General features: G+C 37.4%; 50 protein-coding genes, 2 tRNA genes and 2 rRNA genes (1 of these 54 running past the window's edge). 26 read left to right on the plus strand and 28 right to left on the minus strand.

Annotated features, from left to right (window positions below; translation table 11 throughout):
• The 3 genes from PKC21_09095 to PKC21_09105 all read left to right on the plus strand — a co-directional run.
• Positions 1-370: ribosomal RNA gene (locus PKC21_09095) — 23S ribosomal RNA — on the plus strand; the annotation flags it as partial.
• A 101-nt stretch (positions 371-471) separates the two neighbouring features.
• Positions 472-588 (plus strand): 5S ribosomal RNA (gene rrf, locus PKC21_09100).
• 244 nt (positions 589-832) lie between these two features.
• Positions 833-1,642, plus strand: coding sequence for a type II secretion system protein (locus PKC21_09105; protein ID HMR25495.1), 810 nt, complete (start codon positions 833-835; stop codon positions 1,640-1,642).
• Between the two features lie 9 nt (positions 1,643-1,651).
• Here PKC21_09105 and PKC21_09110 read toward each other — a convergent pair whose 3' ends face one another.
• Complete coding sequence (locus PKC21_09110; GenBank protein ID HMR25496.1) at positions 1,652-2,020, minus strand: glutathione S-transferase N-terminal domain-containing protein; 369 nt, start codon at positions 2,018-2,020, stop codon at positions 1,652-1,654.
• A gap of 180 nt (positions 2,021-2,200) precedes the next feature.
• Between PKC21_09110 and PKC21_09115 the strand changes: the two genes are divergently transcribed.
• On the plus strand, positions 2,201-2,608 hold the full coding sequence (locus PKC21_09115; GenBank protein ID HMR25497.1) for a hypothetical protein: 408 nt from the start codon (positions 2,201-2,203) through the stop codon (positions 2,606-2,608).
• Positions 2,608-3,306 (plus strand): RES family NAD+ phosphorylase, encoded by a 699-nt coding sequence (locus PKC21_09120; GenBank protein HMR25498.1) that lies wholly within the window; start codon positions 2,608-2,610, stop codon positions 3,304-3,306. Before PKC21_09115 ends, PKC21_09120 begins: the two co-directional genes overlap by 1 nt.
• Before the next feature lie 4 nt (positions 3,307-3,310).
• On the opposite strand, the gene PKC21_09125 is transcribed toward PKC21_09120, so the two are convergent.
• From PKC21_09125 to katG, 11 genes are all read right to left on the minus strand, one after another.
• A complete protein-coding gene (locus tag PKC21_09125) occupies positions 3,311-4,216 on the minus strand; it encodes a type II secretion system F family protein (GenBank protein HMR25499.1) in 906 nt (301 codons plus the stop codon).
• Positions 4,217-4,270: 54 nt separating this feature from the next.
• Positions 4,271-6,406, minus strand: coding sequence for an ATPase, T2SS/T4P/T4SS family (locus tag PKC21_09130; protein HMR25500.1), 2,136 nt, complete (start codon positions 6,404-6,406; stop codon positions 4,271-4,273).
• Positions 6,399-7,934 carry a pilus assembly protein N-terminal domain-containing protein gene (locus PKC21_09135; protein HMR25501.1) on the minus strand — a complete coding sequence of 512 codons (1,536 nt, stop codon included), beginning with the start codon at positions 7,932-7,934 and terminating at the stop codon, positions 6,399-6,401. Before PKC21_09135 ends, PKC21_09130 begins: the two co-directional genes overlap by 8 nt.
• The gene (cpaB, locus tag PKC21_09140; protein ID HMR25502.1) at positions 7,924-8,787 is read right to left on the minus strand and encodes a Flp pilus assembly protein CpaB; all 864 of its coding nucleotides are present in this window, start codon (positions 8,785-8,787) and stop codon (positions 7,924-7,926) included. Before cpaB ends, PKC21_09135 begins: the two co-directional genes overlap by 11 nt.
• Before the next feature lie 580 nt (positions 8,788-9,367).
• Positions 9,368-9,853: a hypothetical protein gene (locus PKC21_09145; GenBank protein ID HMR25503.1), complete on the minus strand. Its 486-nt coding sequence runs from the start codon at positions 9,851-9,853 to the stop codon at positions 9,368-9,370.
• Complete coding sequence (locus PKC21_09150) at positions 9,850-11,271, minus strand: hypothetical protein (GenBank protein ID HMR25504.1); 1,422 nt, start codon at positions 11,269-11,271, stop codon at positions 9,850-9,852. The genes PKC21_09145 and PKC21_09150 overlap by 4 nt, the downstream gene beginning before the upstream one ends.
• Complete coding sequence (locus tag PKC21_09155; GenBank protein ID HMR25505.1) at positions 11,262-12,434, minus strand: hypothetical protein; 1,173 nt, start codon at positions 12,432-12,434, stop codon at positions 11,262-11,264. Before PKC21_09155 ends, PKC21_09150 begins: the two co-directional genes overlap by 10 nt.
• Positions 12,435-12,955: 521 nt before the next feature.
• Positions 12,956-13,576 carry a pilus assembly protein gene (locus PKC21_09160; protein HMR25506.1) on the minus strand — a complete coding sequence of 207 codons (621 nt, stop codon included), beginning with the start codon at positions 13,574-13,576 and terminating at the stop codon, positions 12,956-12,958.
• A 290-nt stretch (positions 13,577-13,866) separates the two neighbouring features.
• On the minus strand, positions 13,867-14,070 hold the full coding sequence (locus tag PKC21_09165) for a Flp family type IVb pilin (GenBank protein ID HMR25507.1): 204 nt from the start codon (positions 14,068-14,070) through the stop codon (positions 13,867-13,869).
• A gap of 21 nt (positions 14,071-14,091) precedes the next feature.
• Positions 14,092-14,325, minus strand: a complete 234-nt coding sequence (locus tag PKC21_09170; GenBank protein HMR25508.1) for a hypothetical protein — start codon at positions 14,323-14,325, stop codon at positions 14,092-14,094.
• Positions 14,326-14,771: 446 nt separating this feature from the next.
• Positions 14,772-16,997: a catalase/peroxidase HPI gene (gene katG / locus PKC21_09175; GenBank protein HMR25509.1), complete on the minus strand. Its 2,226-nt coding sequence runs from the start codon at positions 16,995-16,997 to the stop codon at positions 14,772-14,774.
• A gap of 177 nt (positions 16,998-17,174) precedes the next feature.
• Here katG and PKC21_09180 point away from each other — a divergent pair, with 177 nt between their 5' ends.
• Positions 17,175-17,375 carry a hypothetical protein gene (locus PKC21_09180; protein ID HMR25510.1) on the plus strand — a complete coding sequence of 67 codons (201 nt, stop codon included), beginning with the start codon at positions 17,175-17,177 and terminating at the stop codon, positions 17,373-17,375.
• Between the two features lie 106 nt (positions 17,376-17,481).
• Here PKC21_09180 and PKC21_09185 read toward each other — a convergent pair whose 3' ends face one another.
• Genes PKC21_09185 through PKC21_09205 form a run of 5 tightly spaced genes read right to left on the minus strand, consistent with a single transcriptional unit; the run spans position 17,482 to position 22,986 of the window.
• Positions 17,482-19,545, minus strand: a complete 2,064-nt coding sequence (locus PKC21_09185) for an FHA domain-containing protein (GenBank protein HMR25511.1) — start codon at positions 19,543-19,545, stop codon at positions 17,482-17,484.
• Between the two features lie 58 nt (positions 19,546-19,603).
• Entirely contained in the window at positions 19,604-20,569 is a 966-nt protein-coding gene (locus PKC21_09190; protein ID HMR25512.1) for an FHA domain-containing protein, read from the minus strand.
• A 10-nt stretch (positions 20,570-20,579) separates the two neighbouring features.
• Positions 20,580-21,674 (minus strand): FHA domain-containing protein, encoded by a 1,095-nt coding sequence (locus PKC21_09195; protein HMR25513.1) that lies wholly within the window; start codon positions 21,672-21,674, stop codon positions 20,580-20,582.
• Entirely contained in the window at positions 21,671-22,033 is a 363-nt protein-coding gene (locus tag PKC21_09200) for a DUF192 domain-containing protein (GenBank protein HMR25514.1), read from the minus strand. Before PKC21_09200 ends, PKC21_09195 begins: the two co-directional genes overlap by 4 nt.
• Entirely contained in the window at positions 22,033-22,986 is a 954-nt protein-coding gene (locus PKC21_09205) for a type II secretion system F family protein (GenBank protein ID HMR25515.1), read from the minus strand. The genes PKC21_09200 and PKC21_09205 overlap by 1 nt, the downstream gene beginning before the upstream one ends.
• 211 nt (positions 22,987-23,197) lie before the next feature.
• On the opposite strand from PKC21_09205, the gene PKC21_09210 reads away from it, so the two are divergent.
• Complete coding sequence (locus PKC21_09210) at positions 23,198-24,559, plus strand: PEGA domain-containing protein (GenBank protein ID HMR25516.1); 1,362 nt, start codon at positions 23,198-23,200, stop codon at positions 24,557-24,559.
• 68 nt (positions 24,560-24,627) lie between these two features.
• A complete protein-coding gene (locus tag PKC21_09215; protein HMR25517.1) occupies positions 24,628-26,706 on the plus strand; it encodes a DUF2298 domain-containing protein in 2,079 nt (692 codons plus the stop codon).
• Positions 26,707-26,731: 25 nt separating this feature from the next.
• Here PKC21_09215 and PKC21_09220 read toward each other — a convergent pair whose 3' ends face one another.
• A complete protein-coding gene (locus tag PKC21_09220) occupies positions 26,732-27,232 on the minus strand; it encodes a hypothetical protein (protein HMR25518.1) in 501 nt (166 codons plus the stop codon).
• A 110-nt stretch (positions 27,233-27,342) separates the two neighbouring features.
• Positions 27,343-28,026 carry a glycosyltransferase family 2 protein gene (locus tag PKC21_09225; protein HMR25519.1) on the minus strand — a complete coding sequence of 228 codons (684 nt, stop codon included), beginning with the start codon at positions 28,024-28,026 and terminating at the stop codon, positions 27,343-27,345.
• Between the two features lie 103 nt (positions 28,027-28,129).
• Between PKC21_09225 and PKC21_09230 the strand changes: the two genes are divergently transcribed.
• Both PKC21_09230 and PKC21_09235 read left to right on the plus strand, forming a co-directional pair.
• A complete protein-coding gene (locus tag PKC21_09230; protein HMR25520.1) occupies positions 28,130-29,194 on the plus strand; it encodes a hypothetical protein in 1,065 nt (354 codons plus the stop codon).
• Positions 29,195-29,214: 20 nt separating this feature from the next.
• Positions 29,215-30,516 (plus strand): PEGA domain-containing protein, encoded by a 1,302-nt coding sequence (locus tag PKC21_09235; GenBank protein ID HMR25521.1) that lies wholly within the window; start codon positions 29,215-29,217, stop codon positions 30,514-30,516.
• 98 nt (positions 30,517-30,614) lie between these two features.
• On the opposite strand, the gene PKC21_09240 is transcribed toward PKC21_09235, so the two are convergent.
• Together PKC21_09240 and PKC21_09245 are read right to left on the minus strand one after the other, a co-directional pair.
• Positions 30,615-33,950 (minus strand): hypothetical protein, encoded by a 3,336-nt coding sequence (locus PKC21_09240; protein HMR25522.1) that lies wholly within the window; start codon positions 33,948-33,950, stop codon positions 30,615-30,617.
• A 176-nt stretch (positions 33,951-34,126) separates the two neighbouring features.
• Positions 34,127-34,849, minus strand: a complete 723-nt coding sequence (locus tag PKC21_09245; protein HMR25523.1) for a hypothetical protein — start codon at positions 34,847-34,849, stop codon at positions 34,127-34,129.
• A 156-nt stretch (positions 34,850-35,005) separates the two neighbouring features.
• On the opposite strand from PKC21_09245, the gene hpnC reads away from it, so the two are divergent.
• From hpnC to PKC21_09265, 4 genes are all read left to right on the plus strand, one after another.
• A complete protein-coding gene (hpnC, locus tag PKC21_09250; protein HMR25524.1) occupies positions 35,006-35,860 on the plus strand; it encodes a squalene synthase HpnC in 855 nt (284 codons plus the stop codon).
• 9 nt (positions 35,861-35,869) lie between these two features.
• Positions 35,870-36,757 (plus strand): squalene/phytoene synthase family protein, encoded by an 888-nt coding sequence (locus PKC21_09255; GenBank protein HMR25525.1) that lies wholly within the window; start codon positions 35,870-35,872, stop codon positions 36,755-36,757.
• 111 nt (positions 36,758-36,868) lie between these two features.
• Positions 36,869-38,275, plus strand: coding sequence for a hydroxysqualene dehydroxylase HpnE (gene hpnE / locus PKC21_09260; protein ID HMR25526.1), 1,407 nt, complete (start codon positions 36,869-36,871; stop codon positions 38,273-38,275).
• A complete protein-coding gene (locus PKC21_09265; GenBank protein HMR25527.1) occupies positions 38,272-39,153 on the plus strand; it encodes an arginine deiminase-related protein in 882 nt (293 codons plus the stop codon). The genes hpnE and PKC21_09265 overlap by 4 nt, the downstream gene beginning before the upstream one ends.
• Before the next feature lie 72 nt (positions 39,154-39,225).
• Here the strand turns inward: PKC21_09265 and PKC21_09270 are convergent, their stop codons facing one another.
• Together PKC21_09270 and PKC21_09275 are read right to left on the minus strand one after the other, a co-directional pair.
• Positions 39,226-39,936 carry a PilZ domain-containing protein gene (locus PKC21_09270; GenBank protein HMR25528.1) on the minus strand — a complete coding sequence of 237 codons (711 nt, stop codon included), beginning with the start codon at positions 39,934-39,936 and terminating at the stop codon, positions 39,226-39,228.
• 91 nt (positions 39,937-40,027) lie between these two features.
• On the minus strand, positions 40,028-40,207 hold the full coding sequence (locus PKC21_09275) for a hypothetical protein (GenBank protein ID HMR25529.1): 180 nt from the start codon (positions 40,205-40,207) through the stop codon (positions 40,028-40,030).
• 365 nt (positions 40,208-40,572) lie between these two features.
• Between PKC21_09275 and PKC21_09280 the strand changes: the two genes are divergently transcribed.
• Complete coding sequence (locus PKC21_09280; protein HMR25530.1) at positions 40,573-40,863, plus strand: PilZ domain-containing protein; 291 nt, start codon at positions 40,573-40,575, stop codon at positions 40,861-40,863.
• A 60-nt stretch (positions 40,864-40,923) separates the two neighbouring features.
• Here PKC21_09280 and PKC21_09285 read toward each other — a convergent pair whose 3' ends face one another.
• Positions 40,924-42,888 (minus strand): glycerol-3-phosphate acyltransferase, encoded by a 1,965-nt coding sequence (locus tag PKC21_09285; protein HMR25531.1) that lies wholly within the window; start codon positions 42,886-42,888, stop codon positions 40,924-40,926.
• 123 nt (positions 42,889-43,011) lie between these two features.
• On the opposite strand from PKC21_09285, the gene PKC21_09290 reads away from it, so the two are divergent.
• The 4 genes from PKC21_09290 (at position 43,012) to PKC21_09305 (ending at position 47,023) form a co-directional block, all read left to right on the plus strand.
• Entirely contained in the window at positions 43,012-43,929 is a 918-nt protein-coding gene (locus PKC21_09290; GenBank protein ID HMR25532.1) for an LD-carboxypeptidase, read from the plus strand.
• Between the two features lies 1 nt (position 43,930).
• Positions 43,931-44,965 (plus strand): serine hydrolase, encoded by a 1,035-nt coding sequence (locus PKC21_09295; GenBank protein HMR25533.1) that lies wholly within the window; start codon positions 43,931-43,933, stop codon positions 44,963-44,965.
• A 302-nt stretch (positions 44,966-45,267) separates the two neighbouring features.
• Positions 45,268-46,680: a UDP-N-acetylmuramate--L-alanine ligase gene (murC, locus tag PKC21_09300; GenBank protein ID HMR25534.1), complete on the plus strand. Its 1,413-nt coding sequence runs from the start codon at positions 45,268-45,270 to the stop codon at positions 46,678-46,680.
• 10 nt (positions 46,681-46,690) lie between these two features.
• Complete coding sequence (locus tag PKC21_09305; protein HMR25535.1) at positions 46,691-47,023, plus strand: EthD domain-containing protein; 333 nt, start codon at positions 46,691-46,693, stop codon at positions 47,021-47,023.
• Between the two features lie 55 nt (positions 47,024-47,078).
• Here PKC21_09305 and PKC21_09310 read toward each other — a convergent pair whose 3' ends face one another.
• Entirely contained in the window at positions 47,079-48,125 is a 1,047-nt protein-coding gene (locus PKC21_09310) for a rod shape-determining protein (protein HMR25536.1), read from the minus strand.
• A 172-nt stretch (positions 48,126-48,297) separates the two neighbouring features.
• On the opposite strand from PKC21_09310, the gene PKC21_09315 reads away from it, so the two are divergent.
• Both PKC21_09315 and PKC21_09320 read left to right on the plus strand, forming a co-directional pair.
• The gene (locus PKC21_09315; protein HMR25537.1) at positions 48,298-49,227 is read left to right on the plus strand and encodes a hypothetical protein; all 930 of its coding nucleotides are present in this window, start codon (positions 48,298-48,300) and stop codon (positions 49,225-49,227) included.
• An 87-nt stretch (positions 49,228-49,314) separates the two neighbouring features.
• Positions 49,315-50,346: a hypothetical protein gene (locus PKC21_09320; protein ID HMR25538.1), complete on the plus strand. Its 1,032-nt coding sequence runs from the start codon at positions 49,315-49,317 to the stop codon at positions 50,344-50,346.
• Positions 50,347-50,363: 17 nt separating this feature from the next.
• On the opposite strand, the gene PKC21_09325 is transcribed toward PKC21_09320, so the two are convergent.
• Complete coding sequence (locus PKC21_09325; protein ID HMR25539.1) at positions 50,364-53,108, minus strand: S41 family peptidase; 2,745 nt, start codon at positions 53,106-53,108, stop codon at positions 50,364-50,366.
• Positions 53,109-53,228: 120 nt separating this feature from the next.
• On the opposite strand from PKC21_09325, the gene PKC21_09330 reads away from it, so the two are divergent.
• Positions 53,229-53,303: transfer RNA gene (locus PKC21_09330), tRNA-Gly, on the plus strand.
• Positions 53,304-53,677: 374 nt separating this feature from the next.
• On the opposite strand, the gene PKC21_09335 is transcribed toward PKC21_09330, so the two are convergent.
• Complete coding sequence (locus PKC21_09335; protein HMR25540.1) at positions 53,678-54,289, minus strand: hypothetical protein; 612 nt, start codon at positions 54,287-54,289, stop codon at positions 53,678-53,680.
• Between the two features lie 55 nt (positions 54,290-54,344).
• A complete protein-coding gene (locus PKC21_09340; GenBank protein HMR25541.1) occupies positions 54,345-55,313 on the minus strand; it encodes a calcium/sodium antiporter in 969 nt (322 codons plus the stop codon).
• An 80-nt stretch (positions 55,314-55,393) separates the two neighbouring features.
• Between PKC21_09340 and PKC21_09345 the strand changes: the two genes are divergently transcribed.
• The 4 genes from PKC21_09345 to PKC21_09360 all read left to right on the plus strand — a co-directional run.
• Positions 55,394-55,468, plus strand: a tRNA-Cys gene (locus PKC21_09345).
• 522 nt (positions 55,469-55,990) lie between these two features.
• Complete coding sequence (locus PKC21_09350; GenBank protein HMR25542.1) at positions 55,991-56,854, plus strand: pirin family protein; 864 nt, start codon at positions 55,991-55,993, stop codon at positions 56,852-56,854.
• Positions 56,855-56,909: 55 nt separating this feature from the next.
• The gene (locus tag PKC21_09355; protein HMR25543.1) at positions 56,910-57,266 is read left to right on the plus strand and encodes a hypothetical protein; all 357 of its coding nucleotides are present in this window, start codon (positions 56,910-56,912) and stop codon (positions 57,264-57,266) included.
• A 52-nt stretch (positions 57,267-57,318) separates the two neighbouring features.
• Positions 57,319-57,671: the 5' portion of an FN3 associated domain-containing protein gene (locus PKC21_09360; protein HMR25544.1), read on the plus strand. It continues 4 nt past the right edge of the window; 353 of the gene's 357 nt are visible here — the first part of the coding sequence; its start codon is at positions 57,319-57,321; its stop codon lies off the right edge, out of view.

The following is a 57,671-nucleotide window of genomic DNA, read 5'->3' on the forward strand; positions in this document are numbered from 1 at the left end:
AGGTCCCAAGGGTTTGGCTGTTCGCCAATTAAAGCGGTACGCGAGCTGGGTTTAGAACGTCGTGAGACAGTTCGGTCCCTATCTGCTGTGGGCGCAGGAAATTTGAGAAGCGCTGTCCTTAGTACGAGAGGACCGGGATGGACGCACCGCTGGTGAGCCAGTTGTTCCGCCAGGAGCATAGCTGGGTAGCTACGTGCGGAAATGATAACCGCTGAAAGCATATAAGCGGGAAGCAGCCTTCAAGATAAGATTTCCCTGAGACTTCGGTCTCCTAAAGTGCCGTTCTAGACTAGGACGTTGATAGGTCAAGTGTGGAAGCGCAGTAATGTGTGAAGCTAATTGATACTAATTGCACGTGCGGCTTAGTCATTGAATTGAATGAATATCCGGGTATTGTAAAGATATACACAAACACAAAATTGCAAACATTAAGTCTTTGTTTGATTGTATAATATTAAACAAAGCATGATTTGCGGTGGCAATATCGAAGAGGTCACACCCGTTCCCATCCCGAACACGGAAGTTAAGCTCTTCAGAGCCGATGGTACTGCAGGGGTAGCCCTGTGGGAGAGTAGGACGTCGCCGCTTTATATTTGAAGCCAGTTTAGGTAACACTAAACTGGCTTTTTTTGTTTGGCGATTGGTTTTTTATGTGTAGAGTTTAGTAATATAGATTGCGTTTAAAAAAATTTAGGACAAATTATTTTATGAGCACTCGTCGAATGGGTCAAGAGCACTCAAGATCAAAGAAGTTTTACATTTATATCAGCATAAGAAATGTGGGTTAATGATAAAACTGTGTTATAATCAAATTTGAGAAGGGTTAGGTTGAATGTTCTTTAATAAACATAAAAAAAATAATAGGTCAGGTTTTACACTTGTAGAACTCTTTGTCACTATTCTTATTGTAGGAGCGCTTGCTGCCGTTGCAATTCCAGTACTGCAAAGATATTTAAAAAAATCTAAGAAAGGCGAGGCCAGTCTTAAACTTAAACAGTTTTATGATTCTCAAATGGTTTTTTACAATGAGCAGCCCTTTATGTTCAACCAAGATACACCCTGTTTGCCAAACCCTAGGTTTAGTCCAGTGACATCATTTCATTGTTTAACCAAAGAATGTGATGCGGGGGAGGATATGGCAGATTACACAGTTCCACCGGCAGGTCGTAAAGGGTATATTTATGCTTATTCTTTAGATGGTAGCCAATTGTTTACCAATAGCAATTGTGACATGCATGCAAGTTACGCTAACTACGGTGCCTTAGGGCTAATGAATTTGGGGGCTACAGCCATACCAACAAATACAGGCGTGAGTTTGTCAGGTAATGACACCATTATAAGTTTTAATGGTGATACTGCAGGTTTTTTTAATTTGGTATCGTTTGAAGACTCTTCTTTTCGAGCGTCAGTGGCGGCTAATGCTGGAGAGTCAATGTTGTTGATTGCATATGCTGACACTGATGGAGATTATACTGCCCCAAGTCAAAATAGTTTTGTTGCAGATTTATTGAGAGCTGGTAGCAGAACTCATCCATTTAATATTGATCAGATATGGTCTATGTCACGAGGTATTTATATTGAGGCAGCTTCACGTCAAGTGAAAGGTACTGCAGGTATTTATGAAGTGAATGAAGGTGAATAAAACCAAGCTTCAAGCAGTCAAAAAGTTTTTGTTTAAATATTGAATAATATCATTGGATTCATACATCCAAGTTTCTTTTGAACCATCTTTTATTCTTAAACAAGGTACTTGAATCTTGCCACCATTTTTTAATAACTCTTCACGTGCAGTCGGGTCGTTTTTTGCGTCTTTATAGGTCATATTGAGACCCAATGATTTAACATGTCTGCGTACTTTGACACAAAATGGACAGGCTTCAAATTGGTAAATACTGTAGTTTTTTAGCTGTGAGTCCACTGTTTTTTGTTGCTCTAAACTGCGTTTTACCAATTTTTTTGTAGGGATAATAGCATTAAAAAATAAGATTAGTTTTCCTAAGATAAAACGAATGGCTTTCATGGCACATCTATAGCACGATCTTAAAAATGCAAAAAGTAAATCTTTTGATTTTGAAAAAGTACATGCAACGTATAAAATACAGTGAAATCATATTATAATATTTATTTTTACATTAAATATTTGATTTTATTTATGAAAATAAATAATGAAATCATACAATAATTGTGATATTCTACTATTATGAAAAAAAGTGAAAACATTGGAACTCAAAGTTATGCCCACGAAGCAAGCGTTTTAGGTAAAGCATTTTGGTCTATTGTGAAGCTATACAATCTTAATCGCGAAGAACAAGCACTCATTCTTGGAGTTAAAAAAAATGGGCAGCGTTTATTGGATTTAGAAAAGAAAAATAGCATACCAGAGGATGTTGATAAGTTTTCACGGGTTGGCATATTGATTGGCATTCATAAAAATTTACGTATGCTTTATCCTTACAATAGGGAGCTGGTCTATGGTTTTATTAAGCAGCCTTGGAGCTTGTTGAATAAAAAATCACCCATTGATTTTCTAAAGGAAGATCCTAAAGCTTCTTTTCAACGACTTTTTACCCTTAGAAGAATGTTAGATAATTTGCGTGTAGCCTACTGATGATAGACTTTTCTGCTATTTCAGTATGGGAAGGTGAAAGTTATCGGAACATAACCACCTGTTTTCCAAGTCAAGATTTATTGGATGATCTCAGCTTAGATGAGTCTGATAAAGTCGTATTGCAATATTGGGAAAATAAAACCAGCAATATTGATCATAGCATTGCGCAGCTTAATCGAGTATTTCAGTACGGAGATACAACAAGCACCTTAGCTATTTTTGATCAACTTCAATGGAATGTTGGCCGGTTTAATACTGCAGATTTTGGTGTTTGGTATGGGGCTTTGGAAGCAGAAACATCTGAAATAGAAGCTTTACATTGGTTTTATCAACATGAGAAAGAGCGTTTGGTCTATGCAAAGACAGATATACATAGAGATCGTAAAATGTTTAAAGCAAAGATTAAAGCCGAGCAGGCTTTTGATCTTAGAGCAAGGAAAGAAATTGATCAAAAACAGCTGATTAGCGAAAACTACAGTTATACGCAAAGTTTAGCGCAGGCAGCGCGAGCATCAGGGGTTGAATTATTTCTTGCGCCTTCTGCAAGAAATTTAGGCGGCAACTGCACGCCAATTTTTAAACGAGAAGTTATTGTTGAAGATCAAATCATTTATTATTTAAGGTTTACCCTGACCAAACAGGGGGAAGTTTATAAAACCAAACAAGGCATTCCGCAGAGAGTTTTATTACCAGCATAGTTTTTTAAACATCAATGCTGATCACTTTTTTGATCCAAAAATAACCAACGGTTTGTAGGATAACGGCAAAGATAATGAACATCCAACCTAAGGTGGTGGTGAACAGGGGTTGAATGTATTGTGGATTGGTGATGTATAAGAATGCACCAAAGGCAAAAGGCATACTGAATAAAATAATACCTTGCATCTTTCCTTGAGCAGTCAAGCCTTCTATTTTACCATCCACTTTTCTGCGTTCACGAATGGTATGTGCAATAATATCAAAAGTCTCACTTAAGTCACCACCGGTTTCACGTAAAATTAAAATAGAATGAATGGCTATGCTTAAATCATTGCTGGGGAGACGCTCCAACATTTTTTCTAAGGCTTGATCAATACTTAAGCCTAATTTTTTTTGTGAAAGCACCAAAGCAAATTCTTGTGACAAAGGTTTGGGCATTTCTTTCACAAGAACTGAAAGAGCCTGTTGTAAATTAAGTCCAGACTTAAGCGAGTTGGACATGAGGTTTAAGCCATCCACCAATTGGCGATCAAAAATGGCTAAATGTCTTTTCCACATAAAATCTAAGATAATAAGCGGCAATTTCCAAATAAACCATAACAAGGCAAGCGTAAGTAAAAAACTAACCCAGTAAAATCCCCAGGTAATGTAGAGGACAACAACAGCAGTAAAAAGCATCACAATCAACAAAGTATGTTGCAGCAGTTTTTTATTGAGAGGAAGAAACATTTTTTCTGACAATACAGTGCAATGATCAAGGTGTTGTTGCAGGCTTTTGTAGATTTTATTTTCTAAAAGAGGGTAAAAAGAATAAATCATAAAAAAAATAGCCAGTGCAATCAAGATAATATTGATGTAGCCAATCATGAAGGAAGGAGATGAAAGTGACGAAGATGACGCTGTTGTCATTGTGTCTGAAGCAGTTTGAACATTGAAGCTAAAGCTAAAAGTAAACATAAATATCTATTGGTTGAACAAGCCTTTGGGCATCTTAATGCCTTTTTGTTTAAACTGTTGAGCAAATTGTGGGATTAAACCAGTAGCCTGAAAGTAGCCTTTAACAGCATCGTTTTTATCTAGCCCTTCAGCTTTATAGACAAAAATATCTTGTAATTCCACTTCTTCAGCTTTATTTTTACTCATGCCCAACACTTCTGTCACGGCAGTAATTTTTCTGCTTCCGTCAGACATTCGGGTTAATTGAATAATAAGATCAACAGCACCCGCAATCTGCTCTCTTATGGCGCGCGATGGAAGTTCCATACCAGCAAACATCACCAAAGTTTCTAAGCGTGCAATACAATCTTTTGGGGTGTTAGCATGAATGGTTGCCAAACTGCCATCATGACCGGTATTCATGGCTTGCAACATATCCAAAGCTTCAGCCCCACGGCACTCACCAATGATGATTCGATCAGGTCTCATTCTTAGCGTATTTCTAACCAATTCACGAATAGGGATAGCGCCTTCACCTTGCAAATTGGCGGGACGTGATTCTAGACGGCCAACATGCTCTTGTGCCAGTTGTAGTTCTGCTGAGTCTTCAACCGTAATGATACGTTCATCATTGGGAATAAAACTGGCCAAGACATTGAGTAAGGTTGTTTTACCGGTACCTGTTCCACCAGAAACCAAAATATTGAGCTTGGCTTGCACGCAGGCTCTTAAAAAATCTGATATTTCAGGTGTGAAAGCATCAAGGTCAATCAGATGTTGTGGACTTAAAATTGATTTGGTGAATTTTCTAATGGTTAGCATGGGGCCATCAATTGACAGAGGAGGAATAATAGCGTGCACCCGTGAACCATCACTCAGACGAGCGTCCACCATGGGTGTTTTTTCATCGATACGCCTACCGATAGGGGCAACAATTCTTTCAATCACGCCCAAGAGTTGTTGATTGCCAGTAAACTTTAATTTGGTTTTTTGCAATTTGCCTTGCTGCTCAACATAAATTTGATCAAAGCGGTTGACCATAATTTCTGTTACTGATGGGTTAGCCAACAAATCTTCTAAGGGCCCCAAGCCTAAAGCTTCATCTAAAACTTGCTTGGTAATCAATTGTCGTTCTTGTCTGGACTTGATTTCAGGAATTTGATCCAGCAATTGAAAAATGGTCTCTTTGGTTTTAACCCGTAAATCTTCAATAGATTTTTCGTCCTGCTTAATGAACTCTTCAACAGAAAGATGGCGAAAATCCATAACCTCAATCAATTGCGCATGAATTTTGCGTTTAATTTCATCATAATGGTCATTGTGTTTGCTTAAGCTTTGGCTGTGCTCTTGCTCAGCTAAAGAAGGGTCTTGGATGCTGGCTTGGGTTTGTGCAGAGTTTGTTGGTTGAACAACGTGCTGTTTAATTAGCTGCCGGGCAATTTCTTCAACCACTTGTGCATAGGGAAAGCGTGGATTGTAAGAAAATAAAGGTCTCCCGGTTTCAACCGATTCGCGAATGGCTTCCGATGCATTAGGCAGCAAAGCCAAGATATTACGATTAAGTTTTTGTTGGATGACAGCCTCGTTGATGGCTTCTCTTGGATCAAAGCGATTGACGACCAACTGAACTTTACTGCTTTCAAAAGCCATATTCTGAATTTCATTCAAAGCATGATTGGCTCGATGCAGGGTTAAAATTTCTGGAGTGGTCACAAAGTAAATGGCATCAGAATGTTCAAAAACTTCTGTTGCCATAGCATCAAACTCACTGCCTAAATCAACCACAAGGTAATCAAATTCCTGTTGGCATAGTTGCAACAAACGGACAAAGGCTTTGATATCTAAATTTTGTAGTCCATTGGGAGATAAGCTGCCTTGCAAAGTATAAATTTGTTTTTCATGATGATGAATTTGACTGATAAGATCAGTGCGTAACATCTTAAACGCGCCTTTACTTAATTCCATCAGTGAAGTGTTGACCCTGGCACCCAGTAAAACACTGATATCGCCACAGTCCTGCGGGTCTAAATCCAGGATGAGTACTTTTTTTCCCTTACTTTGCTTTTCTATTGCGTAAGCCAAGTTGCTGGCAAAAACACTTTTTCCAACCCCAGCTTTGGGGCCAATGATGGCTATGGTTTTAGCAAGTTGCAAATTATTCAACCTCGTTCTTTATTTCATCAACGCTATCGTTGGCATCAGGATAGACTTCATACAAATTAAACTGATCTTTAAGCTCTTGGTTAGAATCTTTAGAGTACTTTAAGATTTTTGGAGTAATAAAAACCAAAAACTGACTGCGTTGTTTGCTTAAGTCATTGGATTTGAACAAAGTAAACAGTGAACCTAGTGGGAAGGGATCCACCAATTCTGTCCCACCATTGGCAGCAGATGCATTACCTGTGGGCGGACGATCAAAAAACTGTCTGTAGGAGTGACGAATCAAGCCTCCAATAACAACAGATTCACCGGACTGAACAATTTGAGTGGTATTCACAGAGTTTTGCACGATGGACACGTTTCCATTAACAGAAGGAGCCCCCAAGGAACTGATTTTGACTTCTACAGACATATCAACGTCTGTACCACGTGCGTAAGGGCGAATTTTCAATTTGGCACCAACATTTTGAAATTCTAATGATACAGTCCCATTACCTTGTGCTACAGGAAAACCAAGGCGTGTACCACTTTCTATGGTGGCAACCTCCCCACTTTTAACAGAAACAGAAGGGTTTTCTAAGATGCGTGCCAAACCAAGCGATTTAAAATAGTTTAGTTTGGGCAAAAGATTGTTGGCAGAGCCAGTCACAGAACCGTTAAAGTTGGTACTGCCTGAAACTGGATTTAATGTATAGGATAAATTGGTGCCAATGTTTGGAACTGGATTCCAAGTAAAGTTAAAGTTTTTTGAGAAGTTTTTTGACACTTCAACAAAGTGAGCGTTGATTTGAATGGTGGGTTGCATGGAAGGAGGACGGGGAACTTCTCTTAAATCTAAAACATTGATAACATTTGTAGAATAGAGCATAGCAATTTTTTCTGCTTTGATTGAGGCTTGTGGAGAGTAAACTTCCCCTTCTAAAACAATTTTACCTCTGATAGAGCGTACTTGTACTTCATCCAGACCTATTTCTTCTTGGATTTTTTTAGCGATGACCTGATCAGAGTTGGGACTCATTCGGGTAAGATCAACAATGTTTGCCATATTGGATTTTATTTTTTCAATACGTTCTTTGTCTGATGGTAAAAAGACTTCGCCATCAATAATAATTTTATTATTCAGTTTTTTAATACTAATTCCTTCAACATCTACTAAGAGTTGTCTGATTTGATCTAGCAAACGGTTAGGATCACGTGAGTATACCGTAAGCTCTAAGACTTCACGTTGATTATCTTTTTGATCATAAACCATCAGTAAAGTGGTTCCAGGATTTTTTGGAAACAAGGTTAAACGATTTTTTTCTCTGTCCGCCTTGAAATCAACTACTTTTGGGTTACCAATAGTAATGTTTCCTATATCAAAGTTATAGGTTTTCACTTTTGGATTGTTTACGCGCAGGTATTCTTTTTGACTCTTAGCCCAAAGCAATAAAGGACCAAACAAGAGCAATAAAACTAAAAGATGAGAAACTGTTTTTTTCATAAGTCTAAGACTTCCTAAAATACCAAGGACTAAGTTTTTATGGGACATAACTGCTTTGGCCTCCTCTAATTTCAAGCCATTTGGCTTGGTTACCGATTTGTAAAGGTTGGGTAATACCCGTAACGGACTCTGATGTGCTTGTTTCTTGTTCTAAGGCTTCATTGAGTTCAGTGGATAAGCGATCATGATAAGAGCGAAGAGACAAACTTAGATCACCAATTTGCTGGGCCACGGCTAAATCCATACATTGCTTAGGTGATAGCAGTAATGTTACATTAGAAAAACTGGTTTGGTTTTGCACCCCGCTGAACAAACTATTTTTACCGGCTTTACTTTGACCTTCTTGACTAGGACGATCAAAGATATAGTTTTTACCTACCGCCAAGACTTGAACATTTTGTAATAAAGTTTTGGCTTCAACATTTTTTGCAAGTCTGGTTTGTTTATCCAAGGTTCTAAAAATACCGATGATATCTACCGTATCTCGATTACGGATTAAACCTGCCACCCCAGTGACCTCATTGACAGCAACGGTACAGGCTCGCATTTTAGAAGGAATAATAGGGGAAATCCCACCTTCACCGATCAAGGCTAATTTTGTTCGGGTTAATTGCTCACCTTTTTTAATGGTGGCATCGGCCATATTAAAACCAATAATTTTACCTTCCTCACCAGCTATAACAGCCAATGGTTGAACAAAAGGTTTGGGAACCCGCTTAAGAGCCAACATATCCTGAGTAATAATTTCATAGCGCAACACATCTTTTGCAGCAACAACAACGGTTACTTGCTCATATTGACCTAACAAGCGCTTACGTTCACTGTCTAAAGCCAATTTAATTAAAATAGCGCCTGACAATGCAACAGCTAGGGCTATATAAAAAGCTTTTTTATTTTTCATCGTTTTTTCTTTCTAAGTGGGGATCTTCCCCCCTTCTTGAGCGGCCCTGCATAAGACATTCTAGTTCGTTCCTCACGAGAATGTCTAAAAAAGCGTGGTTTTTGCTCAATTCATCCCACCCAGGTCGACATCGATATAAAATCTCGTCTCCTGAATTACTACGCTCCTGTTCAAGATGGGTCTCACGACCCCCTGGGAAACAAAAAACGTGGTTTTTGTTTCCTCGCCCCTGTGCCAGAGGCTACATAAAGCAGCCTCTGGTGTTTGGGAGTAGAAAATGTTTTTATTCAAAAGGTATACGCTAACTTTTGAGATTTTTTCATGTGTATATCTATTTATTGTACGCGAGAAGGTGGAAAAGACAAGAACTGGGCTCAATGGCTTTGTTTTATTTTCTTTGGATAAAAGCTTAAACAATAGCCACTTCATTTTTTTATTTAAACTGAACAGACAGGTTCTTGATAATGTAAATTTTACTAATAAATTTATAGAGCGTAAGGTGTTGAAAAATTGAAAACTTACTTTTTGTACTAGGCTGAGTAAAATATTATTAAAAGGTTTCATAACAATTAAAAAATTTTTAAAAGAATTTAAAGTCTTCAAAGAAACGTTGGTACCAAGTTTTCTTTTCTTGAACATAGTTTTGTTCTTTACGCATTTGAGCAATGATGCGTAGAATTTCTTTATATTCTTGCAGTTGGTGTTCTTTAGATTGTTTTTCCAAACGTTGCACATGATCAAGAATGTTTTTTTCATTGAGGGTGCGGGAAATATAGAGATCAATACTGGCTTGTGTCTTAGGGTTATTAAGTGTTTGGTCCAAAAAAAATTTAAAACTGGGGCTTAAAATAAGTTGTTCAATGTCTTGTTGTAAGAAGCCTTGGGTTTGCATTTTTTGGACAGTTTTTATGGTCCAATACCGGCGAATATTTTCAATGATAGTTTGTTTTACTTCAGGTTTGAGTTGTTCCAAACGTTCTTGAAAACTGATTTGTGTTTGAGCACATAAAACAGTGTGAGCAGAAGAAAGCAATACCCATAAAATAATAAAAACTATACGACTCATGGAGACTCTCCAGATTCAGATGCATCGGTATTGTTTTGATTTTGCATGAGCAATGCAGAGGCAACCACATCCAAAACACCACTATAAACTTGCTCTGAGTTGAACAGATTTTGTGTGGTTTGGCTTGCCTGCTCAATGGTTTGGGGATTTTGAAAAAACTGAGCGAGACCCTGCGAACCTTTAGACTCAGCTATGGCTTTGCTTAAGGTTTGTTCAAAGCTAGAAAAAGTTGAAGAAACATCAACAGCACCATTGGCTAAACCAGCACTTGCACCCAAACCAGCACCATTGATGGCCTTATTGGCTTTATCTTTGTAATTTTCTTTAAGTTCGTATTTCCAGACCAGGGCTTGGTGACTGCCCAAAGCCCCAGTTACTCCGGCGGTGGCAATGCTGGCCGCATCACCGCCAGATGCCCAGGTTGAAAGTACAGCATTGCTGGCCGTAAACATGGCAGATTGCCTAGCTTCACCCTGCCAATTGCTTAACGGAATAAATTCTGCAACAGTTTTTGTATTATAGGCACCTAAACCAGAAGAAATTAAAACGGTTTTACCATTCAGTGTACCACTGACAGCGCCACTGACGGTTGCTTGTAAGGCTCCTTTGGCGGCACCAGTTAAAATATCAAATTTTGTGTTTTCAAATGATTTAACCGTATCGGATGTGTTGAGGCCTTGTACCGCCCCCAAGGCAATTTGCCTTGGATCACCTTCACTGCTGGTAAAGCCAATGGCTCCGTATTGTACAGCAGATCCCAATGCTTCCCGCCAGCTGGCAGCATCTATATCATTTCCTTGAAAGAATTCTGAACTTTGGTTGCTGGCTAAACCTCCGGTACCTGCCGCCCAAGCAACACTCTCAAACTTAAAACCATCAACACCATTATTTACCAATTGATGCGCGCTTTCAGTGATGGCACCTTTGGTCGCGCCTGTGATGAAGGTGTCTTTTTGAAAAAAATCCAGCTGAGAAAAAACTTTGTTTAAACCTAAATCAACCGCTAAATTTGTGCCAATATCAGCAAGGATATCACCGATATCATCCACCGGATCAAAAGATATTAAATCGATTGCATCGTCAGCATTGTATGCACTACCGGCTAAATCAATTTTTCCATTACCATGATCAAACTGTTGAAGTTTGATGTTGTGTTCAACCAATTGTTGTTGACTGGCTCTATCATTAAGTCTAAAGCCTTGAAAAATCATCAACAATAAAAAAGCTAAAATTGGCATCATTAAGGCCAATTCAAGTGTTGATTGACCTCGAACGTTTTTTCTAGAAAAAAATATAAAATCAGTTTTAAACGTTTTTCTGTGTTCGCTAAGTCCTCGCTGCGCTGCGGAGACGCTCACTTCAGAAAAACGTTTAAAACTGAAAATCATAAAATGATTAGCGATGGTTCTTAGTGCCATATGTCATCCCATTCTACAGTAATGCCATATTTATCTGAGATTTCTTGTAACAGAGGAATGATAGGGGTGTGACCCTCTAGTTGTCGTTGGTAATCGGCAAAGCCAATCAATTTAGCACCATCAAAGGTTTCTCCAGGATTGCCATGCGGTAAAGCTTGCAAAGGAGCTTTTGGAAATTTTCCACCAAAGGGTTTGGCCAAAGAAGCAACCAACATGGGCCAACGGCGTGGGCTTTGCGAATCAAATCTGGGCATAAGATCAATATCTTCTCCACCGGCCAAACTGACATTGCCTTCATCTGCGGCATTAGGATTTTTCACTTTAAGATTGAATTTACCTTCCACAGTACTAGAAGGGGGGTCATACATGGCCATAACCGCAAAATGACTGGGCCATGATTTATCGGAAGCCGGATGGCGACCTACGATTGTTTTGGTGGGACTAACATCGATACCAGATGGAAAAGGAAAACTGCAGACTTGCACATAAGCAGCCGTGATTGCTTGTGAACTGTAAGTGGGATAAGTAAATGCGGTCATATCATTGGCGGGATTCAATGAACTGGGAATAAATAAGGGCAGCTCCATATCACCAGTACTGGTCACTCTTAAATGATCATGTATAAGACCATTTTGATAAGAGGCTTGCAAGCTGTCAATATTAGGGTCTTGGCCCATGGCCTTAATGACTTGATGGCGTAAACGCTGTGGTAGATTTGGGGTATGAATAATCTGACTGACTACATGTTCATGGCTTAAGCCATTGGTGTTTTCAATGATATCCATAATTTGATCAACTCGTTGGCCACGATAAGTCTCATAGGCACGCACAATTTTTTTGCGTACGAACTTATCCAAAGCTTGCGCAGCGCCACCACATCCGGTGTTGGCTCCAGGATCATTGGTTATACTAAAGACAATAGCGCTGGTGCTTACTGGATTAGAACCTGAAAAAGCAATAAAAGATGATGGAATTAAAGCCGATTGCGTGGCATAAAATTTTTCTAAAATATCTTCATTGAGAGCATGAATTTTATCCAAAGCTGCCCTTTGAATTTGTGCACCAGTTAAGGCCGCATAATCCACACTTTGTTGCAGTTTGATTTTTTCCCGCACCAACATACTGCTCTGAAACACCATAGAAAACAGAGCCAAAAAAGCCATAAAGATAAAGGCAAGACCAATGGCAAGTTGGCCATCATTATTTTTTAAATGGTTAAGTCCGAGAGGCTTTTTTATAAAGCTGAACGCACGGGGGTGAGAAAACGAAAACCGCGTTTTCGTTTTTGAGGGGGTCGTGAGACCCCTCTTAAAAAAGAGCGAAGCGGGAGCCATAAAGATAAAGGCAAGACCAATGGCAAGCTGGCCACTGTTTTTTTTGTTAAAGGGGGATCTTTTAGTAACTGTTAGGCCGAAGGTCTTACAGTTACTTATGCAAGGCCCCCCCTTCTTTGACCAGCTTTGCATAAAATGTTCTAGTTCGTTCCTCACAAGAACATTTAAAGACGCGGTCTTGGTCAAATTCAACCCACCCAGGTCGGAATCGGCATAAAGCCTCTCCTCCATAATAGTTTTTGCTACTTTATTCACTAGAGATGAAAAATAAACATTCTTTAAGCGAGCGATTCCGCAGCGAAGCGAGGACTTAGCGAGCGTAAGAATATTTATTTTTTTATAAGTAGACATTAGGGTGATACCGGTTCTCTTCCTAAATAAGCTTGCCGTTGAATGGCAATGCCTTGATAGCTTCTTCCCATGCTTTGACCTTTGCATGGATATTTTTTTAAGGCGCCTGCAAATAAGATTTTTGCTCCTGGAAAAACAATGGGTAGGCAATAATAGACTTTTACGCCAGTGCCTTGAGCACAATCTTGGCCACGACAACCAATATAGTTAATGCCAACACTGCCATCGGTATTGCTCAAACTTGAGCCGTCATACTGAACATGATTGCCATCATAATAACTGCGTTGATTGGATAAAAGATCTGGGCCATCCAATTTGATTTTTGCATGTTCCCACATAAGACTTTCAAAAATTACTTTTTCAGCGCTGGCCTCTGCAATGCTTTGTTGGTTGTTGGTATAAGGAGAGCTTTGGCCATGGCTGTAGTCAATACTACCTAAATCACGATCACCATAAACTTGAAAACTTCTTGCAGCAGAAAAAGCTGCAAGTTCGGTAACGCTGGCGCTTTGAAAGAATAAAATGATTTCAGTAAAAGCAAGAAACAATAAAAAAATGATGGGCATAAGCAAGGCAAATTCAACGACAGACGCACCTTTATTGGCCTTAATTTTTTTCATCTGTTTAAAGTTTACCACGTTCCTTTCCATGCCAACAATCATTTTACCCCCTTCGTTTTTTATATTTATAAAACTTAAGCTTGCTGGGGAAAAAGGAAGGAAGAAACCCCAGCAAGCTTCCCGCTTCGCTCTTTATTTTTGTTATGAGGGGATCTTCCCCCCTTCTTTAACCAAGACGCGGTCTTGGTTAAATTCAACCCACCCAGGTCAGAATCGGCACAAGGCCTTTCTTCCTGAAAAATTTTGCTAACAAAAAGAAATAGTCGAAGCGAAAACGTTGAATATTGTCTTTACGCGCCAGGATCTTCTAGCGTGCTTTGTGCTTGTTCAACTGCACTGTTCATTAAGCGCTCCGTCACACTGTCTTTTGAGCCAAAAATAGCACGACCAGCAAAAATGACCCCTACAGAAATAACACCAATCACCAAGGCATACTCTAATGCTGTTTGCCCTTTTTGTTTGTTCTTTCTTAAAGTTAATTTAAAGTGTTTCATGATTTCCTCCACTTTTACAGGTTAAGGAATGGGCAATGCGCTCATGCGGGTTAAGCCCAATGAAGCATAGTCCTCATTCAATAAATACAAAGCATTATCATCTCCTGCGGTGCCATAGACATTGGCTTGCACAAGACTTTGATAAAAAAGATAAAGCAATGTGGACATGCCCAATACAATTAACATTGTAAGTGCATATTCAATCATGACCTGACCTTTTTGTCTTGAGCCCTTATGAGACGTTAATGCCAACATGTTTATTTATATGAGCAATGCTGATGCCAAAGTGCGTAAATTATAAAGTGTTGATATTAAAAGAAAATAATTGAATTTATGGACCACATTTAGTGAGCAAAATCTGAGCAATGAGAAAACAAGGGCAGTCAAGACAGGGTTTATGCTGTAAATTTAAGGAACAAGCCGTTGAATGTAAGTATCAATTCTTTTTGGGTTTATACGCCATTGGGATTCGTTTTTGTTCAATAATTTTTTATAGTCATTTAAGAAAGTGTTGGTAAAAAAAAGAAGGTTGTTTTTAATGAAAAGCGAAGGCCTTGAGGGCTCTTGCCCGATTTGCCAAGCGTTCATTAAAAATCGTCTGTCCTATACCTTTTTTAAAGCACTATGGCACAAGCAATAAGGTTTTTTAGAACAGAAGCAGAGTGGGTTCACTCTGCTTCATGATGAATTTTAAGAAAAATTTAACGTTGAGCCAAGTCAAAACGATCCAGCTCCATGACTTTCACCCAAGCTTTAACAAAATCTTGGACAAACTTTTCTTTGGCATCGTCTGAAGCATATACTTCAGCAATAGCCCTAAGTTCTGAACTTGAACCAAACATCAAATCAACCGAAGTTGCAGTCCATTTTTGAGTTTTGCTCTTGCGATCAACACCCACATAAACATTATCTTGTTTTGCTTTTTCCCATTGGGTCGACATGTCCAAAAGATTGATGAAAAAGTCATTGCTTAAAATGCCTTTTCTTTGAGTCAGAACACCATGGTGCGTATCATCAGTATTAATAGCCATTACCCGTAAGCCACCCAATAGAACCGTCATTTCTGGTGCTGATAAATCTAAAGTGGCTGATTTATCAATCATCAAAGCTATGGGTGATGAGATATTATCTTGTGCATAGTAGTTTCTAAAGCCATCAGCTTTAGGTTCCAACACAGCAAAGGCCTCTACATCAGTTTGCTCTTGCGATGCATCCATACGTCCAGGTGCAAAAGGAACTGTGATAGAATGCCCACCTTTATTGGCAGCCATTTCAATACCAACGGAACCGGCAAGTACAATCAAATCAGCCAAAGACACGGGCTTGCTTTTATTTTTTTTGTTAAACTGAGCTTGAATTGCTTTTAAAGCATTCAGTGTGGCTTCAGTTTTTTTAGGTTCATTGACTACCCAAGTGTTTTGTGGAGCAAGGCTTAAACGAGCACCATTGGCACCACCGCGCATATCGGTGGCTCTAAAAGTTGAAGCAGCTGCCCAAGCCACACGAACCAACTCAGAAGAGCTGATTTTAGTATTTTTGATAGCCTTTTTTAAACTTTTAATATCTTTCGATGAAATCAGTTTATGTTGTCTTTTTGGAATAGGATCTTGCCAAATCATACTTTCTTTTGGAATATCGGAACCAACATAACGAGCGCTTGGTCCCATGTCTCTATGAGTCAGTTTAAACCAAGCATGAGCAAAAGCATTGGCAAATGCTTTGGGATCTTTTTGAAAACGCAGAGCAATTTTTTTGTACTCTGGATCAAACTTTAAAGACATATCGGTGGTAAACATGATGGGGGCATGACGTTTGCTTTTATCATGGGCATCAGGCACCATTTTGTCAGTCCCTTTGTTTATGGGTACCCAAACTGTTCCACCACTGACTTGTTTCTTTTTGACCCAGTCAAAGGCAAAAAGATTGTCTAAGTATTGAGATGTCCAGGCAATTGGGTTAGAGCTCCAAGCGCCTTCAAGACCAGCGGTTATGGTATCTTCAGCATTGCCTTTGCCACATTTATTTTTCCAACCAAAACCTTGGGCTTCAAGTTTTTCTCCAGTTGGGGCAGGGCCCACGCATTTTTCTGGGCTTTTAGCACCATGACCTTTACCAAAAGTATGGCCACCAGCAATCAAGGCCACAGTTTCTTCATCATTCATGGCCATGCGTCCAAAGGTTTCTCTGATATTTTTTGCAGCTGAAATGGGGTCACCATTACCATTGGGTCCTTCTGGATTCACGTAAATTAAACCCATCTGAGTTGCGGCAAGTGGACCTTTTAATGTTCTAGTCTTGCCATGATGTCTTTTAGAAGCTAAAAAAGTTGTTTCAGGACCCCAGTACACCATATCAGCCTCCCAATCATCTGTTCTACCACCAGCAAAACCTAAAGTTTCAAAACCCATGGATTCTAAGGCCACGTTACCGGTTAAAACCATTAAATCCGCCCAAGATAAACTTTGGCCATATTTTTTCTTGATTGGCCATAACAAACGTCTGGCTTTATCTAGGTTTGCATTATCTGGCCAGCTGTTCAATGGTTCAAAACGTTGTTGGCCACCACCGGCACCACCTCTACCATCAATGGTTCTGTAAGTTCCAGCACTGTGCCAAGCCATTCGGATAAAAAATGGACCATAATGTCCATAATCAGCGGGCCACCAATCTTGTGATGTTTTCATGACTTGTTCGATATCCGCTTTGAGTTGTTTTAAATCAATTTTGCTAAAGGCTTTGGCATAGTCAAAGTCTTTATCTAAGGGACTAGACTCAGGATTATGCTGGCGCAAAGCTTCTAAGTCAATCATATTTGGCCACCAAAACTGATTGCTTTTGGGCTTTAGTGGGTCGGTATTTTTTTCATTGGCAAATGCGCTGATGCTTATTGCCAATAACAGTATAAAAAAAATGTTTTTTTTCAACATGGTTTCTTCCTCTTTAAGATGGTAAAAGATTAAATTATGCTGGTACAGTGATACTAAAGCAAAAAAAGAGCAAATACTCAAAATATATAGAGCAATAGAAAAAAACTATAACCAAGCTATTGAATAAAGTTGTATGAAAAAGTATTACTTGGAATTATGTTACATTATAGTCTAAGCATGAAAAGTAGAAATATTATTTTATGCAGCATTATTTTATGTGTTACGGTTGGTTTTGCAGCGCAAAAACAAAAACTATCAGAATGCACACTTACATCATCAATTATTGATTGTACCAAGAATAATATCCGTATTTCTAAAGAAAGAATAGACAAGTTGATTGAAAAAAAGTGTTATGATTATTATAAAGAAAAAATGTAGGAAAGTTCTTTGTTGCTGGCAACAGCGCAATGTCAAGTTGAATTAAGGACATTGCTAGCAGAGTCTATCGATGGCTACTTTAAAAAATTACAAAATAAAAATTAAACTAATTGCCTAATTTTAACTTGTCTAACTGTTCTTTTGCTTTTTTGTAATATTCATTTTTTGGGTTATTGGTAATTTGTAACACTTTTTCAAATTGGTCCATGGCAGCAGCTGGATCATTGGCCAATTCCAATAAAGTTAATCCTTCACGGTAAGCTTGAGCTGCCCTTTGGTTGAATTCACTTTCTAAACCTTCGAGTTCTTTGCTAATGGTGTTACTGTTAGGATAACGCTGTTGCATATCCAGAAGTAACTTATAAGCAGCATCACTTTGTCCTTCATCAACAAGTTTACGTGCTTGGGCAACTTGATTTAAAATATACTGATTGGTTTGGTTGCGCATTTCATTTAAAATATTTTGTGCTGGTTCGTAATATTGATGGTCTTTTGTCGCTACAACCTGATTTAAAAGTTTTCTAGCATCGCTGTATTTATTGTTTTCAAAATCTTCAAGGGCTTGATTGAACATTTTTCTCAATTGAACCAGTTCATTTTTTTTGGCGATATCTTGACGCTTTTGTTCCTCTTGAGTTTGTTCAAGGTGCTTAAGAGCCGCCTGACTTTCCATGTTCTGTGGGTCTATGCTTTTGGCTTCATTATAAATCTTAAGGGCTTCAGCAAACTTTTTTTCTTCAACCAATCGATCACCTTTTTCTAAAAGCTCTCTGATTTGAGTGTGTCTTCTAGAAATTTCTAAACGCATGTCTCGGGTTTTTTGGTGTTCTTCTTCTCGCAAAGCATTCACTTTTTTTAAAAGTTTTAAAGCATCGTTGTTTTTTGGGTTACTTGATAAAATAAGCCTTATTCTTGCTTCAGCTTCATCGTATTGCCCACGGCTAAGCAATTCATTGGCATGAGATAAATGAAAAACAATGATTTTTTGTGCTTCAGCAGATAGTTGTTCTTGTTGATTTTGAGTTTGTGCTATTTTTTTATTTAAGCGTGATTGTTGCCATTTAAAACTAAACAAGGCTATGCATAAACCTAAAGTCAAACCCATCAAGGGTAAAGAGAATGTTTTAGATAAAAAGACATTGATGGGGGAGTAACTCTCAATGATAACCGGTGAAATTTGTGCTCTTGGTTTTGAATCAGCTTCAACAAACTCAAAGCTTGAGCCGCCTACGGTCACAATATCATGATTTTTGAGTTGTGTTTTGTTAACCGGTAAGCCATCAACATAAGTATCTTGTTGTTGATTGGTGTTGGTTAATTCTACTTTATCCTCATGAATTGTTAAAGTTGCATAAGTTGAGCTCTCACTATCAGAAATTTCTTGAGTTTTGATGTCATTATCATTGGCGGACCCTAAGGTGAATTCTTCTTTATTAAGTGGGATCTCTTGGCCTAAACGGTTTTCATCCAAGCAAACTAGACGGGCGGTATCCTTTTGGTTTTCAACAATAATAGCGGTTTTTTGTTCTGCATCTTCATGTTCAAGTTCTTCAACATCAGATCCAGACTCTTCACTTATTGCATCTTGTAATACGGTTTTTTCATCATGACCATCAGAGAACTCCGAAAGTTCACTTTTTGGAGCATTTTCTAAACGATTGAGTTTTTGTTTTTTAATGTGCTTTTCAAGTTCTTTTTCTTGGGTTGGCGCTTCATGATCAACAGTGTTAAAAATAACTTCAGTTTTTGCTTGTGAAGGTTCTTCAATTCCTTGTTGAGTATCTGCGGAGTTAACGGCGATGGCTTGCAAAAAAGCATCGCTGGTTTGAGTGTTGTCTGAAGGCAAGGAACTAGAAGCTTTGTCTGAAGGCGTTTTCTTCATTATATCGGAAGCCAGCATAAGTTGAAATGAACCAATAAAAAAATGTTCTCCACTTTGTATTGCAGAACGGTCAATTTTTTTCCCTTTAAGACGAGTTCCGTTATCACTATCCAAGTCATTGAGGATCCACTCATTATCAATAAATTCAATGCTTGCATGTTTTCTTGAGATGTGAGGATCAGGTAAAATTAAATCACAATGTTTTGATCGTCCAATCAGTACTTTTTGGTTTTGTCCAAGATCTTTTTCTTGTACAAGTTGGCTATTTTTTTTAACAATAATCTTCATATTTGGTTGATCAGATATACAATAAGCATCTATGACACATAGCTAAAGCTTGTTCAAACTATTTCCCTGTAAATTTATCTTGTGCTTCCTTAATTTGGCTTTGAATTTTTCGACTTAAATCTTCATCTAGGTTTTTAGCCAGAGATAAAGCTTTTTGCCATTCTGTAATGGCTTTGTCATAGTTTAGCTTTTCGTATTCTCGTAATGCATTTTCTTCATATTGAGCAATTTTATTTTTTAAAGTTTTTTCAACAAAAGCCAATTGATCCATATTGTACTGAGATGGTTCTAATTGAGTCATTTCTTTTAATATTTTATGGGCGGCGGGATAATCTTCTAAACTTAAGGCACTGGTTAAGTCTTGTTTTAAGTTGTTAATATCCAAGTCTTGTGATGCTTCTTCAGGAGAAGAACTTGCTGAAACACTTGGAGTTTCTTGGGAAGGGATTTCAGTAGGGGTGAAGCGATCAGCAGCGTTTTCTACTGACTGAGTTGGGGGTATTTCAGTGGAGATAATGTCTGGCGTGCTGTTAGCAAGCATTTCATTTACAGGAGTATTATTTTGAGGCGGTTTTTCTGGCCAACGTGGATGAAAAAAAACAAGTTGTAACAAGATGGGAACAGTGAAAAAGATGGCAGAAGTCAACAAGCGATTGTTTTTTTGTTTAAGCCAAGAGTTTATTTTTTGCTTAAAAGAAGCTTGCTGTTGAGCAGACTCCAGAAGCGTTAGTTTAAAAAGTGCCTTGGCTTCACCAATTTGAAAAACATCTTGTTCTTTTACGCGTTGAGTGCTGATTTTTTGCTGATTGATATAAGTACCATTTTTACTTTTAAGATCAGTTAGCCAGAGACTATTATCTTTAAATTCAAGTTTAGCATGATTGCGTGAAACAGCATGTTCTGGAATAACAATATCATTTTCATCTGTACGGCCAATGATGATTTCTGGTCCGATCAGAGTAATTTTTTTGTTTTTTAAAGCACCACTTTTTCCAATAAGGTGCCAACAAGAATCATTGTACATAGTTTAGGGTCTACCTTTTTTCTTCCATCGCTTGATCTACAGCTTCATACAAAGGTTCCCACTCTTTGAATGGCGTTTCTTCTTTACCATAAGTTTCTCCAGAGCGCCATTTGTGGATGTATTCTGCTAACTTGGTGATAGGGCTGGAAAAAACTTTACTGAGTAAAAAGGTTAATAGCAAAGAGAAAACGAGCGATAATAACAATAAGATACTTTTATTTTTTGTCATTTGTGTATTAAGGTTTTCGCTGGTTTGCATAGAAACCATCAGCTTGGCAACACCTAAATTTTCAAACTGACCGGCATTTTTATTAAAAACACGGATAGGGTGGGCAACGGTAATCAATTTTTGTTTTTCATTGATACGAGGTAACAATTTTTTATTGGAATTTTGTGACAAAGCTTCTTCTACAAGCGTATCTTTATCAAGGCGATTTCTGTAATTGATTGGAGCCAAAACTTTTTTATTTTTATCAATAATAAAAGCTTCCAAAACCAGAGCTTCTTCTTTGATGGTTTGGGTATCAATTAAAAGTTCATCATCTTTTTCTAATAAAAAGTTTTTATTCCTTTCAGCTAAAAGCTGTACCAAGACATAAGCTCGATCCAATGTGTTTTGTTTAAAGTTTTGTTTGATTAAAGTTTGATAACTGGTGCTGGCAATAACAAAGTACAATAAAAAACCAAAGCTTAAGCAAAGTAAAAAAAAGGGAAATAAAGATCGAGGTCTAATTTTATCAGCAATGACTTTGGTGGCGGCCAAGACTTTAGTTTTTGAGTCTTGGGATATCGGTCTAATGGCTTCTTGCGGCTTTTGGTCTAAATTATGATATTGAATCACAATGTCACCCAATAAAATTTGATCGCCATTTTGAATATTACAGGTGGTGATGAAGCGACCATTGACGGCGGTGCCATTGGCACTGCCTTTGTCTAAAACAGTGACTTGTTGCTCTGTGACCACCAATTCAGCATGAATACGAGAGATTTGCTGTGAAACAATTTGAATATCAGCATGTTCTCCGCGACCAAGCGTAAGCTTGCCCTCTGATAATGGAACATCTTGAGTCCCTTCCTGTGAAATAATACGAATAAAATGATTCACAGAGACTTCTCCACAAATAAAAGTTGGTCGCCAAGATTGAGTTGGTGTTTGTCAATGCATCCTTGCGACATTTCTAAGACAGAGTGAGCATTGGAAACAATACGGGTTAAGCGAAAAGGTTTTAGGTTTTTATACAAACGCACGATTGTATTGTGTTTATTTAAAAATACAACGTCAATGCTAAAGCGCATAAAAAAAGTTTGAATGGAGTTGCAAGGCACAATCCATAAAGCATGATCAGCGTCTAGGTATTTATGCCTCAATAAACCAATCATTCTATCTTTTAAAGAACTTGCTTTGGTTACATGGCTTAACATGGGTAAAGCAGTGTTGTGGTTTTTATGTACATAAAATAGCATTATAAAAAACCACCTCTTAAAAAATTAAGTACGGCTGGACCCAAAAGAATACAAATGGCGGCTGGCAAAATGCAAAAAACCAGAGGCAATAAAATCATTTGTGAAGCTTTTGCACCAGCCACTTCAGCCAGTTGAAAGCGTTTGCTACGCAGTTGATCAGATTGAGCACGTAACACATCACCAATTGAGGCGCCCAGTTGATCGGTTTGAATCAAGAGGGTTGTTAAAGAGGTGAGTTCTTCCAATTGTAATTTTGCACTCATTTTTCTCAGCGCTTCAGATCGGGTTGCGCCTAGTCTTATTTCTCTGAGCATGGATTGGAGCTCTACGGTTAGCGGATTGCTTTGGGTTTTTCGAGTCAAGCGAGCAATAGCATCCATAAAGTCTAAGCCGGATTCTACAGACAGAGTTAATAAATCAATGGTTGTGGGTAAATGTTTGAGTAAGCTCTTTTTACGAATATCGATGATCTGCTTAAGCCAAATATCCGGAAAGTAAAAACCCAAAATACTGGCTAACATAAGAATAAAGAGATTGTTTTCACTGTTCAAGCCTACAAAAAGCATGGCAATGATTAAAGGCGTTAATATAATCAGTACAAAGCGCATGGCAATAAATTCATCTGGCGAAATTTCATTTCTAATATTGGCGGTAATAAGCATAGGCTCAAGACGTTTTTTTTCTTTTTGTAAATAATGACTCCATAATTTAGCAATGGAAGAATGATGGCTAAGATAGAGCAAGGGTGATAAGGCACTGTAGAATGGATAGAGGTATTTCAAAAGCGGGGTGTTTTGTGGCATAGCGTTTTTTTCAACAACGCCAAGGCGTCTTCTAATGGCGGCCTGTTTTTCATCAGGCAAAATATACAAAACAATAAAAAATATTGCCCCTGCAATTGCAGTGAATATGAGTATATCAATAAAAATGCCTATGTTTATTTTGTCAATCACAATAACCTTAATGTTTATTTTACTATTAAGGTAGCTAAATTGCTAGGTTCATTGTCATAACTGCGTAAAATTAAGTTTGAGTCTAATCGATAAATATTTAAAATTTGCATGATTGGTGAAAAAATAAGATGATTGTAGTATACTTTTAAGTATTAAAGTTAAATGGAAATGCATTAAAGATCCGTGTTTTTGATAACATAGACATAATTTTATGGAAAGACAGCCAAAAAGAATGAAAAAACTAAGTTTAGGGATTATTTTTTTACTGACCAGCCTTGCCATGGCAGCTTCAAACGGGCCCACTCAAACAGCGGTTGTGGGCTTAAGAACAGATAATTACAGTTTTGAAAAAATAGTACGCAATGAGGTTTCAAAAAAATTATCCGGTCAGCGCAATGTTTCATTGATTCCAGAAGTGGTCACCCACAATTATGTATCAGATTTATGGCGAGAAGAAGCTAAAAACTCTAAAAATAAGATTAGGCTGGCCAGAAAGTACTTTATTGAAGGCAAAAAATTATACGATAAACTGGTTCTAGATCAGGCCATACGTCAATTTAACCGTTCAGTTAATGCTTATCGTGAAGGTGTTGGCGCTTTGAAAGATAACAGATATCTATTGGTTTCACACCTTTATTTGGGCATGTCATTGATTGTTTTGGGTAAAGAAAAAGAAGGTCAGCAGTATATTCGTGAAATGATTATTTTGGATCCCAAACGTGACAGCAGAGTTTTATCAAAACGTGAATTTCCACCAAGAGTGATAGAGTTGCATAAAGCCTTAACGCAAAAAGTTTTAAAAGGGCCTTCAGGGCAACTCAATATTGAAGTTGAACCAGCAGATGCAAAGATTTATCTCAATGGCTTGTTGCAAAAGTCAGATGGACCCTTTTCTACACAATTGCCTGTGGGAGAACATTTTGTGGTGGTTGAAAGAAAAGGTTATAGACAGGTTGCTAAACCGGTGCAAATTCGTTCAAAACCTAATTTTATAAAAATTACCTTAGAAGAGTGGCAACCTCTATCCCCATATTCTTTACAAAGACGCAACAACTTGATTGCATTGGATGATTTAGGGAATATTTCTAAAGAGTTGTCCGCTAAAATGCTGGTTTTAGGTAGTATTGAAGCCATTCCAAATAAAGATGATTCATACCTTTTGTTAGGACAAGTTTACGACGCCCGTTCAAGAGAGTTTTCCAAGATACAAACAGTTGAAACCACTTTGGATCGTATGGATAAGGCTGCAAAAAGTTTTGCCCGTAAGATCAGTAATCAAATTACTACACAAGGTCTGGTGGTGGCGGATATCAGAACAGCGGGTAGCTCACCTGTAGCTTATGATCAAGCTCAAGATTTTGAGAAAAAAATCACTAACAACTATTTTGATAAGCAAGCTCAGGGCAAAGAAAAAGTTGCATCTAAAGAAAAAAAAGGCACGCCAGCTTGGATGAAAAACAAGTGGCTTTGGTATGGCGTGGGTGCAGCGGCTGCCATAGGCGGCGGATACATTTTGTACGATCAAGTTTTAGCAGGTCCAGACAAAAATACATTGACCATTACGCCTAATTAATTTTTGGTTAATTACGTGTGTTTGATTTTAAAATGTCTTGATTTGGTTGAACGCTAGGAAAAAATACAATGTTTTATGCCTATGTATTGCAGTGGTTTTTAGCGCTTTTTCTCATACGGTTGCTTGTATATGTATCCATCAAACAAGAATACCTAAGCCAATACAGGGCTGCCTTAGGCATGCCTTTGTTTTTGGCAATATGGGCTTTTTTCTATTGGATCATGGGCTCTTTTTTACCCCTGTATAAAGGAAATATTCAAGTATGGGTGGCTTTAGCGGTCAGCATGGTTTTGCTTTTACAAAAGCCAAATAACCCCATTTTACAGAACTGCAAAAACTATTTTATTGAGCATAAATTTGAACAAGGCTTATTTTGGGGAACATTACTATTTACTCTGTTTGTCCGTCAACATGTACCAGATATGGACTCAGGAGAAAAATATTCAGATATGGCAATTTTTCAGGCGGTACTTTTAGATGTAAAGTTTCCACCTGTGGATCGGTGGTTGTCAGGACATCCTTTAAATTATTATTATTTTTCGCATTTACTGTTTGTGCCAATTGTTCGAATCACTGGAATCCCGGCGGAGTGGGTGGTTAATATTATTACCTGTACGATACCAGCAATTTTAGTCAGTACAGGCTATGCTTTTTTGCGGCAAGTACGGGCTAAAAAAGGTATGGCTATTTTAGGGGCATTTTTAATTTTTTTTGCAGGCAATTGGGAGTGGTTGGCCTGGCTTGTTAAAAAAATAAATTATGGAAAAATTTTTTGGTGGTGGGATTCTTCACGAGCCATACCCAATACCATTACTGAGTTCCCATATTTCTCTTTTTTGTTAGGCGATATGCATGCGCATTATGTTAGCGTTGCATTTGTTACCATCAGTTTGATGTTGATGCTGCGTTTGCGAGAAAAATTTGAGCAAAAACTGGAAGTTTCAAAACAGTATTTATTTTTAGTCTTGCCTATTGTTATGGGTATGCACTACATGATGAACTCATGGCATTTACCTTTTATGATTTTATTATGCGTTTGGTGTTTTTGGTCTTATCCAAAATATTTGATATTGATGTTGAGCTTAGCTTGTCTTTATTTTGCACCCTTTTGGTTGCACTATCATCCCCCTAAAAACACCATTGGTTTATTTTATGTTAAAAAAAGCATGCGCAGCCCATTGCTGAGTTTCTTATTACATTGGGGACCCATGTTTTTCATGTTGATGCTTATTTATGTGCAGCGTTTTATCAATAAAAATTTTATGGTTTATGTCAAAAACAACAGGCGCAAAATAAGTTTGATTGTTTTTTTAAGTATTGTGGTTTTGAGTATCAGTTATTTTTTATTGGGGGCAACACCCATGTTTATGCTGTTGCTCATTGCATTGTTTGTACTGCTTGGGTATCTCAGAGAATTAAAAAATAGCTGGCCAGTGGGTGTTTTGCTTTTAAGTTTATTAACCATTGCTGGCTGTGAGTTTATTACGGTTGACGTAACCTATGGGCCAAAATTTTATCGCATGAATACCGTATTTAAATTTTATTACTTGGCTTGGTGGGGTATGGCACTATCTTTACCCATGTTGTTAAGTTATGAGCATGTTTTAAAAAAGACTTGGGCAAAAGGTATGTTAAGTTTTTGTGTGGCACTAAGTCTATATTATCCAATACACGCCACATCACAACGCATGCGAGATGGACAACGCAAAGTAAACTCATTGGACGGTATGCGCCATTGGAGTATTGTTTTTCCGGGGCACAAGCAAGCCATTGCCTGGTTAAAAAAGAATACGGATGTTCAAGATATCATTTGGGAAATGCCAGGGGGTGGTTTTTCAGAATATGCCCGCATGGCAACATTCAGTGGCAGACCCTCGGTTTTAGGTTGGGTTGGGCATGAGCAAATTTGGCGCGACGGCGGGTTTTATCTGGCCAATGATCGCTTACAGCACTTTAAAAAAATCAATGAAAACCCCAGCATGACCAGTGTTCAAGAGTTTATTGAACAATACCAAGTGGACTGGATTATTGTGGGTAATCTTGAGCGTAAAGATTACAGCCCTGAATTACTGTATTTGTTAAGCAAGTTTCCCGTTGTTTTTGATAATAAAGATGTGGTTATTTATAAAGCACGTAACAAAGATTAGAAATAAATTTAGTATTATTTTATGTCTATTGACACTGAGCAAAACTTTGAAATCCTTTGCTAGTACAATTACCTGTGCTTGCAAGGGCTTTAAAGCAAATATTAATAACATTTCTATTTGGATCAGAAAAATCAATGTAACAGTCAGCTATACCTTCGTGAGTAGGTTGATTATTGCTATTCATTGCACGCATTTTAATAATATAAGGTTTACTTTGATCCAATTGCCCACTTTTAATGGTAAACTTGGCTTTGGTAGGATCTAAACCAGTCGCACTATTTGGGTATTGTAACTCATCTCCACCTTGCACTGGAACGTAAGGATAAGAGACAGGGTTGCTTAATTCTTGAACCACAAAATAAACTCCTCTATGCCCCTCGTTTTGCATGGCAGTTTGGATGTCTGTTTTAATGGCTTCTTCTCCAGAAGGAATCAGCACATTGACTTGTATATTATCGCCGCTGTTCCCACAAGAACTCAATAGCAAACTAAAAGCAAGGCTTAAATATAAAACGCTACGTGTCATATAGTGCATCATACCATATTTTTTAAGTGCTTACTATGCAGAGTATATAGATAAACATTTTATAGGTGGCTTAAAGGGGCTCAGAAACCTATTTCAGTATAAATAAAAGCTTAAAGTGTGAGCTTTAGCCTGAACATTTCTTTTAAAGTGAGCAGAATATGAAACCACTTAACCGTGCTTTGGCCATGTTGACGGGCATAATGTTTAACGCCCAGTTCATGAATGGCATATCCTTGTTTTTTGGCTTTGATTAAAATTTCAGCATCTATCAGAAATTTTTTTGAGTCAATGCTTATGTCTTGGAATAAGGTTTTGGGAAATAATTTAAAGGCACAGTCAATATCTTTAACGCCCAAGTTAAATAATAAATTGATTAAAAAGCGATAGCCTTTGGCCATAAAAATACGCAAAGGCGCATCTTGCCGATCTATTCTGTAACCAATGACAAGGGTTTTCTCATGTTTTAAAGCGTAAAACTTTTTAATTTCATTCAAATCAAATTGTAAATCCGAGTCGGTGTAAAAAACATATTGGCCATTTGCTGCTAAAAATCCATCTTTTAAACTTTGACCATAACCAAGGTTATGATCATGTTCAATAATACGAATAATTTTTGGGTAGGTTTCTTTAAAACGATTAAGAATATTTTGCGTTTTATCAGTGCTACCATCATTAACGATAATCAATTCAAAGTTAATATTGCTGTCTTGAAGAACTTGCATGGTAGAATTGAGTAAGGTGGGCAGATTGTCTTCTTCATTATATGCTGGGTAGACTATGGATAAATCAATCATATGAGGCACTAATTATATTTTGGTCTTTATAAAATCAAAAACAATGTTAAAATACAATAATCACCAGAGAATAACAAGATGAGCTGGAATGTATAGAAAATCAATGCTTTTAGATATAAAAAAATATTGGACTTTAACACCCTTTTTTATGGGGTTCTTGTTTTTTTTTCATCCCATGCGGGTATCAGCACAACAAGAAAGAGTGTTAGTTTTGGGGCTTAAGGGTGCACAAGCAATTTCAATAAGACATAATATTGCTCAAGCCCTATCTAAACATCCTCAACTTGAAGCTTTGACCTTGGCTGATTTAGATAAACCAAGGAAGGTTGAGCGTAAACAACAGAACATTCAAATGATGCATGAGCAATTGAGTCAGGCAAAAAAACATTATTATGCACTAGAATACAAAAAAGCCAGTGAAAAGTTGCAAACGGTGATTGAAAATTATGAGAAAGACCATTTGTATACCCAAGAAACGGTTTCTGGATTGATGGCAGCATTTTTTTATTTGGCTTTGACGCAATTAGAGTTGGGTGAGAAAACCAAAGCCCAACAGTCCATGTTATCTTATAATTATATCAAATATGGGGTTGATGATGGGAATCAACACACCAAAGAACTTTCAAAAAAGAAATACTCTCCTAAAGTACAAGACTTGTATAAAAAAACACTCAAGATGATGAATCAATCTGCGCCAGCTACAATTAACTTTGTATCGTATAAACCAGTGACTAAAATTTGGATCAATGGACAGGCTTATCCTGTACAAGATTTAGCAAAAATAAAACTTTTTCAAGGCAGTTATTATATTTACAGTTCAGATCAAAGTGGTTTGCCTTTGTATTCTGCTCAAGTTCAATTACAGCCGGGTTCCAATGTATTGTCTTTAAAGCAACCTATAAAAAGTGATCAAAACACTGCAAATACCTTTAAAATTGATTGGGATAAACAGGGAGATCAATTGTATTTTGATACAGAGACAAAAAAAGTTTTGTCAGAGCTGGCAATGCGATACAATATTGCTAAGTTTGCATTGTTAAATTTTGATCAACAAAAAGTTTATATCAGCTTTTTTGATCATCACCTGCAAAAACAAACGTCTGCCTTTGAAGTCAAACAGATAGATCATATTGTAAACTACTATCAGCAGAGTTTTGGAGCCAACTGATAAAAGAGAGTTGTATTTAAATGAAGAAAAAAATAAAAAAAATTACGGTTAAAACATCATTGGTCATAGCCGTAGCCTTGTGTTTTTTACAGCTTGTAACTGCTTATGGGCAAAGTTACAGAAATATTTATGTTGGGGCTTTGCATATTGTAGATGATGGCGACCGCAGGTTTTCTAGAGAAGATTTAAATAGAGAATTGTTGACCAGTGTTGAGAATGAAAAATTTTTTAGAATGGTATCGTTAAGCAAAGTTAACAGTTTTAAAAGTAATTTTGTTGATGAAAGTACGGAAGAAACAATAAACAATCAAGATTTACAACGTGCCACAAAGCTTTTGACTGTTGGCAAGCGTATGTATCATGAGCTCAATTTTTCAAAAGCAAGAGACAGTCTTTCTTTAAGTAAAAAATTATTTATTGAAAACTTACAATACTTAAGAAGCAATAAAGATTTACTTGAAGCACATTTGTATTTAGGAATGACCTGGTTGGCCATTCAAAAAGAAAAAGATGCTTACAATGAATTTAAAAAAGTTGCTTACTTAGATCCAAATTTTGAAATGAATGCCACCCAATATTCCCCAGCTGTTATTCCAGTATTTGAGACCGCTAGAAGTGAAGTAAAAGCAAAAACAATCAGCGAAGTGACCGTAACAGCAAGTCAGGATAATATGAATGTTTATGTTAATGGTCGTTTGATGGGAAAAACACCGGTTAGCATGAAGCTGTATGCAGGAGACTATTTTTTTCTTGTTGAAAAACCGGGTTTTGAGCCTTGGTATAAGTTGGAAAAAATTAGACGAGCAAGTCAAACCGTAGAAGGTCAAAATAAAGTAAATGTTGATGAAAAACAATGGTCTCGTATGTTTAGAACCAGAGAAGGAGATGAGCAAAACTCAGAAGACACCAAGATGTTGATTGAAGAAGCAAAGAAACAAGGTGCAGACTATATTTTGCTTAGCAGCTTAGAAAAAAATATCAATTATCGTCTGATGGGGCAACTGTACAATATTAATAAAAAGACTTTTTCTCAGGTGGTGATGTTTAATGTAGAAAAGGGTTTGGGTGATTATCCTGGAGCGGTTGATGAGATGGTTGGGACGTTGAAAAATATGATTTTAGGAACAAAGCCTAACTTGCAACTCAATGTAGCAGACTATGGACCAGCCCCAGAAGCAAATAAAAACATTGGGCCAAATAAAAAATGGTACAAGCAATGGTGGGTGTATCCCGTAGCAGCAGGAATTTTAGTTGGGAGTATTTTTGCAGCTCAAGAGTTGGGCGGAGGTTCTGGCGGAACCATTGTTATCAATAACAATTAAGACATGATGCAAAGCCAGCACTATTTTTTTAAAATATGCCGGCTTATTATCAATAATTATATGATAACTTTAAGGGTTATCAGCTGAGAAAAAATGTTTTAACCTTCTAACCAGAAACCAAACTGAAACGCATTAAACTCACCGTAGGTTTGAAGATAGCCATCAAAAGATTTGTTAATGTCTATACCAGTACCTGGAAAAGTTTGGTCTCCTTGATAATGGAGACTGTTTTTATGGAGTATCACAGGGTCTTTAATGACCACTGCCGGCTGAGTATCCCTTACTTCTGTAACCACTTCAAAAGTATTGGTGATAGGATCAAGTGAAGGCTCAAACCGCAAGCGGCGCACTGTGTCTGCAAAGTGAAAACGGTCATTATTAATAGGTTTGCTGGCGGCGGTGATATCTCTATGATCTAAACTAAATTCACCGGTAAATTGAAAGTTGATACGGGTTGGAGGTTTATTTTTAATCGTTGCTACAACAATACCAGGCAAGTCTAAATAACTCCCAACTCTCTCCCCGTCATGTACATCAAAAGAAACAATGTCTAAACCTACTAAAAGCGCATTTTTTTTAGCGTTGCTTTCAATGACAATGTTTGAGTGAGGGTTTGATATTTTAAATACGCCAGCAATATCATCTTTGGCTGATGGTAAAGTGTCTAAAAAAGCCACATAATCATTTTTTGATAAGATACCTGTGTCCAAGGTATTAGAACAAATATAAACATTCCATAGCGTGCGTTTGGTGTTATTGGCTATATTTCTAATAGGATCTATAACCAATCTGTTTAACAGTTGTCCTACGTTGGGAACAGTTTGTGATAAATCAACCAACTTTTGCTGAGTTTTTTCAAAACCATCCACCAAAGTGTATCTTCCTTTTAAACTAACACCAAAACGATAGGCATAATTGTTACATAGCTCAATCATACTGCTCTTGCGAATCACAGTAGTACCGTACAAAGGATTTTCCTTTTTTGCTTGTGCAAGCACAGCATCATCGATTGATGGGCTCTGTCTAAAGTAGTCACCCGGATGATCGGTTTCTACTTCTTCAGAGCCTCGACGCATATTAGCTTCAAGATTTGCTATATCAATACTGTTATCTACGGCATTGTCTTTGACAACAGGTTCAACTGAGGCAATAATCTTAGCGCCCAAAGATTTAAAAATATCAATGTCATGCCGGGCATAACGTACTGAAGCAACGGACATGTCTCCAGTGATAAGGTAATCAAGTTTGTCAAAGGCGGATAAAAGAGGTGACGGTGGATAGCTTCTATGGGCAACATTTTTTGCTCCAATTTTTACCTGGACGCTACCATCAATCTCAGCATGAAGGTTTGCCAAGTCATTCAGAGGAATCATGAACTTGAGAACTTTTTGCGCTCGGGCATATTTTTTTTGGTCAATAGGAATTTGTGGACCCATGTCAGGGTTGGCGGTGTAACTGTAGTGAGTACCTTCAGCGTTGGGTAGAAAAAACAAAGTGTGTTGATCAAGGGTGCCCAACAATGTTTGACCAGTAATGGTTGTAAGGTTGGTAACGACTTCTGGAAAAGCAGTATAATACGCTTTATACCCAACCTCAATAACCATGTGTTTCTGCCCCGCATGATCCTCAACAACAATTGTTTGTTCTTCATTGTTTTCAAAAAACATGAGAGCTGCAGAAGCAGTCTCTTGAAAATTTTGATCGGTAAAACTGCCTTTGTAGTTTTCATCATTGAAGCATAAGTTGAGGGTATGTTGAGCGCCAGCTTTAGACTCCAATAAAGTTTTGGCGCTGTTATCGCCAAAGGTTTTATCGAGCAATCTATAATAATCGTTGTTTTCTAAGGTCTGATTTTTTGCCCGCAGTTGCTCTGGGCTCCACTCAAAAGCAACCAAATCTGGGCCCAAACAATCAGTACAGCTGATATTTAAGCTAAGTAAATTGTAGTCTTCAGGGCATTCAAGGTCAGTGCCATCAAAAGGATTAAAACTAGCATCAATACTGGCTTTAGGTTTATTAACAACCACAACAGGAGGCTCTTCTACGGATACAACATCGGCTGAAGTACCTCCTTGTAACCAAGAAGGCAGGGTATAGTAGGTGTCTTTATTTTTTTGAGTAACTTGAGAATTGACTGTTTCAGGTGAATTATCTCTTGTGTTATCTACAACAGTAGGTTTTTCAGACTCGCTAGAGTTTTCTCCAGAAGCAAGGTCTGCTACAGAAGCATTTTTAGCCATACTAGAGATGTCTGCAGCGCTAGGGACAACAACTCTACTAGTACCAGTATTGAGTAATACAGCACGTTCATTTTCTGGAAGAGACATGGCATTAAGATGATTTTGGATCCAAGTGAAGAAATTTTGTAAATCGGGGGTACCGTCTTCTCTTAATACATTAACTTTCATATAGATATTGCTGACACCAGCGGAGTCACTAGAAAATTGAACCTCATTCATGCCATTGAGTTCGGTTTTTTGGTCAGTTGGTATAATATATTGCCCTGGGGTAAAAAGGATCTTTTCATTTTCAGGGGTATCTTTATTAATGCCTTCACCTACTGCAGTGGCAAAGGAACCAAACTTTAGCTTTAAACTGCCAGGCAGTTGATCACCTGCAACAGTTTTTTCATATCGAGCGGTAATTTGTGAATCTTTGATGCTAGAATTAATCAAAGGATAGACAGCAACTTTTAGACTGCTTAAATCAACATTGGTGTCCGCTAGGGCTGGTTTGATATCTAGGAGGGTATTAATAAAATGGTGTTGTACCCAAGCCAGGGACAATGATGGTTCTTGTTGAAATAAAGGTTTCATGGGCGGGGCATAGGCAGTTTTTTGTGCAGCAAGGGTGTTATCTGTAATCCAACCGTAAATGGTTGGGTCATCTTCACTTTTTTGACAATAGTTAACCCACTGAACAATAGGCTCGCTTTTACCGGCAACAATTTCTTTTCCTAAATCATCACCGAAGATGGCACCCGCCAGAACTTCAAAGCTGTACTTTTCACTTTCTTTCTTATCTTTTTGGGCATCATCTAGTAAATTGCGGACAGCAGGTAAGTTTAAGCCAAGGTCACCTGAGATATGGGCAATTTTATGTAAAACAGGGCTATCCCCACATTCTTCAGCGATTTTACTAACAAAGGTTCCTAGAGCAATAGATTCACCGGATGAAAAACTGGCTGAAGCCAAAGCAGCGGCATCCTCTTCATCGTTACCAGAGTCACCCGTACCAGTCGTGTTGTTAGGGTCTTTCTTTTTAATGGAAATGGTTTGAAAACTTCCATCGCCATTAAGCATACTGGATCTATCTTTATCACCAGGCTTAGAAAGTGAACACGCAGATAGACTTATAACAAGTGCAAATACTGACAAGTGCTGTAGGTTTTTTGTTTTGGTCATAATATTTTTTATAGTTTGATTATGTTTCATGGTCCCACCTAATTTTTGCTCAGCATACACTATTTTTTAATAAAAATTAACTTTTTGAAAGTAAGCTGAGGATCAATAAAATAAAGGGTTTTAGCCATATTTTCTTGGCTCAAAACCTGATTTTTGACCAAATTTTGAGCCAGGTAACTTTTATGCTGCAAAAATAGGTGCATTTGTCAAGTTACCGATAAAGGTTGATTGAAGTGGAATTGAATTCTCCACAAAACGACATTCTCTTGGTCCAGTATTCTTTCACCGGTTTCTTCATTGAATAAAATAGCCAATGGTGCTTCACCAAAAAAATTAACCAGTTGTGCTACATCACAGTAAATTTCAATGGGCTCAGTGGTCATCATGGTGTTACCTGAACGTTCAATGACCCCGCGTACATTGCACCCAGTTTTTGGGGTGGTGCCATTGGTGGACTCAAAACCAGTAATGGTTATAACATTGCCTTCAACATCGCCAAGCAGGCCAGCAAAGTCTGGTGGGCGAATAAGCCCTTTTTCAATGACAATTTCTGGCGTTGCTAAAACATGTAAATCATAACTCGCGGCCATATCATACAGTAAGGTGCTTTCTTTATTATCACTTTGAACTGTTACTTCTAACATGGTTTTAAATAAATCTTCTGGGATAATTTCAAAATGATTGTTGGGGACTTGTGAAATAACCATTTGATCACCGCCTTTATTGGTGGTGAAAAAACCAAAGTTAACGCCATGGATGCCGGCATGCAGCTCTTTTAAGGCAAACTCAATGCGCATATCCCCCTGAAAAGATTCTACGGCCAAAGGTTTATTGGGGGCATCTACTTTTAAGCAACTGCATAAGCTAAACGTTATCCCCAATAAAAAAATGCGCTTTAAACATTTTAACATCAAACTTTGTGTTTTCATGGGCTCTGCTTTAGCAAAAAATCAATATTATTGCAAAGCGTTATTTTTTTAAAAAACCATGTCTTTTGTAAATGTCAAGCCAAAAATAACGCTAAGTAGCATAAATGCTAGACAAAAGTCTTTGCAAAACAAGTGCTTACAGCATAAACAAATCATATGGCAAATATACTTCAATCCATCAATGCTGAAGCATTGGCTAAAACCCATTATGAAAACTTTCCAGTAGCACGTTTTGTTCATAAATCACTTAAACCGGCCATTTATGCCATTTACGCTTTTGCCAGAACAGCCGATGATTTTGCAGATGAACCTGAGTTTGAAGGGCAAAGGTTGCAGCTTTTGCAACTTTGGCGTGAACAACTGCATCAATGTATACAAGGTCAAGCTGAATTGACAGTTTTTAAAGCCTTACTGCCAGTGATTCATGAAAGTAAGCTGCCGGTAAAATGGTTAGAAAATTTACTGGATGCCTTTGAATATGATGTTAGACACCCACGGCATCAAAGTTTTAAAGAATTAATTGACTATGCCCAATTGTCAGCCAATCCAGTGGGCCGCTGTGTGTTATTTTTACATGACTATAAAAGTGAAGCCTTGTATGAACAATCAGATGCACTGTGCACAGCATTGCAGTTGACCAATTTTTGGCAAGATGTTGGTTTGGACGCGCAAAGACAGCGCTTTTATTTACCGCAGAATATGTTAAAAGAGTATAACTGTACCGAAGAGCAGTTAATCAATTGGCAATTTAGCCATGGCTTACAAGCCCTGATGCAGGCTGTGTGCTTAAAAACACAAAGCTATTTTGATCAAGCGCAAAGTTTGGCCCAAAACTTACAATTTCCCTTATCTTTGGAAGTGTCTTTGACGCACCTAGGTGGACAGGAAATTTTAAATAAGATTGTGGCCCAAAACTACAACACATTAAACAATAGACCAAAGTTGAATAAATTGTCTTTTGTTAAATTATTTTTTAAAAGCCTATGGGGACGACATAAAAAGTTGTCCTAAAAAATATAAGTGAGTAAACAAAATGACTCAAAACTAACCATGCAAGCAAGATTACAAAGAAAAAAATCCAGTTTTTCCAAAGCATTTTGGGTGGTGAACGCACAGCAGTTTTGGGCTTTGGAAACCTTGTATGCCTATTGTAGAGAAATTGATGATATTGTTGATGAAGCTCAAGACATTCAAAGCGCAGCTAAAGCTCTACAAGCATGGGAAGATTTTTTATTAAAAAAGGTGCCTGCCTACAGCGAGTTAGAACAAGACATAGGACAAATGCTACTTATGTTTCCTAAGGTTAAAGTAGCAGACTTGCTTTGGATTATCAAAGGCATGCGCAGCGACTTACATAAACATCGATATGAAAGTTGCCAAGAGCTTTTGGACTATTGTGATAGTGTGGCCAGTGCAGTGGGTTTATGTATTTTAGCTATCATGGATTTGAATCGTGAACGCTATTATGATTTTGCTTTGTCCACAGGGAGAGCCTTACAGTTGACCAATATCATGCGTGATCTTAAAGAAGATGCCGGGCGCAACAGAGTCTATATTCCAAAAGAAATTCTTCAAGTCAGTGATTGCAATGAAGAACAAGTCTTATCCGGAGATGATGTCAAGGGAGGTCTGACAAAAATGATGATAAGGATGGACAAATGGGCGCAAGAAGAATATGAAAAATCTGAAAAATTTTTATTTGAGCGCATAGAGGATGAGGTCAAAAGTTTACCTGCCCAGATTATGCGCAAAACGTATCAATGTTTGTTAAAAAAGATACGTGATAAAAACTACAAAGTTTATGCAAAAAAAATTAAACTGAGTTTTTATGAAAAAATTTATGTATTGATGTGGTCTTTTTGGCATTATTGCTCGTACCAAGTGAAGCAGTATCGGGCAAAGGCTTGATAAATAAAGCTTTTAAGCAGTTGAGTTAAAAGATTACAAGCAACTTTTTTATAAGTTGCTACATGAATATGATGAATAATGATGATTGGGTAGTAAGTGGGTGAGACTGTTATGAAGAATGAAAAAGTTTGGGATTGTATAGTTGTTGGTGCCGGTGTTTCAGGTTTAGCATGTGCAAGCAGTTTAGCCAAAAAAGGTAAGTCAGTATTGGTGTTGGAAAAATCACCTTTTTTAGGTGGAAGAAGTTCGTCAGTATTGAATAAACGGGTAGGAGCTGTCTTGGATAACGGCCAACATATTCTTATGGGCTGTTATCAAGAAAGTAAACGTTTTTTAAAACGCATAGGTTCAAGCAAAGACGTTCAGTTTTTAAAGAAAGAACCAATTATTCTTAAAGGCTTGGAGAAACAAGGTGTTTTTTCAATTGGAAGTGGTAATGCAATTTGGAGTTTGTTTTGGGCAATGATGCAATTTAAAGCCATTCCATTCTTTGATCGTTTTAAAGTGATAAAAGTTGGAAAAGCCTTAAAAGAAGAAAAAATAGAAAATTTAAGAAATAAAACTGCCAAGTCATGGTTGGAGGAGCTCCATCAAACGCAAATTCTGCTGGATCGTTTTTGGCAGCCATTGTGCTTAGCAACTTTAAATCAAAGCATGGATCAGGCCTGTGCAGCTGAACTTGTGGTGGTGTTAAAAAAAACATTTTTAAGCTCAGACCCTGAAGCCAATAGCATTGGTTTGGCTAATAAAGGCTTAAGTGAGGTTCTAGCATTGCCAGCTAAACAGTTTATTGAAAGCAAGCAAGGTAAAGTTCTTAACCGTGCGGCAGTGATATCGTTTTATAAAACCAGAGAAAAAATATATGAGGTTGAAACAGATCAAGAAGTCTTTTTTAGTAAAAAGTTGGTTTTGGCCCTCCCCCCAGATCAGTTATTGTTTTTAGCAAGAGAATCACGCATTAAAAAACTCTTGGATAGTCTACGCTATATCACCAATTTAAAAGCATCTCCTATTGTTACAATTTATGTAAAATTAAAAAAACAAGAAGATAGAAAAACATTTTTTTCCATTAATGAAAAACAGTCAGCAAAAATGGTAGGTTTTTGGAACAGTCCACTGCATTGGATGTTTGATCGACCTGCATTTATCACAGATAAAAAAGATGAATATATCAGTATGATAACATCGGCAGCAGACACTTGGATAGATAAGAAGCCCAGTCTTATCTTTTCAGAAGTATGTAAAACATTGGATGCTTTGTATAATATTCAGTTTAAAAACATGGTTGAACATTATTATATTCGTAAAGAAGCCAAGGCTACATGGGTACTAAAAAATTTACGTTACAAAACCAATATTAAAGAAAGAACCTATGATCCTGATCTTTATTTATGTGGTGATTGGCTAGATATTGAATTGCCCAGTACCATTGAAGCGGCTGTAAGAAGCGGACAAAGGGTTGCCAAACATATTTTAAGACATAATAAAAAAACAGATGGTAGCAGGAAAAAACAATGAAAAAAGTTATTTGTAACATTGAAGACAAAACAACAGCTGAAAAGCGAGAAATTCCATTAAGTAATGTGATTATGTGTCCCCCAACATATTTTAAAATTATCGATGTAAAGAATATTCATATGCAGGGACAAATTGGAAACGTTGATCATGACAAAGCTCTTGCCCAGTGGAACGCTATGAAACAAGCGGTAATTGATGAAGGTTATGTTGTTTACGAGATTGATCCAGTAGAAAACTTAGAAGATATGGTTTTTGCAGCCAATCCAGCCTTTGTTGGCCGAAACAGTCAAGGTGAAAAAATTGTTTTACTCTCTAATATGAAGCATGCTTCAAGAAAAAAAGAAGTGAGCAGTTATGCGCAGTGGTTTGAAGAGCATGGATATCAAGTGAAAAACTTACCCAATGCCGACTATAACTTTGAGGGTAATGGTGATGCATTATGGCATCCACAGAAGCATTTAATTTGGGGAGGCTATGGATTTAGAACAGAGTGGGAAGTATATGATGAGATTTCTAAAATATACGATGCTCCAGTATGTAGAGTTAATTTACAAAAACCGCATTTTTATCACTTGGATACATGTTTTTGCCCATTAAACTCAGAGAGTATTTTATATTACCCAGAAGCATTTGACCAAGCTGGAATAGATTTAATAAAGTATTACTTTAAAGATCCTATTGAGGTTGATCAAGATGAAGCTCAGCAAAACTTTGCCTGTAATAGTATGGTTTTAGGGAAAAGTGTTTTTATTCAAAAAGGAAGTCCTAAAACAGTGGCTGCTTTAAAAGAAAGAAACTTTAAAGTCATAGAGCTCGATACTTCTGAATTCATGAAGTCCGGTGGAAGTGTGTTTTGTATGAAGTTACAAGTCTATTAGAATAACCGAGTTTACACAGTCTTTTGTAAAAATAAGATTAACTTGGGTTTGTCAAACAAAGGGTCTAAATACTTAATCTGCAAAATGATTGAGTTTAATTCGGATGTCGTCTTCGGATTCGTTGATTTGTAGAGGTAAGCCTAAGACAGCCCAGTCTGGTTGAAATGAAGCGTCATCACTGCTGAGAATTTTAGTTTTAATTTGTAAGTCTTTGTATTGATCTACAATAGAAAACGCAAGTATAAGGTTATCGCCTGGAATTTTTAAGGTTGAGATATTGAGAAAAATTTTATGATCACGAATTTTCTCCAGTACAAACTGTTTGGCTTGTTCTTGGGTATCAAAAGAGACTAAAATTTTTCTGGTATTGCAGCCCTGTTTTTTACGCTCATTTAAAATCATCTTTGTTGCGGAGGCATCAGAATCTTGAGTATCCATCATCTCAATTTTATAAATATACTCTAGCCAATACATATAGGCCTGTGAATCAATCTCTAAAAACTGTATACCCATAGAGTGGAGGTTGTTTTCATGGTTTACACGTACAACACGTGCAGTGATAGGAACAATTTTTTTATGTGGTGGGAGCGCTGTTTTGAGCTTAATAACAGCTCCCATGCTTAAAGCTTCAGTTCCTTGAATAAGCATACCGTGGTGACTCACATTAAGGCTTTGATATCTAGCTTGAATGGGATGATTAACAGCAATAGGTAGTTTGGCTGATATACGAGAGCTTGCAAATTTTCTAAGTTCTAGCAGCCTTTTTTGTTGATCGTTAGACATAAAGTATAAAAGTTATAAGTAATAGATTGAGTACGGGTTAATAAAATTTAAAACGGCATAAAAAACTTTATACCGTTTTAAAAGGTAAGAATTATAGATCTTGTGCTTTTAATGTCGTACGTTTGTTGCCTTTGGCTCTTTTGCAAGCTTCTTCAACTAACGCTTTTACTTTTACGTTTAATGCTGGAAGCAACTCTGAAGAGGTCATGCACTCTTTTGATTTGATAAGTTCTCTGATTTTACTTCCTACAATAAGATCTGTATTGGACATTTCGACTCCTTTTTAACTAAATTATAGATTACAATCACATCATAATGTGACAATAAAAGCAGATTAACCAGCTTTGCTTGGACTAGCAAAGAATTTCATCAAATTTTTTAGGTTTTTTATGGACTTGATTAAGAGGGAGTCTTTTTCCATTAGTATAGTAATATAGCATCAGCTAGTTTAAGATAAGTCGTATGGGTGAGACCTAGGCAACAAGACCTTGAGATTTTTGTGTCGCGTCTAAAAATATGGTATAAAGAAGCGATAGAAATATTAAGCACTTATGTTGTAGCTTGTTTTGGCACGGTTTGTGCTTAACTGCTTAGGTAAGATAGCAATATTGAAAAAATGGCTTAGGAGAGCGTATTATGGCAACAATTGAAAAAAGAAGAGAAAATAGAAACAGCGGAGAATCACTGGTCTGCTTTGAAGGGGATAATTTTTCTATTTTTTCAAAATTACACGACTTTAGTGACCATGGAGCATTTATTGCTACACATTATTTATTGGACCCAGGGACACAAGTTACTTTGTCTTTTATCGATGGTCGCTTGAAAGACAAAAAACGCAATGCTAAAGTGATTCATTCTAGTGCTGCAAAGTTAATTAATGGCAAACCAATTGTAGGTTTAGGTTTGGAATTTGTGGGAGAAGCTTAATCATAAGTTGTCAAAAGCCATTGAGTTTATAAAAAAGCCCCCTATATTTAGGGGGCTTTTTTATAGGTTTAAGTTTTGACAAAAATTAAATATATCTTGCCAGTCTTGCTGTGAGAGTTTTGGCTTGATTCGTTTAAAGTCATGTTCAAAAAGTCTTTTGAGGTTGTGGGGAAGGCTAAATACGTCTTCATCAATATTATTTTGCGCATCAAATTGGCTTTGTTGATATGCATGGTTGGCAATGAAAGAAAGTTCAGGAATCAGGAGCTGTTGTAACCAGAGTTTGAGGGCTCTGTTTTTGATGTGTACCTGATAACGTGGATTGAGATTTAAACCGGGGTTCCAAGCACATAAAAGTCTAAAAAAACTTTCAGGATAGTCATGTGGATTGAGTTGCAGTAACCAATGCTGAAAAATGGTATGAATAGAAGTGTTTCGTAAATAAAAAAGTTTGGCAAACTTCTTTTTATTCAAACGTACACTGTTTTTATCTCTTGATAAAATGTCGTGTCTTCTAAACAAATGTAACATACGTTTAAAAGATTTATGTGGCTTTATTGTTTTATCTTCATGGAAAAAGTGATCAATAAGTTGGTGGTAGTCTTGAAGTAAATAGTCTATGTAAATCGGTTCATTGATATCTTTGGTATAAAATAATTGTTTAAACAAAGCTATAGCTAAAACAAAACCTCTTGAGCAAGCAGTAACGCTAGCGATATCACGCAAAATATCTTTTGCCAGCAGTTGAATGCTACTTTTTTCTAGGGCATGATTTTTAAAAAAATCTTGGGCAGAGATGCCTTCATGAAAATGCAAGCGCACCCTACCACAGCGACGCAAGACTTTTGGAAAAGACCAAATAAAACTAAATATATTTTCTTTCTTTTTTTTAGCTCCAGCAAGTTGTCGTGTGATTTCTGTTAATTCAGGAATATAATCATAGTTAATACTGACAGGCACAAAAACAATATCGTTATTTTTTTCTAAAGCCTGCAATTGATAGGTTAGAATTCCCAGTTTAGGATCAAGTAACTTTCCCGTTCGTGAACGCCCACCTTCAAAAAAAACAGCCTGCGGTATTTTTTCAACAACCAAATAACGGATGTATTGGGCAAGTAAAAAGGCATAATGTTTATTGCTGCCAATACTACGCCGGATAAAAAAAGCGCCTAAGCGGCTTAAAATGGGTCCAACTGGAAAAAAAGATAGATTGATGCCAGCTGCAATGTGAGGAGGAAAAAAAGAATACTTATAAAGGGAAATGGATAGCAATAAATAGTCAATATGACTTTTATGGTTAGGGACATAAACAACGGAGGCATTGGTTAAATGTTTGCGTAAGCCAGGGGCATTGACAAACTTGATTTCAAACGGTTTAAAAATTTTAAGACAAAATAGTTTAACAGTTAAATAGGCCAAAGCACCCAATACATGATGAAATGAACCGATCATATCATTAAGAATTTGATTCACTTGTGATTTTTTTAATTTGTTTTCTATGGTTTCATTTTGGTAGTAGCTGGTTTGTAATAGTTCTTTGATGGTTTGAGATTTTTGTAGGCCTGGGCCACACACCGATTGAATCATTTTTTGTTTTTTAAGTGTTAATGATTGTTCAGTGGAGTTGGCTAAGATTTTTACAAAAGAAATATAAACTTTAAAATGCACCAACCTGCCCAAAATATTGGAACAGATATAAAAAAGAATGGATTGTAATAGACTGATTTTTTCTATTTGAATGTAGTTGTCATAACTAAAAACATTACAACTGTATAAGTTCCGATGATTTTTTTGATCTAAGAGCAAACTAAAATCAGATATAAAATGAATATTATTGCTTGAAATTTTAAACTGTTTGACTAAACAGCGCTCAATTATTTTGCGAAGAAGTGCCGGGTTGTTTTGAGTTAAGACAAAAGTATATTGTTTTTGTGGATCAATATAAAAATTATCCAAATAAACCGGAACGGTATTGGTATGAATAATGAGGTATTGTTTGATTCTATTGAAGAAATCTTTATTCATTTTTAAACCTCAACGATAAGTATCTTATACACAGAGATAAAACAAGTTTACTTAAAATTGGATAAATAGAATAAGATATCAATAATCTATGCTATGATGGCTTTTTAAAACTACGATACAATCATGAAAAAACCTGCTGGATTACTAAAAAAAGATCGTGTGTATATGGTTGCCTGTAGCAGCCCATTTGATCAACAAAACTTTAAAAACGCCAAACAGTATCTGTCTGACGCTGGATTAAAAGTCACTTATGCTAGGAGCGTTTTTGCTAAACGTCACTATTTGGCCGGGACAGACAAACAACGTTTGCAAGGCATGCAGCAAGCCTTAAAAGATAAAAAAGCCAAAGCCTTGTTTTTTGCCAGAGGCGGTTATGGATGTACAAGGATTTTGCCCTTTACAATTGATCAGGCGTGGCCAGATAAAATTATTATGGGTTTGAGTGATGTGACCCCTTTATTAAATTGGTACGCGCTGAAAAAAAAATGTCAGACCATCCACGGACCGGTTTTATGTGGAGAACAATTTCATAGTTTAAATTTAAGACAAAAAAATCATATACTGGGATTGCTTTCTTACCCCGGAAAGAAACAAATTTTACAGATTGAAAGAGATTACAAAGTTCACAAAGTTAAAAGCGGCAAAGCAAGAATTTTGGGGGGTAATTTAAGTATGTTGTGCAGTTCAGTGGGTACTAGCTATGCAGTGAAACCTAAAAATGCATTTCTCTTTTTAGAAGAGGTGAATGAGCCAGCTTACAAAGTGGATAGAATGTTGACACAGTTGTTTCAGACTGGGTTTTTAAATGAATGTAAAGCTGTATTTTTAGGGGATTTTACAGATCTTAACGGTGATTTTCATGCCAATGCTTGGTTATTGGCTTTGATTCAGGACTTAATGAAAAAACAAAAGATTAATATACCTATTGTGTATGGCTTAAAAAGTGGACACGTCCATGCCGATATTTTATGGCCAATTGGTGGATGGGTAGAGATTGCAAAAAATGGTAAACAAATAGTTATAGATTGTTTGGTGCAATGATATGCAAACTGTAATTAAACGGGTTGATCAAGCAATTGCTGAGCATTTGTGTACGGCATGTGCGGTGGCTATTTTTGATCAGTATAAGGCTGAACAATATTATTTTGGCTATCACAGCCAAGATAAAATTCATCGTACCAGTCAAGAGAGTATATTTGATTTGGCTTCACTGACCAAAGTGTTAGCCACGGGATCTTTTTTAGCAGAGTTGATTGAAAAAAAAATTATACGTCCAGATCAAAAATTCAACTTTGATAATAAAGAACAGTTTTATTATTTACAAGATTTGATGACGCACCAAGCGGGCTTTGTGGCGTGGTTAAATTTTAAAGTTTTGTGTAGCGGGGATGTAAGTCTACTGAAAAAAGTTGTAGCAGAACTGCGTCCAGAATTTGAAGCCGGTAAAAAAAGTATTTACTCAGATGTTGGTTTTGTTGTGATGATGCATTTATTGGAACAAAGTTTAGGACAAAGTTGGCAAAAACTCATACAAAATTTTTTATGCTCTCAGCCTGATTTTTCAAATTTATTTTTTGCTCAAAGTAATGATAAAGTAGAAAAAACTACTCTGAACTTTGTTGCAACTGAAAATTATTCACATCGCCCTAGCTTAGGTTATGTCAATGATGAAAACTGTTATTTTATGGGAGGGATCAGCAGCCATGCCGGATTGTTTGGAACGCTTCCAGCCTGCATCAAAGCTGGGCAAGCTTGGTTAAAAGCTATCAAAGGCAATTCAGATTGGTTGAGTGAAGAAACAGCCAAGATGATGACATCTCCCATAACTGCTCAAGATGGAACAGTTAGAGCCATGTGTTGGGATAAACCTAGTAATCAAGGACACGGATCAACCGCAGGAAAATATATTTCAAGTCAGGGTTTTGGCCATCTTGGCTATACAGGAACCTCTATTTGGATTGATCCTGAAAAAAATCAAGGCGTAATTATCTTAGCCAACAGAGTACACCCCAAAGATGATCATGTAGATGAATTCCGACAATTTAGAAAAGACATGCACAATATGATATGGGCATAAAATTAAAATAAAGACGAGATTTTAAATTGAAGTCAACCCGGGTGGGATGAATTGGACAAAAACGACGTTTTTTGTCCAAGAAGGGGGGAGAGAATCCCCCCTTGAGAAACAAAAAGTAAAGAGCGAAGCGGGTGAAAAGACATACACAATATGATATGGGCATAGAGCTAGATTGAAGTAGGGTATTTTTTATGGACGTTTGGCAGATCGGGCTTATGCCCTCAAGGTCTGCATATACCATAAAACATAATCTCTATCTTTGTTGCTATGGCTAAAAAAGATTGAACTGTAAGGGAATAGGAATGGAAAATAAAACGGTATATTTGATGGGTATTGGCGGTATGGGTATGGTGGCTTTGGCGGGTTTATTTAAAGCCAAAGGCTGGCAAGTGACCGGTTCTGATAAAGGAGAAATTTATCCACCGGCTAGTACAGAGCTTGAACATTTGAGCATAAAAGCTATTGCTGGTTATGATGCTAAAAATATTACAAAAGATTTAGATTTGGTGATTGTGGGAAATGTGATCAGCAAAGGGCATCCTGAGTATGAGCGTGTTTTAGAACTCAAGATTCCTTATACATCCATGGCACAGGCCTTGGGTGAATATTTTGTACAAGACAAATCTTCGGTGGTGGTTTGCGGTACGCATGGTAAAACCACAACAGCATCTTTGATGGCGTATATTCTTAATCAATTGGGTGAAGATCCTGGGTTTTTTATTGGCGGTATTCCACACCAATTTAAACAAGGCTATCAATTGGGGCAGGGACAATATTTTGTGCTTGAAGGAGATGAGTACGATACCGCTTGTTTTGAAAAAACGCCCAAGTTTTTGCATTATAAAACCCAGCACTTGTTGTTGACCAGTATAGAATTTGATCATGCAGATATCTATGAATCTTTGGCTCAAATTAAAGATCAATTTAGAAAATTATTTGAACAAATTTCAGACAACAAAGCCATGGTGGTCTGTGGGGATGATCAAAATATTAGGATGCTGATGCAAGAGTATCCAGACAAACAGTTTATTAGCTATGGTGAGAGAGAAAGTAATGATTGGTATGTCAAAGATTACACTTATCAAGGTGACGGGATTTTTTGTTACGAATTTTATAAGCAAGATGAAAAATTAGCAACAATTAAAACTAAAATGATGGGCAAACATAATGCTATCAATGCTCTAGGCTGTATGGCGCTCTGTGAAACAATGGGCTTAGATCTTCAAAAAGTGGCACAAGCCATTGGCAGTTTTGAGGGGGTAACCCGTAGACAGCAACACTTATCATCTCATGGCCAAGTGCATATTTATGACGATTTTGCTCACCATCCAACGGCGGTGGAAAAAACGCTAGCAGCATTTAAACCCATAGCGCAAAAAAATGGTGGTAAGCTGTGGGCCTTGTTTGAACCGCGTTCCAATACCTCTAGAAGAAATACTTTTCAAAATGATTGGCCTATAGCATTTAAAGAGGCTGATGTTGTGCTCATGACCAAAGTTTATGAAAAAGCCGATGGGCTAAAAGATAAACTGGATGTCCAAAAATTAAAAGAAGACTTACAAGCACAAGGAAAGACAGTGTTTTTGCCGCAAAACAAAGAGGAACTGGTGCAGCTGGTAACAAGCCATGCAAAAGCAGGAGATACACTTTTGTTTATGTCCAATGGTGATTTTGGCAATGCAAGGGAAGCCGTGGTTGAGCATTATCAGTCCTAGGGAGATATCGATGTTTACAATTTTAGTGGTGGTTAGAAAAAAAGAAAACATCAGCACAGAAGAGTTTCGCAGAGTCTGGAAAGAAGAGTATGGTCCGTTTTATGCTAAAATGCCTGAGGTCAAGTCTTATAAACAGTATCATCTTACAGACAGAAGAAAAGATGAAACTGAGGACCCCATTGATGGGGTTGCAATGTTAAGCTTTGATTCTGAAGAAGCAATGAAAAAAGCGTTTAGCACAGAGCTCTACAAGGAAGCTGCAAAAATTAGAGAAAGTATCATGCGTGAAACGGCTGTGGGGGTGCATGTGACTTCCATCGATGAAATCGTAGCAATCGTTTAGTGCAAAAGTACTAAAAGGTAGCCGGTGTACCTTTTAGTATTGTTCATTTAAAACCTTAAAATAATCGTTTATGATTAATCAATAAGTCTTTTAACTCATCAAAACGTTCTAAAACTTTGCCGCTGCCAAGGACCACACAGGATAGAGGGTCTTGCGCTATTTTAGCGGGTAGACCGGTTTCTTGCTCTATCAGAACATCAATATTTTTAATCAAGGCACCGCCCCCTGTTAACACTATGCCTTTATCATGAATATCAGAAGCAAGCTCAGGCGGTGTTTTTTCTAAAGCAATTTTAATGGCATCAATGATGGCCCGCACAGGCTCTTGCAAAGTTTCACGAATTTCAGTGGAAGAAAATTTAATCACTCTAGGCACACCACGCACCAAATCGCGACCTTTGATTTCTAAATAACTTTCTTCTTCTGAAGGAGCTAGCTCACCCAATTCAATTTTAATGCGCTCAGCTGTACGCTCACCAATCAGTACAGAGTACTTTCTTTTGGTGTAATTGATGATGGCTTCATCCATTTTATCACCGGCAATGCGTACAGACTTAGCAAACACAATGCCGCTTAAAGAAATAACGGCCACTTCAGTTGTGCCGCCACCAATATCCACCACCATATTACCGGAAGCTTCTTTGATGGGCATGTCTGAACCAATGGCAGCTGCAACGGGTTCCTCAATAAGGTACACTTCTCTAGCACCAGCAGAAAGCGCAGATTCTTCTACCGCTCTGCGTTCTACATCAGTCACACCAGAAGGTATGCAAATAATAATTCTGGGTCTAACCAAGCTTTTACGCTGATGGGCTTTTTCTATGAAATATTTGAGCATGGCCTCTGTGGTGGCAAAGTCTGCAATGACACCATCTTTAATGGGCCGAATGGTTTCTATGTATTGTGGGGTTCTACCCACCATTTCTTTGGCTTCTTGACCCACAGCAATGACTTCTTTTTGATCAGTATCATTGTTTTTAACCGCAACCACAGAAGGCTCATTGATGATGATGCCACGGCCGGGTTGATAAACCAAAATATTGGCTGTTCCTAAATCAATGGCTAAATCGGAAGAAAATAAAGCAGCTAAACTTTTAAACACAAGCACATTCCTCAATAAAGTTAATCATTTGCCTAAACTACCACCTATTTCACATACTGTAAAAAACAATGCTAGACAACCAAATGCTTATTTTTGTGCAATTATAAAGGGATAGCACCAGCATGAATTTTAAGTATTTGACACTGCTAACGCTCTACATTATTAGGTTCATATGCGCGTAGTGGGGAACTGGTGTTTATTATTTACTTTTGTGATGACTTTGACCTATGCAAAAGATGAGACAGATTTATTGGGATATGTTGGTCAAGCTATGTGTGGAATAAAAGTAGATAGACTGATAGATCCAGATTTAATTCCGTTCAAGCAATTGCAAGAGTTGTTTGATAATAATATGAAAATAACTGATCGGGTTACAGTAATAGATGCAAAGCCTTCTTATGCGCAATGCGTGGCAGCTTTACAGGGAAAATGTTTGGCATTAAAAAAAACACTATACACAGCTGCGTTTAACAATGGACTTATTTTAGGTGAGGCAAAAATTTTTGATTATCATTGTTATGAGAGAGATGAGACCAACGATGATCCTTCACCCTACCTAAAACCTAGACCATCATATTATCCGAAATTTAATCCTGAAGATTACCATAATCCAAACTTCAGTGATATCCCCTGGAGTGACCCGGCCTATACGCCAAGATATCCACGAATAAAAGTGCCTGAGTTTGACTGGGTGATAAACTATATCAAAGACCATTGGCAAGAGTTTACTTTGGGTTTAACCTTGGCCATACTGACGGCAGTTACGGTCTATTTTGGAGGCAATGCTTTTTTAGCGTTTATCACCGGAGGCGCTAGCCTCCCTAGTTTGGGTGCAACCGCGCCTATTTTAGCAGCAGTCTTGGTTGCTATTTTGATGAAACATGGACATTTAAAAAACTTGCCCAGTGATGTTCCAACTGCATCCATTGAGGGTTTAATCTTTGAGATGGATGAAGAGAACAATCAATTGTGTTTTAGTGGCAGCGTAAATCAACAACAACTAGACCATGCTTGTGTTGATATGAATGAATTGCAAACACTTTATTTTGATATTGTACAACAAATGGATGTCAATAAAGATCTTACAGCCAAGGATGAGTAACTGATGGCCAACAGTAATTACTAGTTAAAAAATATTATGTCTTGACGCAAAAAGTTTAAATCAAGTAAGTCAAAAAGTAGAATGATCTTGCAAATAAAAGTTAGAGTTTTAAGTCTTATGGTGTTGATTGGAATGAGCTTATTTCAAAATACATATGCGAATACGACGACTGCAGGTGGATGGATGGGGCCAGGGACTTGTCATATAAAAGTTAGCAAATTTACGGTCAAAGGTGGCGCAGCAGCAGCAATTAAAAAACATATTTGGGACAATGAAGGGCACATTGTTTCAACCGTTCATTGTGTGGTGGCACAAGAATCAAGACAATTGTGTAGAGAGGACTTAGAGTATCACTGTTCTAGCAAAGCTAGAAGACATTTTCTAAGCTTTGACGGTGACTTTGAGTATTCTCATACCTTTATCAGTGAAGATCAATGCACATACACAGATGAAGGCGAGCCAGAGTTAGATCCACAAACCAGGCCCAGCGCTATTATTCGTGAATTAAAACCAAGAAATAGAAATCTGTATGAAGACTTTCCTTCTCAGCTGCAGCCAGGTTGGTTACTGGAAAATTTACCGGATGCTTTATCTGAGTATATTAATTTAGAGCGCTTTACCCAATGGTTTGATGGTTTTGTTGAGGAGGTGTTGCATATTTTGGATGAGATGAGTCGTGTTGGTGGCTATTGGATGCAGCAGCTATCAGATATACTATGGAAACTTTTGGTTATCTCTGTTGTTGCTGCGGTGGTGTTGATGTTAACGCCGGCAAGTGCTTTGGCTGGCTTAGCGCAATTGGCAGCCGTGGCCTTGTTAATTATTTCTGTGGCTGGAGCCAGTGGAATAAACTTTGATAAAAACAAACTCAATCCAGCATTCAAAGGCGGTCCACAAGCGTTTTTAGGTTTTGAATACATAATAGACAATCAATTGGTAAAAAATAACGATGGGCAAGTTTTGGGTAGTGTGAGTGTTTCGTATCAACTAGAAGAAAATAATAGAGTCAATCAACACCAAATCTTTTTTAAAGCTGAAAAACACCAAGTTGTATTTAAAATTTATAAAAATGGAGAAGCATTCATTAATAAAAGCTGGGCTATAAAAAACCCAGCCTAATTATAGTTTTTAAAATCTTATAAAGCTTCTTTACGTTGGACCAATATTTTTTTTACCGTTTGAATGTCCTGGTTATCACGGGTAACAATGCTGACATAGTTGTTGCCTGGATCTAGCGGTACAGTGGTTGAAAAGTTTTGTTGCTTGCTTGCTTTGTCAAAACTATCGTAATGTACTTTTTTGGCGTTGACCAAAATATAATAATCTTTAATGGCTTGGTCATCTTGCATTTTTCCAGACAAACTTAAAAACTTGCCTTGCCGTTCACTATGCAATTGCTCAGTATTATCTAAAATAATTGTGGGGGGAGAATATAGAGTTTTCCCTTTTTTAATTTTTTGTGCATTAAACATAATGCTATCTGTCCTAAAAATATTATTTTCAAAATCGCTGATGTTTAAACTGAGTTTAATCTCTTTATCATTGAAGGGCTTTTTTGCTTCAATGCCCAAAGATAACGTTTGATTTTGTTTGCCATAGAGTTGTTTAACAGAAGCGTGGCCTTTTTTAACTTTTAAATCAGAGCCTTCAGCAGCTTCAATCGATACAGAGCTCTGATCAGAGTTTTTATCACCCAAATTTTTTATTTTTACAAAGATGTCAGCTTTTTCTTGATCTTCAATTTTGTGATTTTTATTTTGATCAATCAACCAAAGTTCGTAAGCAAATTTAGGCATATTTTGTTTTTCATTGATTTTTACAAAGAAGGATTGATCAAATAAATGTTTATTATCATCCAGATTAAAGGATAAATTCACTTTTGAAAGCCCCATAAACATAGCCTTAGGAATTTCTAGTTCTATAGTTTTAGAAATTTCTTTGCCAGATGGAATTTTACCAAATAAAATCTCTTGAGCATCAAAGAAGAATTGTTCTGACTCAGTTTCTACCCATGCACGGTGATAATCACAGTTGGAGGAGTTTTTAATAGTCACATGTAATTTGGCTTTTTCTCCAGCTAGAACATAGTTATCATTAGAGTTAATATATGCAGTGATGCTTGGCGCTGATTTACAGGTTTTACTGGAGCTGTGCCAATCAATATTATTTTTGGCTAACTTATTTTCTATCAATTTATTTTGTTCATTATTTGCTTCCTGAGTAATAGCACTGGCGACATTAAGCATAGGCTTAAGATTGCCAGAGCTGGTTTTTTCAATAATTTTTCTAGCCAAAGTCACTTGAAAATCCTGTAGGATTTTTTCTCTGCGTTTACTTTTGCTGTCACCCAAAGTTTGTCGTGTAGCTAAAAAACCATCTTCATCCAAGCTTTCTAAATACCTAACGTTGTATTTAGCCAAAATTTTATTTTTATCTCTTTTTTCTTCAGAGTTGGGGTTATCCAAGTGACCATCCAAACTGGCCTCACCATAGTCTTTTTGGCTGGGATAAATATTGGTTACATCTTTGGTCAGAAAAACGCTGTGCAAAGCAACATGAGGTGTTATGCCTAAGCCTTGAATAGAAATTTCTCCTGGGGTTAAATACTGAGCTATGGTGAGTTTTAAAGCAGAATCTTTGGGTAAGTCAAATAAGCGCTGCACACTGCCTTTACCAAAGGTTGTATCGCCAATAATAAGAGCACGTTCTTTTAAAGCTCCAGCTACAATTTCAGAAGCACTGGCACTGCCTTCATCTACCAGAATAACCAAAGGATAGTTTTCTTCTGTATTACGCGCTTGAGCACGTTCTTTTTGATTCACTGTATTGTTTAAGCCAACGGTAGAAACAATAACGCCGGATTTTAAAAACATATCTGAGATTTTTACGGCTTGATCAAAGATACCCCCAGGATTCCCGCGCAGGTCTAAAATTAAACCTTTAAATTCTCCTGCATCTTTGTGCATGGCTTTAAGCTGTTTTTTTGCACTACTGGCGGTGTCTTGTTGAAAACTTTTAATGCGCATATAGGCAATATTATTAGGGAGGAGTTCAGATTCAACAGCAACAATATTAATGGTATCTCTTTTAAGTGTAAACTCGCGCTCTTTTTCCCAATTCTCTCGAGCAACTGCAATTTTAATTTTAGTTCCTTTAGGGCCACGCATCCGTTTAACAGCTTCATTGAGGATCATATTTTTTGTACTTTCAGTTCCAATTTTGGTGATGTGGTCGCCAGATTTTAAACCAGCTTTGCTGGCTGGGCTGCCTTCAACGGGGCTAATAATAGTCAACTTTTTATCTCTGATTCCAATAACAATACCCAAGCCACCAAACTCACCGGATGTCCCAACCAACATTTCTTCATAGATATCTTTAGAAAGATATAAACTATGTGGGTCTAAGGTGCTTAAGCAAGCATTGAGTGCAATGGCTTCCAATTGATCCGGAGTCATACTGGTTTTTCTATGTTCATTAATAAAAACAAGGGCTTTAGATAGTGTTTGATGCAAAGCATGAAAATGCTTCACTTTTGTAGAGATGCTTTGGCGTTTTTTATTTACAATGAGCTCTGCTTTATTGCTTTGTGGGAATAAAACTTGGACTTCAGGAATATTGGCACTTAAGTCTTTGAGGGCTTTTTCCAACATATCTTGTTGAGAAACACGTTTGGGATCAACATAAGCCGTATCAATATAAAAAAATGTTTTAGCGGTTTTATCTAAGCTCACCAAAGGATTAGACTGACTTAGCTGATTAGAAATGGAGTAGCTTGTTGGAACAAATTGAATGATCCAATGTTTAAAATCTTGGCTTTTTTGAATGTAAATGCCAAGAGCTAAAATACAGATAGAAGCTAAAACAAGCTTGTTTTTATGCATATAAACTTTCCTTAAAAACTTTTTGAACATACAGGACTCTAAAATTAAGTATACCATGATATTTTAAAGAAGGAATGCTTGACAGTAATTTAACAAAAATATATGACATCAAGACCAATTGCGGGAGTAGCTCAGTGGTAGAGCATCACGTTGCCAACGTGAGGGTCGAGGGTTCAAGTCCCTTCTCCCGCTCCACTGTTTTTTTGCAGTGGGGCTCACGCCCCCCTTGAAAACAAAAAGCGTGGTTTTTGTTTTCTCACCCCCGTGCCTTCAGCCATATAAAATGGCTTCAGGTATTCACCAGTAAACTTGAAATTATTTGCAAAGGTTTGTCCCATAGCGACAAAAAATTAAAATTTGTTTCAGAATAAGAAATATTGGACATGATCTCTGGTTTCTAGAACAAAAAAAGCACTGCTTTTTTTTTCTGATGTTTGTAGTTTCGCCGAAGAGGCGAAACGGAAAGTGCAAGTCCCTTCTACCACACCACCTGTCTTTACAGGGGCAAATTCCTTCTTACGTCTCTACGAGATAAAAAAAACAATTGAATATAATTTTGAGTTTAGCCATTAGTCTTCTTGCGCAGTTAATGTAAGTGCAATGGCGGTACTGGAACGTTTCAAACGTTTTTTTTTGGTTTGAAAATTATAAATATTGATCCAGTAAGCATGCATTCCTTCATCCCATTCAATAGAAGTCCTAAAAAAATCTCCCTCCCAGCACTTTTGATCTGGATTGTAATAAAACTGAAAAACGGGCAGTTCACTGATACGGCGTAGGGTTAAAGGCCTATTTTTTTGCATATGATAAGCATCAAAAACAAATGTTTTGGCTTGTGCATAGAAATAATCTATCTCAGGATTTTGTTTTATAGTCCAAGAGCTCATGAGGGGATTACGGATTTTTGGAGCTGGATAATCAGCATAAGTGCTGAGGGTTTGAGTATCCAAAACACAGTAATCTTTTTCCAAATCCATTTTTGAAAAATCAATGGTCAAATGTAAGCTTGCTCTGTCATCTAAAGTATTGCCTGGTGTTACCGTTAAAGTATTGACCCTTAAATCAATTATATCAGAAGAGTAGGCTGTTTTTGCCGGGATCAAATCTAAATGAATGATATTTTGCGCGTAAATACAATGAAAAAAAACAAGGGTATAAAAAACAAAAGATAAACGAAACATGCTTTAAGCTAACGTATAATATAGAGAAATAGCAAGTTTTTTGACGCATTGCTTTTTAGCTCAAAACGGTTTTAAGTAAGTATGTGGTGTAAGACACATAACAGACCAGCAAAACCAAGCCTTTTGTGCGTCCAATTTCTCCCTGTTTTTTAAAGCCATAACCAAATAGAAACAGAGATAAAGTTAAAATCAGCATGACCAGAATATCTCGGTAGAGAATTTCTTGTGCTAAAGTTAAAGGTTGAATAATGCCTGCAATACCTATAACAGCCAAGGTGTTGAATAAATTTGAGCCCAAGATATTACCCAAAACCATATCAGGTTCATTTTTTTTTGCAGCAGCCACTGAAGCAGCCAATTCAGGTAGTGATGTGCCTATGGCTACAATGGTTAAACCTATAACAATATCTGAAACACCAAAAAACTTTGAAATTCCAACAGCACCCCAAACCAAAGCCCGTGAACTGAGCAGTAAAATAACGATTCCAACAATTAAACTTAGAATGGTGGATTTTAATGGTTTGTTGAGTGTAGTAAGGTCTTCTTCAACACTTTGTGCATAGGTATCATCAGGTTTGCTGAGGCCTTGATGAATTGTCCAAGCCATCAATGCAGCAAAAACAAATAAAATAATGATGGCATCTTGGCGGCTTAACATAAAGTCAGACAGTAAAAAAACCACAAATAAACTCAGCAGACTGAGTATGGGCAATTCTTTTTTTAAAATCGCTGAATCAACCACGATGGGTGAACAAACAGCTGTAAAACCAATAATTAAAGCAATATTGGTGATGTTTGAACCAAAAGCATTACCCAAGGCAATACCAGGGTTGCCTTCAAAAGCAGAAATAGCAGAAACCACCATTTCTGGAGCAGAGGTGCCAAAACCAATGATGATCATACCAATGAGTAAAGGAGACATACCTAAGTGCTTAGAAATAAGAGAAGCATCATCCACAAAACGATCAGCACTCCAAATCAGAAGGACCAAACCTAAAACAAGAACAGCAATATACATGAACATGCCATTTTCATACCGTATCAGCCGGTATAAGGATAAATAAAATTGATTTTTTGAGCAATAAAGGTATACCAGCACTCTGAGGCGACGTACCCAAGTGGTAAGGGACTGGTTTGCAAAACCATTATTCATCGGTTCGAGTCCGATCGTCGCCTCCAAAAAAACGTTTATCCCGTTAGGGGTAAACGTTTTTTTGTTTGCGCTGGTTGAATGGGACATAAGATCCGGTTAGGAGGAGACAAAAGCATGCTTTTGTCGACGGAATGCTGGGAGATTCGCCGAAGAGGCGAATCGAGACAGTGCGAAAGTCCGATCGTCGCCTCCACTGTTTGTTTTTTAAGGGGGGCTTTGCATAAGTTAGAGTAACAACAAGTTGCAACTCTAACTAAAAACGCTTCCCCCCTGCGGTCGACATCGATATAAAATCTCGTCTCCACCAAATTCATAAAGTTATACTTGTGAAGAGCAAGGCTGCGAAGTCTTGCGATGAACTAGTATATCTTATGCCGGTTACGGCAACCTTTGCGCTCGCAAGCGCTATCGTATGCTTGCTCGTTTTTTATAAGTATTCACTATTAAGTTCAAGAGATATAGTGTGTGTATGTATTTTCTCAAAACTTGCTTAAGTTGAAATCGGGTCTATATTTGTATCCGTTGATAGAGATGAGAAAGAAGGAATAATGAATACGAAAAAAATAAAAATGGCCTACAGTGTTGAAGACAAGCATTGGGTGGGTGATGGCTTTTATGTCCATGGTCTTTTGCGTCCTACGGAACAACTTAATCCTTGGATCAGCCCGTTTATTTTAATGGATTATGCCTCACCGCATGCTTTTCCTCCCAGTGAAAGGCCCAAAGGTGTGGGTGAGCATCCACACAGAGGCTTTGAAACCGTGACTTTGGCTTATCAAGGTGAAGTGGAGCATAGAGATTCCTCTGGTGGCGGGGGTATCATTAAAGAAGGCGATGTGCAGTGGATGACAGCAGGAAATGGCATTGTTCATGATGAGTTTCATTCTAAAGCTTTTTCAAAAAAAGGCGGTATTTTTGAAATGGTGCAATTGTGGGTTAATCTTCCCAAAAAACATAAAATGACGCCAGCCAAGTATCAAAACATTGTCAGTAAAGATATTCCCATAGTGGACTTAGGAAAAGCAAGCCAAGCAAAAGTGATTGCAGGTAAGCTTGAAGGCCATCAGGGCCCTGCTCAGACCTTTACCCCCATTAATATCTATGGCCTGGAAAGTAAAATGCAAGATGAGCTTAAGATTGCTTTAGATACAGGTAGCAATACAGTGCTATTGGTGATGAATGGTCATGTTGAACTAGAAAATCAAACTTACACCAAACAAAATATCATTATTTTTGAGCAAGATGGGGAGGCCGTTCATTTTAAAACATCAGAAAACTTTAAAGGTTTATTGCTCAATGGTCAGCCTATTGATGAGCCGGTCGTGGCACATGGGCCATTTGTGATGAATACAAAACAAGAGATTTATCAAGCCATAGAAGATTATCAAAATGGAAAAATGGGGCAATTATAGTTGTTTGAAGTATTGTAGATTGACAGTATGGTCTGAATTCAATAAAATATAAAAGATGGCACAAAAGGTTTTTTTAAGTATTTTAGGGGCGTTACTGATTATTTCATGTGGTAAGGAAAACAATGGGGGTGGTTTTGGTAAGCCTTCCCAACCCTTATTAGATCCAAGTCAAGCACAGTATCCCAGCTTTACTCAACAGATAGAGTTAATTATTGATAGCAATCACGATATTCGCTACTCTCATGGCGTGGATGAGCTTCCGGTTGATCCTAACTGTGTAGGAACAGGCAATGTCTATTCTGGGCCGTTTTTGATTGGGGGTCCAGATGAAACCATTAACATTAAAGCTATCGCATGTAATGGTGGTTTAGCATCGCAGATTGCATCTGGACAATATGTATTTGGTCCATAAAGAATCATTTGGTTGTAATAAATAATTAATTAATGATAGGGGGTAAAACATTATGATGAAGAATAAAGTTTTATATGGAGTTTTGGGTTTAATGTTATTGGTCATGATGAGCGCATGTGGTAAAAAAGATCCGGTTGCTGATCCTATTTTGAACCCAAAAACAGTGTTACAAGATCCTTTTGTAGAAAGTATTAATTTTAGTATCATCAGTGGTTACAATGTATTTTATACTTTTTCTCTTGATGGTGCTGCCTCTGAACCCAATTGTTCAGACAATGGCGTTAATTATACCGGTCCATTTTTAATTGGTGGTCCCGATGAAACAGTCAGTATCAAAGCCATTGCTTGTGAAGGAGAAGAGTCTTCAGAAGTGGTCAGTGGAACCTATGTTTTTGGTTCTGATAG

The organism is Oligoflexia bacterium (assembly GCA_035326705.1).
Lineage (GTDB): Bacteria > Bdellovibrionota_G > JALEGL01 > JALEGL01 > JALEGL01 > JALEGL01.

Coding starts and splice junctions, on each gene's coding strand:
- PKC21_09105 (HMR25495.1), top strand. CDS start 833: ATGTTCTTTAATAAACATAAAAAAAATAATAGGTCAGGTTTTACACTT.
- PKC21_09110 (HMR25496.1), bottom strand. CDS start 2,020: ATGAAAGCCATTCGTTTTATCTTAGGAAAACTAATCTTATTTTTTAAT.
- PKC21_09115 (HMR25497.1), top strand. CDS start 2,201: ATGAAAAAAAGTGAAAACATTGGAACTCAAAGTTATGCCCACGAAGCA.
- PKC21_09120 (HMR25498.1), top strand. CDS start 2,608: ATGATAGACTTTTCTGCTATTTCAGTATGGGAAGGTGAAAGTTATCGG.
- PKC21_09125 (HMR25499.1), bottom strand. CDS start 4,216: ATGACAACAGCGTCATCTTCGTCACTTTCATCTCCTTCCTTCATGATT.
- PKC21_09135 (HMR25501.1), bottom strand. CDS start 7,934: ATGTCCCATAAAAACTTAGTCCTTGGTATTTTAGGAAGTCTTAGACTT.
- cpaB (HMR25502.1), bottom strand. CDS start 8,787: ATGAAAAATAAAAAAGCTTTTTATATAGCCCTAGCTGTTGCATTGTCA.
- PKC21_09145 (HMR25503.1), bottom strand. CDS start 9,853: ATGAGTCGTATAGTTTTTATTATTTTATGGGTATTGCTTTCTTCTGCT.
- PKC21_09150 (HMR25504.1), bottom strand. CDS start 11,271: ATGGCACTAAGAACCATCGCTAATCATTTTATGATTTTCAGTTTTAAA.
- PKC21_09155 (HMR25505.1), bottom strand. CDS start 12,434: ATGGCTTTTTTGGCTCTGTTTTCTATGGTGTTTCAGAGCAGTATGTTG.
- PKC21_09160 (HMR25506.1), bottom strand. CDS start 13,576: ATGAAAAAAATTAAGGCCAATAAAGGTGCGTCTGTCGTTGAATTTGCC.
- PKC21_09165 (HMR25507.1), bottom strand. CDS start 14,070: ATGAAACACTTTAAATTAACTTTAAGAAAGAACAAACAAAAAGGGCAA.
- PKC21_09170 (HMR25508.1), bottom strand. CDS start 14,325: ATGTTGGCATTAACGTCTCATAAGGGCTCAAGACAAAAAGGTCAGGTC.
- katG (HMR25509.1), bottom strand. CDS start 16,997: ATGTTGAAAAAAAACATTTTTTTTATACTGTTATTGGCAATAAGCATC.
- PKC21_09180 (HMR25510.1), top strand. CDS start 17,175: ATGAAAAGTAGAAATATTATTTTATGCAGCATTATTTTATGTGTTACG.
- PKC21_09185 (HMR25511.1), bottom strand. CDS start 19,545: ATGAAGATTATTGTTAAAAAAAATAGCCAACTTGTACAAGAAAAAGAT.
- PKC21_09190 (HMR25512.1), bottom strand. CDS start 20,569: ATGTACAATGATTCTTGTTGGCACCTTATTGGAAAAAGTGGTGCTTTA.
- PKC21_09200 (HMR25514.1), bottom strand. CDS start 22,033: ATGCTATTTTATGTACATAAAAACCACAACACTGCTTTACCCATGTTA.
- PKC21_09210 (HMR25516.1), top strand. CDS start 23,198: ATGGAAAGACAGCCAAAAAGAATGAAAAAACTAAGTTTAGGGATTATT.
- PKC21_09215 (HMR25517.1), top strand. CDS start 24,628: ATGTTTTATGCCTATGTATTGCAGTGGTTTTTAGCGCTTTTTCTCATA.
- PKC21_09220 (HMR25518.1), bottom strand. CDS start 27,232: ATGACACGTAGCGTTTTATATTTAAGCCTTGCTTTTAGTTTGCTATTG.
- PKC21_09225 (HMR25519.1), bottom strand. CDS start 28,026: ATGATTGATTTATCCATAGTCTACCCAGCATATAATGAAGAAGACAAT.
- PKC21_09230 (HMR25520.1), top strand. CDS start 28,130: ATGCTTTTAGATATAAAAAAATATTGGACTTTAACACCCTTTTTTATG.
- PKC21_09235 (HMR25521.1), top strand. CDS start 29,215: ATGAAGAAAAAAATAAAAAAAATTACGGTTAAAACATCATTGGTCATA.
- PKC21_09240 (HMR25522.1), bottom strand. CDS start 33,950: ATGAAACATAATCAAACTATAAAAAATATTATGACCAAAACAAAAAAC.
- PKC21_09245 (HMR25523.1), bottom strand. CDS start 34,849: ATGAAAACACAAAGTTTGATGTTAAAATGTTTAAAGCGCATTTTTTTA.
- hpnC (HMR25524.1), top strand. CDS start 35,006: ATGGCAAATATACTTCAATCCATCAATGCTGAAGCATTGGCTAAAACC.
- hpnE (HMR25526.1), top strand. CDS start 36,869: ATGAAGAATGAAAAAGTTTGGGATTGTATAGTTGTTGGTGCCGGTGTT.
- PKC21_09265 (HMR25527.1), top strand. CDS start 38,272: ATGAAAAAAGTTATTTGTAACATTGAAGACAAAACAACAGCTGAAAAG.
- PKC21_09270 (HMR25528.1), bottom strand. CDS start 39,936: ATGTCTAACGATCAACAAAAAAGGCTGCTAGAACTTAGAAAATTTGCA.
- PKC21_09275 (HMR25529.1), bottom strand. CDS start 40,207: ATGTCCAATACAGATCTTATTGTAGGAAGTAAAATCAGAGAACTTATC.
- PKC21_09280 (HMR25530.1), top strand. CDS start 40,573: ATGGCAACAATTGAAAAAAGAAGAGAAAATAGAAACAGCGGAGAATCA.
- PKC21_09285 (HMR25531.1), bottom strand. CDS start 42,888: ATGAATAAAGATTTCTTCAATAGAATCAAACAATACCTCATTATTCAT.
- PKC21_09290 (HMR25532.1), top strand. CDS start 43,012: ATGAAAAAACCTGCTGGATTACTAAAAAAAGATCGTGTGTATATGGTT.
- PKC21_09295 (HMR25533.1), top strand. CDS start 43,931: ATGCAAACTGTAATTAAACGGGTTGATCAAGCAATTGCTGAGCATTTG.
- murC (HMR25534.1), top strand. CDS start 45,268: ATGGAAAATAAAACGGTATATTTGATGGGTATTGGCGGTATGGGTATG.
- PKC21_09305 (HMR25535.1), top strand. CDS start 46,691: ATGTTTACAATTTTAGTGGTGGTTAGAAAAAAAGAAAACATCAGCACA.
- PKC21_09315 (HMR25537.1), top strand. CDS start 48,298: ATGCGCGTAGTGGGGAACTGGTGTTTATTATTTACTTTTGTGATGACT.
- PKC21_09325 (HMR25539.1), bottom strand. CDS start 53,108: ATGCATAAAAACAAGCTTGTTTTAGCTTCTATCTGTATTTTAGCTCTT.
- PKC21_09335 (HMR25540.1), bottom strand. CDS start 54,289: ATGTTTCGTTTATCTTTTGTTTTTTATACCCTTGTTTTTTTTCATTGT.
- PKC21_09340 (HMR25541.1), bottom strand. CDS start 55,313: ATGTTCATGTATATTGCTGTTCTTGTTTTAGGTTTGGTCCTTCTGATT.
- PKC21_09350 (HMR25542.1), top strand. CDS start 55,991: ATGAATACGAAAAAAATAAAAATGGCCTACAGTGTTGAAGACAAGCAT.
- PKC21_09355 (HMR25543.1), top strand. CDS start 56,910: ATGGCACAAAAGGTTTTTTTAAGTATTTTAGGGGCGTTACTGATTATT.